This window comes from Citrobacter sp. Cu096 (genome assembly GCF_030332285.1).
Taxonomy (GTDB): Bacteria; Pseudomonadota; Gammaproteobacteria; order Enterobacterales; family Enterobacteriaceae; genus Citrobacter; species Citrobacter meridianamericanus.
The window spans coordinates 1,094,659-1,152,329 of record NZ_JAOWID010000030.1; the positions used below are offsets into that span (position 1 = coordinate 1,094,659).

The 57,671-nt window shown below is 51.6% G+C and carries 54 protein-coding genes (2 of these 54 only partly in view); 38 read left to right on the forward strand and 16 right to left on the reverse strand.

From position 1 onward, the window contains the following. The 5 genes from ttcA to nifJ all read right to left on the reverse strand — a co-directional run. Window positions 1-437: the start of a tRNA 2-thiocytidine(32) synthetase TtcA gene (ttcA, locus tag OGX99_RS19610; protein ID WP_016156617.1), read on the reverse strand. The gene continues 499 nt to the left of window position 1, outside the view; 437 of the gene's 936 nt are visible here — the first part of the coding sequence; it begins with the start codon at window positions 435-437; its stop codon lies beyond the left edge, outside the window. Window positions 438-635: 198 nt separating this feature from the next. After that, window positions 636-1,070 (reverse strand): universal stress protein UspF, encoded by a 435-nt coding sequence (uspF, locus tag OGX99_RS19615; protein WP_003020369.1) that lies wholly within the window; start codon window positions 1,068-1,070, stop codon window positions 636-638. An 81-nt stretch (window positions 1,071-1,151) separates the two neighbouring features. After that, window positions 1,152-1,364 carry a KTSC domain-containing protein gene (locus OGX99_RS19620; RefSeq protein ID WP_005126657.1) on the reverse strand — a complete coding sequence of 71 codons (213 nt, stop codon included), beginning with the start codon at window positions 1,362-1,364 and terminating at the stop codon, window positions 1,152-1,154. Window positions 1,365-1,509: 145 nt separating this feature from the next. After that, window positions 1,510-2,634 (reverse strand): porin OmpC, encoded by a 1,125-nt coding sequence (gene ompC / locus OGX99_RS19625; protein ID WP_151219315.1) that lies wholly within the window; start codon window positions 2,632-2,634, stop codon window positions 1,510-1,512. Window positions 2,635-2,983: 349 nt separating this feature from the next. After that, window positions 2,984-6,508 (reverse strand): pyruvate:ferredoxin (flavodoxin) oxidoreductase, encoded by a 3,525-nt coding sequence (nifJ, locus tag OGX99_RS19630; RefSeq protein WP_286544804.1) that lies wholly within the window; start codon window positions 6,506-6,508, stop codon window positions 2,984-2,986. A gap of 276 nt (window positions 6,509-6,784) precedes the next feature. Between nifJ and OGX99_RS19635 the strand changes: the two genes are divergently transcribed. Next, a complete protein-coding gene (locus tag OGX99_RS19635) occupies window positions 6,785-7,051 on the forward strand; it encodes a putative hemolysin (protein WP_151219313.1) in 267 nt (88 codons plus the stop codon). A 13-nt stretch (window positions 7,052-7,064) separates the two neighbouring features. Here the strand turns inward: OGX99_RS19635 and hslJ are convergent, their stop codons facing one another. Both hslJ and OGX99_RS19645 read right to left on the reverse strand, forming a co-directional pair. Then, entirely contained in the window at window positions 7,065-7,484 is a 420-nt protein-coding gene (gene hslJ / locus OGX99_RS19640) for a heat shock protein HslJ (RefSeq protein WP_151219312.1), read from the reverse strand. 112 nt (window positions 7,485-7,596) lie between these two features. Next, window positions 7,597-8,586 (reverse strand): 2-hydroxyacid dehydrogenase, encoded by a 990-nt coding sequence (locus tag OGX99_RS19645; protein WP_151219311.1) that lies wholly within the window; start codon window positions 8,584-8,586, stop codon window positions 7,597-7,599. 690 nt (window positions 8,587-9,276) lie between these two features. On the opposite strand from OGX99_RS19645, the gene OGX99_RS19650 reads away from it, so the two are divergent. The 10 genes from OGX99_RS19650 to OGX99_RS19695 all read left to right on the forward strand — a co-directional run bounded on the left by OGX99_RS19650 (window position 9,277) and on the right by OGX99_RS19695 (window position 18,426). Next, the gene (locus tag OGX99_RS19650; protein ID WP_286544807.1) at window positions 9,277-11,916 is read left to right on the forward strand and encodes a YdbH family protein; all 2,640 of its coding nucleotides are present in this window, start codon (window positions 9,277-9,279) and stop codon (window positions 11,914-11,916) included. After that, on the forward strand, window positions 11,913-12,104 hold the full coding sequence (locus OGX99_RS19655; protein ID WP_003020350.1) for a YnbE family lipoprotein: 192 nt from the start codon (window positions 11,913-11,915) through the stop codon (window positions 12,102-12,104). The genes OGX99_RS19650 and OGX99_RS19655 overlap by 4 nt, the downstream gene beginning before the upstream one ends. Before the next feature lie 7 nt (window positions 12,105-12,111). Further along, window positions 12,112-12,438 (forward strand): YdbL family probable chaperone protein, encoded by a 327-nt coding sequence (locus OGX99_RS19660; protein WP_151219308.1) that lies wholly within the window; start codon window positions 12,112-12,114, stop codon window positions 12,436-12,438. 109 nt (window positions 12,439-12,547) lie between these two features. Next, window positions 12,548-13,153, forward strand: coding sequence for a CDP-alcohol phosphatidyltransferase family protein (locus tag OGX99_RS19665; protein ID WP_210905131.1), 606 nt, complete (start codon window positions 12,548-12,550; stop codon window positions 13,151-13,153). Then, window positions 13,150-14,067, forward strand: a complete 918-nt coding sequence (locus tag OGX99_RS19670; RefSeq protein ID WP_286544810.1) for a phosphatidate cytidylyltransferase — start codon at window positions 13,150-13,152, stop codon at window positions 14,065-14,067. The genes OGX99_RS19665 and OGX99_RS19670 overlap by 4 nt, the downstream gene beginning before the upstream one ends. A 3-nt stretch (window positions 14,068-14,070) precedes the next feature. Continuing rightward, window positions 14,071-14,712, forward strand: coding sequence for a lysophospholipid acyltransferase family protein (locus OGX99_RS19675; protein WP_151219306.1), 642 nt, complete (start codon window positions 14,071-14,073; stop codon window positions 14,710-14,712). Continuing rightward, on the forward strand, window positions 14,705-16,465 hold the full coding sequence (locus tag OGX99_RS19680; protein ID WP_187259613.1) for a bifunctional alpha/beta hydrolase/class I SAM-dependent methyltransferase: 1,761 nt from the start codon (window positions 14,705-14,707) through the stop codon (window positions 16,463-16,465). Before OGX99_RS19675 ends, OGX99_RS19680 begins: the two co-directional genes overlap by 8 nt. Then, the gene (locus OGX99_RS19685; RefSeq protein WP_286544813.1) at window positions 16,455-17,759 is read left to right on the forward strand and encodes a phosphatase PAP2/dual specificity phosphatase family protein; all 1,305 of its coding nucleotides are present in this window, start codon (window positions 16,455-16,457) and stop codon (window positions 17,757-17,759) included. Before OGX99_RS19680 ends, OGX99_RS19685 begins: the two co-directional genes overlap by 11 nt. Continuing rightward, on the forward strand, window positions 17,735-18,136 hold the full coding sequence (locus tag OGX99_RS19690; protein WP_286544816.1) for a hypothetical protein: 402 nt from the start codon (window positions 17,735-17,737) through the stop codon (window positions 18,134-18,136). Before OGX99_RS19685 ends, OGX99_RS19690 begins: the two co-directional genes overlap by 25 nt. A gap of 98 nt (window positions 18,137-18,234) precedes the next feature. Continuing rightward, window positions 18,235-18,426: a hypothetical protein gene (locus tag OGX99_RS19695; protein WP_151219303.1), complete on the forward strand. Its 192-nt coding sequence runs from the start codon at window positions 18,235-18,237 to the stop codon at window positions 18,424-18,426. 44 nt (window positions 18,427-18,470) lie between these two features. Here OGX99_RS19695 and azoR read toward each other — a convergent pair whose 3' ends face one another. Beyond that, window positions 18,471-19,076 (reverse strand): FMN-dependent NADH-azoreductase, encoded by a 606-nt coding sequence (gene azoR / locus OGX99_RS19700; protein WP_151225490.1) that lies wholly within the window; start codon window positions 19,074-19,076, stop codon window positions 18,471-18,473. A gap of 200 nt (window positions 19,077-19,276) precedes the next feature. Between azoR and hrpA the strand changes: the two genes are divergently transcribed. The 9 genes from hrpA to OGX99_RS19745 all read left to right on the forward strand — a co-directional run bounded on the left by hrpA (window position 19,277) and on the right by OGX99_RS19745 (window position 31,966). Further along, on the forward strand, window positions 19,277-23,179 hold the full coding sequence (gene hrpA / locus OGX99_RS19705) for an ATP-dependent RNA helicase HrpA (RefSeq protein ID WP_286544817.1): 3,903 nt from the start codon (window positions 19,277-19,279) through the stop codon (window positions 23,177-23,179). Between the two features lie 79 nt (window positions 23,180-23,258). Continuing rightward, on the forward strand, window positions 23,259-24,056 hold the full coding sequence (locus tag OGX99_RS19710) for a YdcF family protein (RefSeq protein ID WP_187252375.1): 798 nt from the start codon (window positions 23,259-23,261) through the stop codon (window positions 24,054-24,056). A 200-nt stretch (window positions 24,057-24,256) separates the two neighbouring features. Beyond that, window positions 24,257-25,696 (forward strand): aldehyde dehydrogenase, encoded by a 1,440-nt coding sequence (gene aldA, locus OGX99_RS19715; protein WP_151225488.1) that lies wholly within the window; start codon window positions 24,257-24,259, stop codon window positions 25,694-25,696. Window positions 25,697-25,843: 147 nt separating this feature from the next. Further along, window positions 25,844-26,374, forward strand: coding sequence for a cytochrome b561 (cybB, locus tag OGX99_RS19720; protein ID WP_151219299.1), 531 nt, complete (start codon window positions 25,844-25,846; stop codon window positions 26,372-26,374). 171 nt (window positions 26,375-26,545) lie between these two features. Then, entirely contained in the window at window positions 26,546-26,965 is a 420-nt protein-coding gene (locus OGX99_RS19725; protein WP_005126708.1) for a translesion error-prone DNA polymerase V autoproteolytic subunit, read from the forward strand. Window positions 26,966-26,967: 2 nt separating this feature from the next. Beyond that, window positions 26,968-28,236: a Y-family DNA polymerase gene (locus OGX99_RS19730; protein ID WP_151219298.1), complete on the forward strand. Its 1,269-nt coding sequence runs from the start codon at window positions 26,968-26,970 to the stop codon at window positions 28,234-28,236. Between the two features lie 445 nt (window positions 28,237-28,681). Then, on the forward strand, window positions 28,682-28,957 hold the full coding sequence (locus OGX99_RS19735; protein WP_003833178.1) for a metal/formaldehyde-sensitive transcriptional repressor: 276 nt from the start codon (window positions 28,682-28,684) through the stop codon (window positions 28,955-28,957). Between the two features lie 32 nt (window positions 28,958-28,989). Continuing rightward, on the forward strand, window positions 28,990-30,108 hold the full coding sequence (locus tag OGX99_RS19740; protein ID WP_151219296.1) for an S-(hydroxymethyl)glutathione dehydrogenase/class III alcohol dehydrogenase: 1,119 nt from the start codon (window positions 28,990-28,992) through the stop codon (window positions 30,106-30,108). Between the two features lie 169 nt (window positions 30,109-30,277). After that, window positions 30,278-31,966: a methyl-accepting chemotaxis protein gene (locus tag OGX99_RS19745; RefSeq protein WP_151219295.1), complete on the forward strand. Its 1,689-nt coding sequence runs from the start codon at window positions 30,278-30,280 to the stop codon at window positions 31,964-31,966. A 40-nt stretch (window positions 31,967-32,006) separates the two neighbouring features. On the opposite strand, the gene pcaQ is transcribed toward OGX99_RS19745, so the two are convergent. Next, window positions 32,007-32,930, reverse strand: coding sequence for a pca operon transcription factor PcaQ (gene pcaQ, locus OGX99_RS19750; RefSeq protein WP_151219294.1), 924 nt, complete (start codon window positions 32,928-32,930; stop codon window positions 32,007-32,009). A 231-nt stretch (window positions 32,931-33,161) separates the two neighbouring features. Between pcaQ and OGX99_RS19755 the strand changes: the two genes are divergently transcribed. From OGX99_RS19755 to rimL, 5 genes are all read left to right on the forward strand, one after another. Further along, window positions 33,162-34,064, forward strand: coding sequence for a DHHA2 domain-containing protein (locus tag OGX99_RS19755; RefSeq protein WP_187252377.1), 903 nt, complete (start codon window positions 33,162-33,164; stop codon window positions 34,062-34,064). Window positions 34,065-34,184: 120 nt separating this feature from the next. Next, window positions 34,185-35,528, forward strand: coding sequence for a 2-oxoadipate dioxygenase/decarboxylase HglS (gene hglS / locus OGX99_RS19760; RefSeq protein WP_187252378.1), 1,344 nt, complete (start codon window positions 34,185-34,187; stop codon window positions 35,526-35,528). A 193-nt stretch (window positions 35,529-35,721) separates the two neighbouring features. Continuing rightward, window positions 35,722-37,377, forward strand: a complete 1,656-nt coding sequence (locus OGX99_RS19765) for a glucan biosynthesis protein D (RefSeq protein WP_151225483.1) — start codon at window positions 35,722-35,724, stop codon at window positions 37,375-37,377. Between the two features lie 164 nt (window positions 37,378-37,541). Continuing rightward, the gene (locus OGX99_RS19770; protein ID WP_003833168.1) at window positions 37,542-37,766 is read left to right on the forward strand and encodes an HP1242/YdcH family protein; all 225 of its coding nucleotides are present in this window, start codon (window positions 37,542-37,544) and stop codon (window positions 37,764-37,766) included. A gap of 101 nt (window positions 37,767-37,867) precedes the next feature. Further along, window positions 37,868-38,413 (forward strand): 50S ribosomal protein L7/L12-serine acetyltransferase, encoded by a 546-nt coding sequence (rimL, locus tag OGX99_RS19775; protein ID WP_151225482.1) that lies wholly within the window; start codon window positions 37,868-37,870, stop codon window positions 38,411-38,413. Here rimL and ydcK read toward each other — a convergent pair. After that, window positions 38,405-39,385, reverse strand: a complete 981-nt coding sequence (gene ydcK, locus OGX99_RS19780) for a YdcK family protein (RefSeq protein WP_187259621.1) — start codon at window positions 39,383-39,385, stop codon at window positions 38,405-38,407. The genes rimL and ydcK overlap by 9 nt on opposite strands. Window positions 39,386-39,497: 112 nt before the next feature. Here ydcK and tehA point away from each other — a divergent pair, with 112 nt between their 5' ends. The 3 genes from tehA to OGX99_RS19795 all read left to right on the forward strand — a co-directional run bounded on the left by tehA (window position 39,498) and on the right by OGX99_RS19795 (window position 41,909). Next, window positions 39,498-40,499 (forward strand): dicarboxylate transporter/tellurite-resistance protein TehA, encoded by a 1,002-nt coding sequence (tehA, locus tag OGX99_RS19785; protein WP_286544821.1) that lies wholly within the window; start codon window positions 39,498-39,500, stop codon window positions 40,497-40,499. Continuing rightward, window positions 40,499-41,095 carry a tellurite resistance methyltransferase TehB gene (gene tehB / locus OGX99_RS19790; RefSeq protein WP_286544824.1) on the forward strand — a complete coding sequence of 199 codons (597 nt, stop codon included), beginning with the start codon at window positions 40,499-40,501 and terminating at the stop codon, window positions 41,093-41,095. The genes tehA and tehB overlap by 1 nt, the downstream gene beginning before the upstream one ends. Window positions 41,096-41,237: 142 nt before the next feature. Continuing rightward, complete coding sequence (locus OGX99_RS19795; RefSeq protein ID WP_151219288.1) at window positions 41,238-41,909, forward strand: DUF3313 domain-containing protein; 672 nt, start codon at window positions 41,238-41,240, stop codon at window positions 41,907-41,909. Between the two features lie 36 nt (window positions 41,910-41,945). Here the strand turns inward: OGX99_RS19795 and OGX99_RS19800 are convergent, their stop codons facing one another. Beyond that, window positions 41,946-42,854 (reverse strand): DMT family transporter, encoded by a 909-nt coding sequence (locus OGX99_RS19800; RefSeq protein WP_187259624.1) that lies wholly within the window; start codon window positions 42,852-42,854, stop codon window positions 41,946-41,948. 186 nt (window positions 42,855-43,040) lie between these two features. Here OGX99_RS19800 and OGX99_RS19805 point away from each other — a divergent pair, with 186 nt between their 5' ends. Beyond that, a complete protein-coding gene (locus tag OGX99_RS19805; RefSeq protein WP_151225481.1) occupies window positions 43,041-43,910 on the forward strand; it encodes an AraC family transcriptional regulator in 870 nt (289 codons plus the stop codon). Here OGX99_RS19805 and OGX99_RS19810 read toward each other — a convergent pair. Next, window positions 43,893-45,059 carry a benzoate/H(+) symporter BenE family transporter gene (locus OGX99_RS19810; protein WP_286544829.1) on the reverse strand — a complete coding sequence of 389 codons (1,167 nt, stop codon included), beginning with the start codon at window positions 45,057-45,059 and terminating at the stop codon, window positions 43,893-43,895. The genes OGX99_RS19805 and OGX99_RS19810 overlap by 18 nt on opposite strands. Window positions 45,060-45,164: 105 nt before the next feature. Between OGX99_RS19810 and OGX99_RS19815 the strand changes: the two genes are divergently transcribed. Together OGX99_RS19815 and OGX99_RS19820 are read left to right on the forward strand one after the other, a co-directional pair. Then, complete coding sequence (locus OGX99_RS19815; RefSeq protein ID WP_151219286.1) at window positions 45,165-45,701, forward strand: helix-turn-helix domain-containing protein; 537 nt, start codon at window positions 45,165-45,167, stop codon at window positions 45,699-45,701. A gap of 79 nt (window positions 45,702-45,780) precedes the next feature. Beyond that, a complete protein-coding gene (locus tag OGX99_RS19820; RefSeq protein ID WP_151219285.1) occupies window positions 45,781-47,742 on the forward strand; it encodes a peptidase U32 family protein in 1,962 nt (653 codons plus the stop codon). Between the two features lie 3 nt (window positions 47,743-47,745). Here OGX99_RS19820 and OGX99_RS19825 read toward each other — a convergent pair whose 3' ends face one another. The 4 genes from OGX99_RS19825 to OGX99_RS19840 form a co-directional block, all read right to left on the reverse strand. Beyond that, on the reverse strand, window positions 47,746-47,976 hold the full coding sequence (locus OGX99_RS19825; RefSeq protein ID WP_151219503.1) for a DUF2554 family protein: 231 nt from the start codon (window positions 47,974-47,976) through the stop codon (window positions 47,746-47,748). A gap of 189 nt (window positions 47,977-48,165) precedes the next feature. Next, window positions 48,166-48,291, reverse strand: a complete 126-nt coding sequence (locus tag OGX99_RS19830) for a DUF2474 domain-containing protein (protein ID WP_005126742.1) — start codon at window positions 48,289-48,291, stop codon at window positions 48,166-48,168. Further along, window positions 48,291-49,301 carry a cytochrome d ubiquinol oxidase subunit II gene (cydB, locus tag OGX99_RS19835; RefSeq protein ID WP_210905119.1) on the reverse strand — a complete coding sequence of 337 codons (1,011 nt, stop codon included), beginning with the start codon at window positions 49,299-49,301 and terminating at the stop codon, window positions 48,291-48,293. The genes OGX99_RS19830 and cydB overlap by 1 nt, the downstream gene beginning before the upstream one ends. Next, a complete protein-coding gene (locus OGX99_RS19840; protein ID WP_210905118.1) occupies window positions 49,301-50,704 on the reverse strand; it encodes a cytochrome ubiquinol oxidase subunit I in 1,404 nt (467 codons plus the stop codon). The genes cydB and OGX99_RS19840 overlap by 1 nt, the downstream gene beginning before the upstream one ends. Window positions 50,705-50,836: 132 nt before the next feature. Here OGX99_RS19840 and OGX99_RS19845 point away from each other — a divergent pair, with 132 nt between their 5' ends. From OGX99_RS19845 to patD, 7 genes are all read left to right on the forward strand, one after another. Next, a complete protein-coding gene (locus OGX99_RS19845) occupies window positions 50,837-51,247 on the forward strand; it encodes a type II toxin-antitoxin system HicB family antitoxin (protein ID WP_210905255.1) in 411 nt (136 codons plus the stop codon). Window positions 51,248-51,339: 92 nt separating this feature from the next. Beyond that, window positions 51,340-52,749 (forward strand): aminotransferase-like domain-containing protein, encoded by a 1,410-nt coding sequence (locus OGX99_RS19850; protein ID WP_286544832.1) that lies wholly within the window; start codon window positions 51,340-51,342, stop codon window positions 52,747-52,749. A gap of 329 nt (window positions 52,750-53,078) precedes the next feature. After that, window positions 53,079-54,224 carry a putative ABC transporter substrate-binding protein YdcS gene (gene ydcS, locus OGX99_RS19855; protein WP_151219280.1) on the forward strand — a complete coding sequence of 382 codons (1,146 nt, stop codon included), beginning with the start codon at window positions 53,079-53,081 and terminating at the stop codon, window positions 54,222-54,224. 16 nt (window positions 54,225-54,240) lie between these two features. Then, the gene (locus OGX99_RS19860; protein WP_151219279.1) at window positions 54,241-55,257 is read left to right on the forward strand and encodes an ABC transporter ATP-binding protein; all 1,017 of its coding nucleotides are present in this window, start codon (window positions 54,241-54,243) and stop codon (window positions 55,255-55,257) included. Next, window positions 55,258-56,202, forward strand: a complete 945-nt coding sequence (locus tag OGX99_RS19865) for an ABC transporter permease (protein WP_151225475.1) — start codon at window positions 55,258-55,260, stop codon at window positions 56,200-56,202. Beyond that, window positions 56,192-56,998, forward strand: a complete 807-nt coding sequence (locus OGX99_RS19870) for an ABC transporter permease (protein WP_286544835.1) — start codon at window positions 56,192-56,194, stop codon at window positions 56,996-56,998. The genes OGX99_RS19865 and OGX99_RS19870 overlap by 11 nt, the downstream gene beginning before the upstream one ends. 21 nt (window positions 56,999-57,019) lie before the next feature. Then, on the forward strand, window positions 57,020-57,671 hold the 5' portion of the coding sequence (gene patD, locus OGX99_RS19875; RefSeq protein ID WP_151219277.1) for an aminobutyraldehyde dehydrogenase. 776 nt of this gene lie beyond the right edge of the window; only the first 652 of its 1,428 coding nucleotides appear in the window; the start codon lies at window positions 57,020-57,022; the stop codon falls past the right edge of the window.

The window sequence follows — 57,671 nt, forward strand, 5'->3', positions numbered from 1 at the left end:
GCGATCTTGGTGGCGCCTAACTCAGTTGCCGTGCGATACAGAATACCGCGACGCAGGCGAGAGCAGAGTGAGCAGGTCGTTTTGCCTTCAGGGATTTTATCTTTGACTATCCCGTAAGTGTTTTCTTCGACAATCTTATACTCAACGCCCAGCTGTTCCAGGTACTCTGGCAGGATGTGCTCCGGGAAACCGGGTTGTTTCTGATCGAGGTTAACCGCCACTAAGGAAAAACTGATTGGGGCACTTTGCTGCAAATTGCGCAGGATCTCCAGCATGGTATAGCTGTCTTTCCCTCCGGAAAGGCACACCATAATGCGATCGCCGTCTTCGATCATATTGAAGTCGGCAATGGCTTCGCCCACGTTACGACGCAGACGTTTTTGCAACTTGTTCAGGTTGTATTGTTCTTTCTTGCTAATATCTTGATTTTGCGACATTTAATAGAGGCTCAATTCATAGTGTGGCATCAGAAGAGTATGCATCACGCCGGATAGTCCGGCAAAAAAAGTCTGATATGAAAACAGTGGCGTGTATGGTACGGATAAGCGGGAAAAATGTCAGCACATTTAGGGCAGGAATCGTGAGGTATAAGTGGTAGAAATAAAAAGCCCGCAGCGATGTGCGGGCCAGACAGCTTAGCGGACTACCAGTACCGAACACTCCGCGTGACGTACCACCGCTGCGGCGTTAGAGCCCAGCAGGTAGGTGGTGATGTCAGGTCGGTGTGAGGCAATAATGACCATATCAGCCGGTAATTTTTTAGCAATCTCCAGAATCTTATCTTTCGGTGCACCTTCTGCGACATGAATGTGCACTCTGTCCGTTGGGATATTGAATTTCTTGATAATCTCTTCCAGTTGAGATTTTGCCTCGGCTTTCAGATCGTCCATGGCCGGTAACTCTGCTGAGTAGGCCAAACCCAGGGAAGCGTAATAGGGCAGTGACGGAATAACGGTCAGAAAATGGACCTGCGCATCGTCAATTTTGGCCTCCGCTTCAACATGGGCAATAACGCGTTGAGTTAATTCTGAGTCTGAAATATCGATGGGTACAAGAATCGTTCTGTTCATAAAACCTCCTGTTTAAGCATCCACCTAAAGCTTACCGCGTAATGGCACTTTATGTACAATGACAAAGATCACATTTTGGCATCACTTTATTTTGATTTCAGGAAACTTGCCTCTTATTACGCCGTCGTAAAATCGACCTTTAGAGACCACGCTCAGGAAATCACGAAAAATACGCGCAGGGACATGCTGATATTGCAGGGTAGCCAATTGGTGAAAGCGAATTTCCAGCGTGTGAGAGGATTCGTCATAGCCGACGGATGCAATACGGGATGATTTTACAGGATGATGATTCATTGCAGGTATCCTCTACTACAGGTCTTAATGAAGATATCATCTATCAAAGAGGTGTTTTAATACAATAGATATAATATTTCGATCTGAATAAAACAGATTGGTTACCAAAGAAAGAATAGCCCGCTGTTGCCAGCGGGCTGACGGATTAGAACTGGTAAACCAGACCTAATGCGACAACATCATCAGTAGAGATGTTGTTACGAGTGTAGAAGCTGTCATCTTCGTCCAGCAGGTTGATTTTATAATCAACATAGGTGGACATGTTTTTGTTGAAGTAGTAGGTAGCGCCGATATCAGCATATTTAACCAGGTCTTTGTCACCGTCGGTAGCGTTCAGGTCTTTCCCTTTAGACATCAGGAAAGATACAGCCGGACGCAGACCGAAGTCGAACTGGTATTGTGCAGTGACTTCGAAGTTCTGGGTTTTATTGGCTACGCCGCTGTCGCCGTACGGTGTCATGTTACGGGTTTCGGAGTACATGGTTGCCAGGTAGATGTTGTTGGCATCGTATTTCAGGCCGGTCGTCCACGCGTCAGCTGTATCCCCGCCGGCAACGTTGCCACCAGCTTTACCTGCGTTAACCTGATCGTTAGTACGGTCAGAAGTAGAGTATGCCGCACCGAAGCTTACACCCATACCCAGATCGTAAGTAGAGGAGATACCGAAGCCATCACCGTTAGAGTTCTGAACGTTACGATCGCTGCCGTTACCGGTGCCTTCCTGTTCATCACCCGCTTGTTCGTTCGCACCCTGATACTGCAATGCAAAGTTCAGGCCGTTCACCAGACCGAAGAAGTCAGTGTTACGATAAGTTGCTACGCCGTTAGCACGGCCAGTCATAAAGTTATCAGCATAGGTGTAGGAGTCGCCGCCAAACTCTGGCAGCATATCGGTCCAGCCTTCTACGTCGTACAGTACGCCATAATTACGACCGTAATCGAATGAACCGTAGTCGCCGAATTTCAGACCTGCAAAGGCCAGACGTGTGAAGTTGTTGTTGCGGTTGCTTTCAGTGGTGTTGGCATTGACCTGATATTCCCATTGACCGTAGCCGGTGAGCATATCGTTGATCTGAGTTTCGCCTTTGAAACCGCCACGAACATAGGTCTGATCGCCATCTTTGTTGGCGTCATCAGAGAAATAACGCAGACCATCTACTTTACCGTAGAGATCTAATTTGTTGCCGTCTTTATTATAAACTTCAGCAGCGTGAGTTGCGCCTGCAGCCAGCAGGGCTGGAATGACGAGAGCCAGTACTTTTCTGTTCATTGAAATAATCCTTTAGTTTTTTTATTTACCTGTGACTACCCATACGGGGAGTAAAAGCATGCTAAAGGATAAGTTCCGTAAAGGGATAAATATGAATTGTTACGCCTTAAGTATAACCTTAAATAAATAATTCTACAGAAATGGTGATAATTACGATGAATATATAAAATAAAAATTATACAAGTGAATTGTGTTGAGTTATTCTGCGCGGGTTATATGCCTTTATTGTCACTTCTTGTTTTTCGTTGGGGGATTTGTCTCAGGACTGATTAGCCAGCGAATAAATTGACAAGCCCGAACAAACTGTTCGGGCTTTTTTTTATCCTCGACTAATACTTAACGACACGTATTAATCGGTGCTGCTTTTTTCCGCTTTCCCTGCCAGTTGGGCCAGGAAGTCATAGCGTTTTTGCAAATCAGCGGTCGCATCCTTCCACAATTGCTCGGCCACTTCCGGTTGCTGTGCGTTCAGACGGCGGAAGCGCTGCTCGTTCATCAATGTCTCAGCCAGCGCGTCTGACGGCGGGCGAGAGTCCAGCGCCAGCGGCAGTTTACCTTCGTCTGCACGGCGCGGATCAAAGCGATACAGTGGCCAGAATCCGGTTGCCGTGAGCTGGCGCATCTGATCGTGGCTTAACGCGAGGTCGTAGCCATGTTCCTCACATGGGCTATAGGCGATAATCAGCGACGGACCTGGATAGGCTTCCGCTTCCTGAATCGCTTTCACCGTCTGATTCAACTGCGCCCCCAGAGAAATCTGTGCAACATACACGTGCCCGTACATCATCATACTGACGCCAAGATCTTTACGTGCCTTGCGCTTGCCGTGTTCACCAAATTTGGTGACGGCTCCGAGCGGTGTGGCTTTCGACGCTTGTCCACCCGTATTGGAGTAGCACTGGGTGTCCAGTACCAGAATATTGACGTTCTCGGTCAGGCTCAGGACGTGATCCAGGCCGCCAAAACCAATATCGTAAGCCCAGCCATCGCCGCCAATCAGCCAGATGGATTTCTCGACCAGTGCGTCGGCATCGGTTAACAGTTGCTGCGCGCCTTCGACATCTTTCAGATGCTGGCGCAGCGCGGCAACTTGTTCACGACGTACTTCTGGCGTTGCTTCGGCGTGCAGGGCGTCATTCAGTTCAGCCGGAATGTTATCGGCAAACTGTTCCAGTAAGCGCATAACGCGCACACGGTGTTGATCCACCGTCAGACGGAAGCCCAGACCGAATTCGGCGTTATCCTCAAACAGTGAGTTTGCCCACGCAGGTCCACGGCCGTTGGCGTCGGTGGTATACGGTGTTGAGGGCAGGTTGCCACCATAAATCGATGAACAGCCGGTCGCATTGGCGATCAGCATGCGGTCGCCGTAAAGCTGCGTAAGCAGTTTGATATACGGCGTTTCACCACAACCGGAGCAGGCACCAGAATATTCAAACAGCGGCGTTATCAACTGCGAGGTACGAATATCAATGCGTTCCAGTTTAGTGCGATCAATCTCAGGCAGATCAAGGAAGAAGTCATAGTTAACTTTTTCTTCTTCAACATGCTCAAGCCGCGACATCATATTGATGGCCTTGATCTCCGGGTTTTGCCTGTCTTTCGCCGGGCACACTTCGACGCACAAATTACAGCCGGTGCAATCCTCTGGCGCAACCTGCAGAACATATTTCTGACCGCGCATATCGCGTGATTTCACATCCAGAGAGTGCAGGCTGGCAGGGGCGTTTTCCATCGCTTCTGGTGAGACGACTTTGGCGCGGATAGCCGAGTGCGGACAGGCGGCAACGCAGTGGTTACACTGAGTACACAGATCTTCTTTCCAGATGGGGATCTCTTCGGCGATATTGCGTTTTTCCCAACGCGTGGTGCCCATCGGCCAGGTGCCGTCTGGCGGCAGCGCTGAAACGGGGAGGGCATCGCCCAGGCCGGCGAGCATTGCAGCGGTGACGGTTTTCACGAAATCAGGCGCGGCATCAGAAACCACCGGTGGGCGGTTAGCGCTATGTGGATCAACCGGCTGCAGCGCCACTTCGGCGACCGACTCACGCGCCAGGGCCAGCGCCTGCCAGTTACGTTCAACCAGGTCCTGACCTTTACTGCTATAGCTTTTGGCAATCGCCCCCTGCAATTCAATCAGCGCGCTGTCACCTGGTAAGATTTGCGTCAGATGGAAGAATGCCATCTGCATCACGGTGTTAATACGCGCAGCCAGACCGCACTCGCGGGCGATTTTCGCCGCATTAATAACGTAGAAACGTGCTTTCTTTTGATTCAGAACCGCCTGAACTTCCTGTGGCAGACGCGCCCAGACTTCATCCACGTTGTACGGCGTATTTAGCAGGAAAATACCGCCCGGTTTCAGGCGCTCGACCATCTGATATTTATCGATAAATTGCAACTGATGACAGCCAACAAAATCGGCCTGTGACACAAGATAAGCAGAGCGAATAGGTTGCTCGCTGACGCGCAGGTGAGAAACTGTCAGACCGCCTGCTTTTTTCGAGTCATAGACGAAATAACCCTGCGCATACCACGGTGTCGAGTTACCGATAATCTTGATATTGTTTTTGGTGGCCGACACGCTACCGTCACTGCCCAGCCCATAAAACAGTGCTTCAAGCTTCGCGGTACCGGGTAGGGTGTTTTCCGGTAGTGGTAGTGACAGGTTGGTGACATCATCATAGATACCGACCGTAAAGCGAGGTTTCGGCTTCGCGCTAGTCAGCTCATTAAAGACCGCCATGACGCAGTCCGGTCCAAACTCTTTGGAAGAAAGTCCATAACGTCCGCCAATCACGCGTGGTAGGGTTTCCCGCTCGCCGCAATTAAAGGCTTCCGCCAGCGCGGTCATCACATCCAGATACAGTGGTTCTGCCTGGGCACCCGGCTCTTTGGTGCGATCCAGAACGGCGATGCTCCGTACGGTTTCCGGCAGGGCGCGCAGTAGATGTCTGGCAGAAAATGGGCGGAACAGACGCACTTTCAGTACGCCGACTTTCTCGCCGCGAGCCTGCAACTCTTCGACGACTTCTTCGCAGGTGCCAATTGCCGAGCCCATCAAAATAATGACGCGTTCTGCCTGAGGATGACCGTAATATTCAAAGGGTTGATACTGGCGGCCCGTCGCCGCGGCGAAGTCGTTCATCGCCTGTTCGACGTTTTCGTAAACCGCGTTGTACCAGGGGTTTGTCGCTTCGCGCGACTGGAAGTAGGTATCCGGGTTTGCAGATGTACCGCGAATAACCGGATGCTCCGGATTAAGCGCGCGGGCGCGGTGAGCATCGATTTCCGCCTGCGGCATCAGTCCGAGGATCGTGTCATCGGCCAGCGGCACAATTTTATTGATTTCATGCGAAGTACGGAAACCATCAAAGAAATGAATGAACGGAACCCGACTTTTCAGGGTGGCCATTTGCGAAATGAGCGCAAAGTCCTGTGCTTCCTGCACGCTACTGGCACACAGCATCGCACAACCCGTCTGGCGCACCGCCATTACATCGGAATGATCGCCAAAGATCGACAACGCGTGAGTGGCAATCGTACGTGCCGCCACGTGCAGTACAAACGGGGTCAACTGACCGGCCAGTTTGTACAGCGTCGGGATCATCAGCAACAGGCCCTGCGATGAAGTAAACGATGTAGAGAGCGCGCCGGTCTGCAATGCGCCGTGAACGGTCGCGATCGCACCGCCTTCCGACTGCATTTCTACGACGCGAGGAGTATCCCCCCAGACGTTTTTAAGCCCGTTCCCGGCCCAGGCATCCGCTTGTTCAGCCATCGTCGAACTGGGCGTAATCGGGTAGATGGCGATAACTTCGCTGGTACGAAATGCGACCGAAGCAACCGCACCATTACCGTCAATTGTGATCATACTGACACCCTTACATTGCGCAAAAAGAGGGACCCGCATAACCGCGGCGAATCCTGTAGTTATATCTTTCTATTTTAGCAAAAGCGCTAAAGACAGATTTTCGCTTTTGTGTCCTGGGAATAATCAGAATGAATGGTTTGATCAAAGGAGCAGCCAAAAAATTGCCAGAAAATGTAAACAACGCGCATAAATGCGCATTTTGCCTCTCGACGACGGTGTTTCCGCTGCCTATTATTTATGGCTGTGTCGTTTGGTTAATATTCAGAGGGGAGTAAAATGCGCGCAGCGTTTTGGGTAGGGTGTGCCGCGTTATTATTATCGGCTTGTAGCAATGAACCTGTTCAACAGGCGACCGCCGCTCATGTCGCACCGGGAATGAAGGCCGCAATGTCCAGTTCTGGAGAGGCAAATTGCGCCATGATTGGAGGTTCGCTCTCCGTTGCACGCCAACTGGATGGTTCAGCCATCGGCATGTGTGCGTTACCCAACGGCAAACGCTGTAGTGAGCAGTCGCTTGCCGCCGGAAGCTGTGGTAACTATTAAGCCACCGCGTTTCCTACATTAAATCCGCAAGTTTATACGTCAGCGTTTGTTCCGCTGTCGCCAGCGTTAATTGGTCAGCTGTCAGATCGACCTGTGCGCCTTGCTTAAACATGCCGCTGACGATCCCGTCGAGCGCATTAAGCTGTGGATCGGCGCACATCATGCGGGTCATTGCCATATCTTTGACCTTCAACTCGCCGTCGGACAGCTTGCCCTGACCGTGGAATTGATTACACATCTTTCCCGATACCGTCATGTTTTCGCCAAAACTTAATTCGGGTGGATTATTAGCGATGGTGACGGCTTTACCATTCACGCTCTGCAAAACGAAGCGGTGGTGCTGCAACTGTTCGCGATTGACGGAAACTTTTCCATTGCTCACACAGCCAGCCATCAGCATGCTGAGCGCAATCAACGTGACAACTTTCTTCATTGTATTTCTCTGGGTTTGTGACGGGGAAACATTCAATATAATAATGATACTGTGTGTTTTATCATCGGTGATTGTCTGAAAATGCTCCCCTGAAGCCAGGGGAGCACGGAAATCAGAAGAGGGCGTTTGGACAGGTTTCGCCTTTGGAGATTTGTGCCAGATTCTGTAGCGTAGTCTCAGAAATACTGGTTAGAGCTTCGGCTGTCAGGAACGCCTGATGCCCGGTGAACAGCACGTTATGACAGGCCGACAGGCGACGGAACACATCATCCTGAATCACGTCATTGGATTTATCTTCAAAGAACAGATCGCGTTCGTTTTCATACACGTCCATACCCAGAGACCCAATTTTCTGGTTTTTCAGCGCATCGATAGCGGCTTGCGAATCGATCAACGCCCCGCGACTGGTGTTGATAACCATCACGCCATTTTTCATTTGCTCAAAGGCTTCGTGATTGAGCAAATGATAATTCTCTGGCGTTAATGGACAGTGCAGGGAGATAACATCGGACGCCGCAAACAGCGTTTTCAGATCGACATATTCAACGCCTAACTCCAGCGCAGCAGCGCTTGGATAGGGATCAAACGCCAGCAGGCGCATACCAAAACCTTTCAGGATCCGCAGGGCCGCAATACCGATTTTACCGGTACCGATCACCCCAGCCGTTTTGCCATACATGGTAAAACCGGTCAGCCCCTCAAGAGAGAAGTTGGCATCACGGGTGCGTTGATAGGCACGGTGAATACGGCGATTCAGCGTCATCATCATGCCAATCGCATGCTCAGCGACGGCTTCCGGTGAATAGGCTGGTACACGTACTACCTGCAGACCCAGCTCTTTTGCCGCGTCGAGATCGACGTTGTTGAACCCGGCACAACGCAGCGCGATATATTTCACGCCATGCTTTTTCAGCTCTTCCAAAACAGGGCGGCTGCCATCATCGTTGACGAAAATGCACACGGCTTCACAGCCATGGGCGGTTTTAGCTGTTTTTTCCGTCAGCAGAAAGTCAAAGAATTCAAGTTCAAAACCAAAAGTCTCGTTAACCTGCTGCAGATACTTCTTGTCGTACTGTTTTGTACTATAGATGGCGAGTTTCATAAGACTTTCTCCAGTGATTTTGACGTCACATTAATTCAATTAAAATTATTTTACAAAATATAAAAAATTATTGATAGTCATGGACGTAATGAATAATTTCAACGCATATCTGGTTAGTGTGGGCAGATTACGCGTTTTCAACAACTGGAGAATTTTCATCCAGCTCATGACGGTCAATACAACGTGGTTAAAAAGCCAGCCGAATCACATCCAGGCAGCTACGCTTATACAGGTAGCAAATATCGGGAGGAGTCATGTTAACTCACTCTGAAGCAAAACGATGGGCCACCTTAATGCTGAAGGCGGCATTATGTGATGGTATGAAACCTGACGAGATTTCCCGACAGGTACATCTGGTCTGCGATCATCACGGTAGGGAGTGCCTGGAAGAACTTATTGAGGAAATTCTGATCGAAGCGGGCCGTATAGGACCTAAACATAGCGATGGACAAATGAGGTCTCATTAAGTCCGAATCTTTATCTGTCAGACGGCACGTGTGACAGCGTGCCATATGAAATAATAGTCTATCTTATTGAATAATTATTAATTTCCTTAGCGATCCAAAAAGTCATAGATAATACATATGTCTCTTAGGCATCTATTCTTAATGTGGGCATATCCAGGTAAACATGCCACAATACTGGCCTAAACCGGCTTAAATTTTTGCTAAATCAGGATATTAACTACCCATGAAGGGTAAATATAAAGCCGTTCTGGCACTTCTCTTATTATTGATTCTCGTGCCGTTGACGCTGGTCATGACGCTTGGCCTGTGGGTTCCCACGCTGGTGGGCGTCTGGTTGCCTGTCGGCACGCGCATCGCGCTGGATGAGAGCCCACGGCTGACACGGCATGGGCTGCATATCCCGGAACTTCGCTATTTGGTCGATGATTGCCCACTAGCGCGTGTTACTCAGGCGGATCTTTCTCATCCCAGCCGCTGGTTGCTTAATGTCGGGACAATTGAGCTCGACTCGGCTTGCCTGGCCAAATTGCCGCAGGCTGAGCCTTCTCCGGTTGCGCCAAAAACGCTGGCAGAATGGCAATCGATGCTACCTAATACCTGGATTAACATCGACAACGTTATTCTTTCTCCCTGGCAGGAGTGGCAGGGGAAACTGTCTCTCTCGCTTACGCCTTCGACCCAGCAACTACGCTATCAGGGTGAAAAAGTTAAATTTCAGGGGCGTCTGCACGGGCAAAATCTCACGGTAAATGCGCTGGATATCGCAGCATTTGAAGGCCAGCCGCCGGTAAAACTGGTCGGTGAATTTACTATGCCGCTGGTTCCTGATGGACTACCGGTGAGCGGTCATGCGGTTGCTTCTCTGAGTTTGCCTCAGGAACCTTCGTTGGTTGACGTCGAACTGGAGTGGCAAGAAAACAGCGGGCAATTGATCGTCATGGCCCGCGATAATGCCGATCCGCTGCTCGATCTTCCGTGGGAAATAACCCGTCAGCAACTCACCATTAGCGACGGTCGCTGGAACTGGCCTTATCAAGGATTCCCGCTCAGTGGACGGTTGGGAATGAAAGTTGAAAACTGGCAGGCCGGGCTGGAAAATGCGATGGTGAGCGGGCGACTGAACATTCTGACGCAAGGCGATGCTGGTAAAGGAAACGCCGTATTAACTCTGGGACCGGGTAAGCTCGGTGTGGATAGTAGCGACATGCCGTTGCAGCTGATCGGCGAGGCGAAACAGGATGACCTGATCTTCTACGCCAAGTTACCTGCCAGACTCACCGGAAGCCTGAGCGATCCGCAGTTGGCTTTCGAGCCAGGAGCATTGCTGCGTTCGAGTGGACGTGTGATTGACTCGCTGGATATTGACGAAATTCGCTGGCCGCTGGCGGGCGTAAAAGTAACGCAACGCGGTGTGGATGGCCGTCTGCAGGCTATTTTGCGAGCGCATGAAAATCAGATGGGCGGTTTTGAGCTGCATCTGGATGGTCTGGCCAATGATTTTCTTCCTGACGCGGGGCGCTGGCAGTGGCGATACTGGGGCGAAGGCAGTTTTACGCCGATGCATGCCCGCTGGGATGTGGCGGGTAAAGGGGAATGGCATGACAACACCCTGAAGCTGTTTGATCTCTCCACCGGCTTTGACCATCTGCAATACGGCACCATGCAGGTGGAAAATCCGCGTCTGGTGATGGATGAGCCGATCGTGTGGGTACGAGATGCCAGCAAACCGACATTCAGTGGCGCGCTGTCGCTGGATGCAGGGAACACCACCTTCACTGGAGGAAGCGTATTACCGCCATCAACTCTGAAATTTAGCGTGGAAGGTACCGACCCGACAGTTTTCCAGTTCAAAGGCCAGCTTCACGCGGGGGCGATTGGACCCGTACAACTTAATGGCCGCTGGGACGGGATCCGCCTGCGCGGTCAGGTCTGGTGGCCAAAACAATCGCTCACCGTTTTCCAACCGCTCATCCCACCTGACTGGAAAATGAAGCTGCGCGAAGGTGAGCTGTATGCTCAGGTCGCATTTTCAGCGGCTCCGGAGCAGGGTTTTGAAGCGGGTGGTCATGGGGTCTTAAAAGGCGGTAGCGCCTGGATGCCCGATAACCAAATCAATGGCGTCGATTTTGTGTTGCCGTTTCGATTTAGTGAAAGCGCGTGGCAACTTGGCACCCGTGGACCTATTTCACTGCGTATCGCGGAAGTGGTGAATCAGGTGACGGTGAAAAATATTGCCGCCGATCTGCAGGGGGCGTATCCCTGGAGTGAAGACAATCCGTTGCTGTTAAGCGATGTCAGCGCTGAACTGCTGGGGGGCAAAGTCATCATGCAACAACTGCGAATGCCGCAGCACGATCCGGCATTATTGCGGGTGCAGAATATCTCCTCCAGCGAGCTTATCAGCGCGGTTAATCCCAAACAATTCGCCATGTCTGGCCCAGTCAGCGGCGCGTTGCCGTTATGGCTGGATAACGAAAAGTGGATCATCAAAGACGGCTGGCTGACCAACCCCGGTCCCATGACGCTGCGTATTGACAAGGACACGGCGGATGCCGTCGTCAAAGATAATATGACGGCGGGTGCGGCCATTAACTGGCTGCGTTATATGGAAATAAGCCATTCCTGGACGAAAATAAATCTGGATAACCTCGGTGTTTTAACTATGCAGGCAACGGTGACCGGCAACAGTCGGGTGGATGGCAAAGTGGGAACGGTTAATTTGAATTACACCCACGAGGAAAATGTCTTTACGCTATGGCGCAGTTTGCGTTTTGGCGACAATTTACAGGCATGGCTTGAACAAAATGCAGCGCTGCCGAAAAACCATTGCACGGAAGGCAAGGAATGTGAGGAGCAACAATGAAAACGATAGCTGCGATGCTGGGTTTGCTGGCGTCATCTCTGCTGGTCGGGTGCACACCCAGAATCGAAGTGGCTGCGCCAAAAGAACCGATCACGATTAATATGAACGTCAAAATCGAACACGAGATCCATATCAAAGTCGATAAAGACGTTGAGAGCTTGTTGAAATCGCGCAGCGATCTGTTCTGAGGTTACGATGAAAAAACAGCTTGCAGTGATCCTGGTGGCTCTGAGTTTACTCAGCGGCAATGTGTGGGCCTTAACTCTGAATGAAGCCAGAACTCAGGGGCGGGTTGGCGAAACGCTTAATGGTTATCTGGTGGCATTGAAAACCGATGCCGAAACGCAGGCGCTGGTGAGTGAAATTAATAAAGCGCGAAGCGCCAGCTATCAGCAACTGGCTGAGAGCAACAACATTCCGGCTGATGAAGTGGCGAAAATGGCCGGACAAAAGCTGGTTGCCCGCGCTAAACCGGGAGAGTACGTCCAGGGCATCAATGGTAAGTGGTTACGGAAAGAATAACCTGACTTGTTAGTAAAGTCTGATTTTGAGTTCAGTCGAAAAAACTATCAGGCAGGCGGGGAGTGATTAATCTACTATAGTCAAACAGACATATTATCAAGGAATGATGATGACGCTTTATCAGATCAAACCCGCCTTTCAAGCGCTGTTACGTCCATTGATGTTTTGGCTCCATAAGAAAGGCGTCACAGCAAATCACGTTACTCTCGCCGCGATGGCGCTTTCTATTGTGACCGGTGTCGTACTGGCGATTTTCTCCCAACCTGAATTTTTTGTTCTCCTGCCAATCGTATTGTTTATTCGAATGGCGCTTAATGCACTCGATGGCATGCTGGCACGTGAATGTCACCAACAATCACGCCTTGGGGCTATTCTGAACGAGAGTGGGGATATTCTGTCCGATCTGGCGCTTTATCTGCCGTTTATGCTGCTCCCAGACAGTAACGTAATACTGGTTATGGTGATGTTGTTCTCTGCAGTAATGACTGAGTTTTGCGGCGTCCTGGCACAAACGATTAATGGCGTTCGCAGCTATGCCGGGCCGTTGGGTAAAAGTGATCGAGCGCTGGTATTTGGCGCTTGGGGTCTGGCGTTGGTTCTGTGGCCGCAGCTTGTGCAATGGAACAATCTGGTGTGGGGCGTTGCTACGCTCCTGCTGCTATGGACGGTAATTAATCGCTGTAAAAGTGCATTACGCGAAGCGGAGGGGAAATGATGCTGCTGGAGAAGTCGCTCGCAGTCATTTTTGCATTGCTGCTGGTTGCAACGGCAGTGAATGGATTACTGGTGTGGCGACGACCGGACAAAGACTGGCGGGAACTGACGTTACGTATTCGTACCTGGTGGATCATCATCATCCTGTTTTCTCTGGCTATTTTAAGTCCACACTGGCTGGCACTGACCTTTTTTGCGTTGGTGAGCTTTATGGCGTTAAAGGAGTTTTTGACGCTGGCGCCGTCGCGTCAGACCGATCGCATGCCTCTGCTGTGGATGTTCATTGCTATTCCGATTAACTACTGGCTGATTGGCATCAATTGGTATGGCATGTTTGTGGTGTTTATCCCGGTCTACGCATTTTTATTCTTACCCGTGCGGATGGTCATTGCGGGCGATACCCAGGGTTTCTTGCGCTATGCTTCGCAGCATCACTGGAGCCTGATGACCACCGTTTTTGCCTTCAGTCATGTCGCTTTTTTACTGGTTCTGCCTGATGATGGCATGCAAACTGGCGCATTGCTGGTGCTGTTTCTGGTTGGCTTAACGGAATTCAACGATATTGCGCAGTATCTGTGGGGTAAATCGATTGGGCGCATCAAAATAACGCCCAGAGTCAGTCCTAACAAGACGCTGGCGGGATTGGTTGGCGGCGTAGCGACTACCACGCTGGTGGCGTCGCTGCTTGGGCCGTTGATGACACCGCTAAACATTCCGCTGTCGCTGTTAGCGGGTTTGATTATCGGCATCAGTGGTTTTTGTGGCGATGTGGTGATGTCGGCAATCAAGCGCGATATCGGCGTGAAGGATAGCGGAACATTGCTGCCAGGTCATGGCGGGATCCTTGATCGGCTGGATTCTCTGATCTTCACCGCGCCGGTATTTTTCCATTTCATTCGCTACTTTTGCTATTAACTTATGCTGAACTCAATTCTGAGAATGCTGTTTACGTTATGCATCGTCTGGCCGGTGATTTGGCTGTGGCTTGGGCTGCGTATCAGGCATAAAGAGCGTTTGCCCACACGAGGCCCGGCAATTATTGTCGCCAATCACAACAGCCATATGGATGTTTTTGCGTTGCTTTCGCTCTTTCCGCTGCGCCGTCAGTCGTCAGTTCATCCAGTGGCTGCCGCAGACTATTTTCTGCGTAATAAAGCAATGGCCTGGTTTGCGCTAAATATTCTCAACATTATTCCCATTTCGCGAAAGGGCGGAGAAATCAATCCGCTGGCGCAGTGTGAACAGGCATTACGCAACGGTAAGATCCTGATCCTCTTTCCTGAAGGTACGCGGGGCGAGCCAGGAATATTGTCGCCGTTGAAATCTGGATTGTGGCATCTCAGTCAGCGTGTGCCGGAGGTACCGATCATTCCCGTCTGGCTACGTGGCACTGAATCTGTCATGGCGAAAGGGAATCGCATACCGCTGCCGCTGTTTATAGACGTCAATATTGGCTGCACGTTGAATTTTCATGGTGATAAACACCTCTTCATGGATGAACTAAAGCAACAACTGTTGCTGTTGGAGCAACAAACTAAAGGAATGCATTCTCATGAGTAATATTCGAGTACCTGAGGAACAACAATTTGTAACCAGCGACAGCACCGAGCTGTTTTACCGTCACTGGCCGGCAACTGCGCCGGGTGCGACACCGAAAGTGATTGTCATGTTCCATCGCGGTCACGAACACTCCGGGCGACTGCAACATATCGTCGATGAGCTGGCGATGCCTGACACCGCATTCTATGCCTGGGATGCGCGCGGTCACGGCCACTCTCCGGGCCAGCGTGGCTACAGTCCTTCGCTGGCGCGTTCGGTGCAGGATGTTGAAGAGTTTGTGCGTTTTGCCGCCGCTGACAGTCATGCAGCAATGGAAGATGTGGTGGTGGTAGCTCAGAGCGTAGGCGCGGTATTGGCTGCGACCTGGGCTCACGACTATGCGCCCACCATTCGCGGGTTAGTGCTGGCGTCACCGGCGTTTAAAGTAAAATTGTATGTGCCGTTTGCGCGCCAGGGGTTGGCGTTAATGCACCGATTGCGCGGCCTGTTTTTTGTTAACTCTTATGTTAAGGGAAAATACCTGACGCACGATGCCGAGCGTGTGGCGAGCTTTAATCTTGATACTCAGATTACCCGGGCCATTGCGGTGAACATTCTGCTGGATCTCTACAAAACGGCAGAACGCATTGTCAGTGATGCCGCCGCCATTACGATGCCTGTGCAGTTGTTGGTATCCGGAGATGATTTTGTTGTGCATCGCCAGCCGCAAATTGATTTTTATCAGCGCTTGAGGAATCCGCTCAAAGAGCTGCACGTGTTGCCAGGGTTTTACCACGATACGTTGGGAGAAAAAGACCGGCATCTGGCGTTCGATAAAATGCGTGATTTTATCACCACGCTTTACGCTATGGCGCCACAGCGTTTTGATTATAGCAATGAAGATCGCTGGAGCCCTGGTGCTGATACCTGGCGGATGCTCAGCGGGGGACCCGCGCCGTATTCTCTCGACGACATTGCATACCGTGGCTTGCGCTATGGAATGAAGCTCCTGGGCACACAATCGACGGGCGTTCGTTTGGGATTCGAAACCGGTTTTGATTCCGGTAGCACGCTGGATTACGTCTACCGTAATCAGCCGCAGGGCAGCAGCGCGCTGGGACGTTTGATTGACAAAAACTACCTCAATAGCGTGGGCTGGAAAGGGATCCGTCAGCGTAAGATCCATCTGCAGATGCTGATCGGTCAGGCGGTCGCGCAACTGGCGGAGCAGGGCACGCCGGTACATGTAGTGGATATTGCTGCCGGACATGGACGATATGTGCTTGATGCGTTGGAAGGTGAAAAGGCTGTACGTTCAATTTTACTGCGTGATTACAGCGAGCTGAACGTGATTAAGGGGCGCGAAATGATCGCCAGCAGAGGTATGACTGACATCGCGCGTTTTGAACAGGGCGATGCCTTCAACCGTGAACAACTGGCTGCGCTGGAACCTCGTCCCGGTTTGGGGATTGTATCCGGTTTGTACGAGCTCTTTCCTGAGAATTCGCTGGTTAAAAACTCTCTGGCCGGGCTGGCTGATGCGATAGCGCCTGGGGGCATATTGATTTACACCGGTCAGCCGTGGCATCCGCAGCTTAAAACGATTGCCTGGTCGCTGACCAGTCATAAAGATGGCAAAGCGTGGGTGATGCGCGTGCGTACGCAGGGCGAAATGGATGCGTTGGTCCGAGAAGCGGGCTTTGATAAGTGCACACAATTGATTGATGAGTGGGGTATTTTCACCGTTTCCATGGCGGTGCGTCGTGCTTCCTGAACAGCGTAAAGTCATGGTGCAGGCCGTGGGTTGGTTATTGCTGCTGGCACCTTTTTTTTTCCTTACGTACGGCCAGGTGAATGAGTTTACCGCCTGGCAGGACGCTCAGTATCAGAACGTTGGCAGTATCGTTTTCGGCTGGGAGTCTGCCATTCCGTTTATTCCGTGGACTATTCTCCCTTACTGGAGTCTGGATCTGTTTTACGGGTTATCCCTGTTTATTTGCACCACGCGTTTCGAACAGCGTCGGCTGGTGCTCAGGCTGGTACTGGCATCGGTGATTGCCTGCGCGGGGTTTTTACTGTTCCCGCTACAGTTTAGCTTTACCCGCCCCGAAGTGACGGGGGCTGCGGGGTGGTTATTTGCACAGCTTGAACAGTTCGATTTGCCCTATAACCAGTCGCCGTCGCTACATATCATTCTCTGTTGGCTACTGTGGCGGCATTTCAATCGCCACCTGACCGGCGGCTGGCGCAGACTGTGCGATGGCTGGTCTTTACTGATCGCGATATCGGTGCTGACCACCTGGCAGCACCATTTTATTGACGTTATCACCGGGCTGGCGGCAGGAATGCTGATTGACTGGCTGGTACCGGAACAGCGTCGCTGGCGCTGGTGTAAGCCGGATGCCGCGCGTCTGAGGCTGATGCGCCAGTACCTGTTGGGCTCGGCATTATGTTCTATTGCCGCAGTGTCGCTGACGGCATGGTTGTTATGGCCTGCACTGGCCCTCTTGATGGTCGGCTGTGGTTACGCTGGATTCGGCGCGGCCGTGATGGCTAAAAATTCGCAGGGCCGACTGCCTTGTACCGTTTACTGGCTGTCATTACCGTGGCGTGCAGGAATGTGGCTGTCAATGCGCTGGTTTACCCGCCATTTGCCCGCGGCATGTTCGGTAGCACATGGCGTCTATCTTGGTAGTTTTCCGCACTTTGTGCCCGCGCAAAAAGCGGTGCTCGACGTGACTTTTGAGTTTTCGCGTGGGCGGGCGACGGCCTCGCGTATGTATCACTGTGTACCGATGCTGGATTTAGTGATCCCGGATGAAGCTGAACTTCAGCAGGCGGTAGGCACTCTGGAGACTCTGCGTGAGGCACAGGGCACGGTATTGGTTCACTGTGCGTTAGGACTGTCGCGCAGCGCAATGGTGATAGCGGCGTGGCTGTTACACTATGGTCATTCGACAACGGTAGAGCAGGCAGTAGCGCAGATTCGGACGAGTCGACCGCAGGTGGTACTGACTGATAAACATCTGGAGATGCTGCAACAGTGGCAACGGAAAGTGACAACGTAACAAATAGTGAAGCACTTCAGCATGGTTTGCTCCGACATACGCTGGCAAGCTGGCGATTTATTCTGCTGTTTTCCCTCCCGCCGATAGTGTGGGTGCTGTTTGTTGCTCCATCAGGTGTACTGCGTGCCATCATAGCGTTGCTATGTGCTGTAGTCTGGTTTGGTTGTTGGCGACTGTGGCTCGATGAGCGTTATTTTTCGCTGATTAATACGCAAAACAATGAGCTGGCCGGAAGCGCGCTGTGTTTTATCTGGCGACGCGAACGGTTGAAAACGTTAACGCTGGCTGAACGCCAGTCTGGCGCATTGCAGCAATGTCGAAAAACACTGTTTCTGGTTGTGGTTCTGTGGGCTGTCTGGTTGGCGCTATTGATGTAGCGTTCGTCAGGATTATTCATCGACATCGCAATAGTTGCCACACGGCATCAAACTGAGGCTGATATAGTTCAACACCGATCGCGTCGCGGAGTGACATCATGTGGCTTTTCAAGTGGTATGTCTGGAATCGTTGGGTATTCAAGCTGTTAAGCCGGGATGTCGCTGAACCGGAACAGTTTTTGCGCCATTGCTGGGAAGAGAATCTGGCAAAGTGCAGGGATTATGCAACCATCTGGCGTGATATTAACCGCATTCACGGCAAGCAGGTTCGAGTGCAGGTAAAGAAGTAACTACAGATGAAAACCCTCCCACCGCATGGTGAGAGGGTGAGTTATCAGGCAGTGACGACGCTGTCGATAGCGGCTTTCGCATCGGATTGTGCTTTGGATGCTACTTCCGGGCCATAAGCAATCCCTTCGGCGAACACGAAGTTCACATCGGTAATCCCGATGAAGCCGAGGAAAACTTTCAGATACGGAGCGATCAGATCGGTTGGGGTATCTTTATGAATACCGCCGCGACTGGAGAGGATCACCGCACGTTTGCCGGTCACCAGACCTTCCGGACCTTTCTCCGTATAACGGAAAGTCACGCCAGCACGGGCAATCAGGTCGAAATAGTTTTTCAGCTGCGTTGGGATGTTGAAGTTATACATCGGCGCGGCGATAACAATCACATCATGCGCTTTCAGTTCTGCAATCAGCTCATCGGACAGCGCGAGCGCTTCTTGCTGGCGTGGCGTCAGCGGCGTATCGCTCGGGCGCATCGCACCCACCAGTTCGCCATCCAGCACCGGAACAGGATTTGCAGCCAGGTCACGGACGGTGATTTCATCAGCGGAATGCTTTTCACGCCACTGCTCAACAAAATAATCAGACAACTGACCAGACTGAGAGTACCCTGCCAGAATACTGGATTTAAGAACTAATACCTTGCTCATGGGTGTTTCCTTTTATGTGTTTGAAGGGGGAGGCCCCGTTGCTTGTTGACACTTTATTCACAATCCTGTCGCAGTGATAGCGCAATATATCGAATTCTATGTTCGAAATTATTGAACAACACATGAAAAGCGCCGATGTGGTACTCTATACCTATCATCTACAAGAGATTTAACCCGGCAGAACACTGCCTTTTAACGCTATGACAGAACAACAAAAATTAACCTTCAACATGCTGCAGCAACAGCTGGACTCACTGATGCTGCGCGACAGACAGCGTTTTGCTCGCCGCCTCCACGGCGTGAAGAAGGTTAAAAATCCTGATGCACAACAGGCCATTTACCAGGGGATGGCAAAAGAGATCGCGCAGGCAGCAGGTAAAGTCGTGCTGCGCGAAGCGGCTCGTCCGAAGATTACCTATCCGGAAAACCTGCCTGTTAGTCAGAAAAAGCAGGATATTCTGGAAGCCATTCGCGACCATCAGGTGGTGATTGTTGCCGGGGAAACCGGCTCTGGTAAAACCACTCAGTTGCCGAAAATCTGTATGGAGCTGGGGCGCGGGGTGAAAGGGCTGATTGGCCACACCCAACCGCGTCGTCTGGCGGCGCGCACCGTGGCGAACCGCATTGCGGAAGAGTTGCAAACTGAGCCGGGCGGCTGTATCGGGTATAAAGTCCGTTTCAGCGATCATGTCAGTGACAACACCATGGTTAAGCTGATGACCGACGGTATCCTGCTGGCGGAAATCCAGCAGGATCGGCTGCTGATGCAGTACGACACCATCATCATCGATGAAGCACATGAACGCAGTCTGAATATCGATTTTCTGCTCGGCTATTTGAAAGAACTCCTGCCGCGCCGTCCGGATCTAAAAATTATTATCACTTCGGCGACCATCGACCCGGAGCGTTTTTCAACGCATTTCAATAACGCGCCGATTATCGAAGTCTCCGGTCGAACGTACCCGGTAGAAGTGCGTTATCGCCCGATTGTTGAAGATGCAGATGACACGGAACGTGACCAACTGCAGGCAATTTTTGATGCTGTAGATGAGTTAGGCCGTGAAAGCCAGGGCGATATTCTGATCTTCATGAGCGGCGAGCGCGAAATTCGCGATACTGCCGATGCGCTGAATAAGCTGGATTTGCGCCATACCGAAGTGCTACCGTTATATGCGCGTCTTTCCAACAGTGAGCAGAACCGCGTATTCCAGTCGCACAGCGGCCGCCGTATCGTGCTGGCGACCAACGTGGCGGAAACCTCGCTAACCGTGCCGGGGATCAAATATGTGATCGACCCGGGTACTGCGCGTATCAGCCGTTACAGCTACCGTACTAAAGTTCAGCGTTTGCCGATTGAGCCGGTATCGCAGGCTTCTGCCAACCAGCGTAAAGGCCGCTGCGGTCGTGTTTCGGAAGGGATCTGTATTCGTCTGTATTCCGAAGACGATTTCCTGTCACGCCCGGAGTTTACCGACCCGGAGATCCTGCGTACCAACCTGGCATCCGTTATTTTGCAGATGACTGCGCTGGGGCTGGGTGATATCGCGGCATTCCCGTTCGTTGAAGCACCGGATAAACGCAATATTCAGGACGGGGTACGCCTGCTCGAAGAGTTGGGGGCGATAACCACCGATGAACAGGCAACCGCGTATAAGTTAACGCCGTTGGGGCGTCAGCTGTCGCAACTGCCGGTGGACCCGCGTCTGGCGCGCATGGTGCTGGAAGCGCAAAAGCATGGCTGCGTACGTGAGGCGATGATCATTACCTCGGCGCTGTCGATTCAGGATCCGCGCGAGCGTCCAATGGATAAGCAGCAGGCTTCCGACGAGAAGCACCGCCGTTTCCACGACAAAGAGTCTGATTTCCTTGCGTTTGTAAACCTGTGGAACTATCTCGGCGAGCAGCAAAAAGCGCTGTCGTCAAACCAGTTCCGTCGCCAGTGCAAACTTGATTTTCTGAACTACCTGCGCGTGCGAGAGTGGCAGGATATCTACACGCAACTGCGCCAGGTAGTGAAAGAGTTGGGTATTCCGGTTAACAGCGAACCTGCTGAGTATCGGGAAGTTCACGTTGCGCTGTTGACCGGATTACTCTCACATATCGGGATGAAAGATGCCGATAAACAAGAATTTACCGGGGCGCGTAACGCACGCTTCTCGATCTTCCCTGGTTCTGGTTTGTTTAAAAAACCACCGAAATGGACGATGGTTGCCGAGCTGGTGGAAACCAGCCGCCTGTGGGGACGTATTGCCGCACGTATCGATCCCGAGTGGGTGGAGCCGGTTGCCCAGCATCTGATCAAACGTTCATACAGTGAACCTCATTGGGAACGCGCGCAGGGCGCAGTGATGGCGACAGAAAAAGTCACCGTTTACGGCTTACCGATTGTGGCCGCCCGTAAGGTGAACTACAGCCAGATTGATCCAGTGCTGTCGCGTGAACTGTTCATCCGCCATGCGTTGGTGGAAGGCGACTGGCAAACGCGCCATGCGTTTTTCCGTGACAATCTGAAGCTACGGGCTGAGGTGGAAGAGTTAGAACACAAATCACGCCGTCGCGACATTCTGGTCGATGATGAGACGCTGTTTGAGTTTTACGACCAACGCATCAGCCATGATGTGGTCTCCGCTCGTCACTTTGACAGCTGGTGGAAAAAGGTCAGCCGTGAAACGCCCGATCTGCTCAACTTTGAAAAAAGTATGCTCATCAAAGAGGGCGCGGAAAAGATCAGTAAGCTGGATTACCCGAACTTCTGGCATCAGGGCAATCTCAAACTGCGCCTGAGTTATCAGTTCGAACCCGGAGCCGATGCGGACGGCGTGACCGTACATATTCCGTTGCCGCTGCTTAACCAGATCGAAGAGAGCGGTTTTGAATGGCAAATTCCGGGGCTGCGCCGCGAGCTGGTGATCGCCCTGATTAAATCGCTGCCGAAACCCGTTCGACGCAACTTCGTGCCTGCACCGAACTATGCGGAAGCGTTTTTAGGCCGAGTGACGCCGCTGGAATTGCCGTTACTGGACTCGTTGGAGCGTGAATTGCGCCGAATGACGGGCGTTACCGTTGACCGTGAAGACTGGCATTGGGATCAGGTGCCCGATCACCTAAAAATCACCTTCCGGGTAGTGGATGATAAGAACAAGAAGCTGCAGGAAGGGCGTTCGCTGCAGGATTTGAAAGATGCGCTAAAGGGTAAAGTTCAGGAAACATTGTCTGCGGTGGCAGATGACGGTATCGAGCAGAGCGGATTGCACATCTGGAGCTTCGGCCACCTTCCGGAAAGTTACGAGCAAAAACGCGGTAACTATAAGGTAAAAGCGTGGCCAGCGCTGGTAGATGAGCGTGACAGCATTGCTATCAAACTGTTTGATAATCCGCTGGAGCAACAGCAGGCGATGTGGTGCGGTTTACGCCGCCTGTTGTTGTTGAATATTCCATCTCCAATCAAATATTTGCATGAGAAGCTGCCTAATAAAGCTAAGCTGGGGCTGTATTTTAACCCGTACGGTAAAGTGCTGGATTTGATTGACGACTGTATCTCCTGCGGTGTGGATCAACTGATTGACGCTAACGGCGGTCCGGTGTGGACCGAAGAGGGGTTTGCGGCACTGCATGAAAAAGTTCGGGCTGAACTGAACGATACGGTGGTGGATATTGCGAAGCAGGTCGAACAGATCCTGACTGCAGTGTTTAATATCAATAAACGTCTGAAAGGGCGCGTGGATATGACCATGGCGCTGGGACTTGCGGATATCAAATCACAGATGGGTGGGCTGGTGTACCGTGGGTTTGTTACCGGCAACGGTTTCAAACGTCTGGGCGATACGTTGCGTTATTTGCAGGCTATTGAAAAACGTCTGGAAAAGCTGGCTATCGATCCGCATCGCGATCGCGCACAGATGCTGAAAGTAGATAGCGTGCAGCAGGCCTGGCAGCAGTGGTTCAATAAACTACCTCCCGCGCGGCGTGAAGATGATGATGTCAAAGAGATCCGCTGGATGATAGAAGAGCTGCGCGTCAGCTATTTTGCCCAGCAGCTTGGTACGCCGTATCCGATCTCCGATAAACGTATTCTGCAAGCGATGGAGCAGATTACGGGGTGACACGGTGCTGGACCTTAGGCCGGATAAGGCATAGTCGCCATCCGGCATCTGTACCCGGTAAAGAATAAACACCAGGAGTATGAGTATGAGTCAGTTTCCGATACTTTCCGCAGCCACCCTTGCGGCTATAAATACCGTAGGGCAATGGTTGGCGCAGAATGATTTTATGGAAAATGTCACCGTTCAGTCAGACTGCGTGATTCTGGCGGGCAACGCGGTTATTCCGACCATCGACGCTGCTTGTCGGATCGCGAAAGAACAACAGGTTCCCTTATTGATTAGCGGTGGCATCGGTCATTCTACGCGCTTTCTGTATGACGCGATTGCTCAGCATCCTCGCTATAACATCATTCGCACTACCGGACGCGCTGAAGCCGCGATCCTTGCCGATATCGCTCACCAGTTCTGGCTGATTCCGGGTGAGAAGATTTGGGTGGAAGACCAGTCAACAAATTGCGGTGAGAATGCCCGGTTTAGCTGTGCATTGTTGAATCAGGCGGCAGAAAACATTCATACCGTTATTGTGGTGCAGGATCCTACTATGCAACGTCGCACGATGGCGACGTTTGAGCGCGTAACCCGTGATGATCTGCATGCGCCGCGCTGGCTGAGTTTCCCTGGTTTCAGCCCCGAACTGGTCCAACAGCAAAACGGCGTGGATTTTGTACCCGCCGCAGAAGGCCTTTGGTCGGTGGATCGCTACCTGTCTCTCATTACCGGTGAGCTTCCACGCCTGCGTGACGATGCCGATGGTTATGGGCCTTGCGGCCGCGATTTTATCGCCCATGTTGATATTCCTCAGAATATTGAGCAAGCCTGGCAGCAGTTGCGAAATGACACTGCGTTGACTGACTTACTGGAGAGCCGCTCTCTGTAACGCCTGCTGCCCGTTTGTCGGCGTTTTGCGGCAAACGGGCAGAAATCCCGACTGTTTTTTTCCCTTTATCATCACTTTACCAAACGCTTTTATGAAGCCGCTCACAGAACAGCGATGACAGCCATAATCTGACATGCATGATTGATATTAATTAACAATAGTTTCACTTGTTAAAAACAAATCAATCACAGGAGAACCGCATGTCAGTACCCGTACAACATCCTATGTATATCGATGGGCAGTTTGTGACCTGGCACGATGACGCCTGGATTGATGTCGTCAATCCGGCCACGGAAGAGGTAATCTCACGTATTCCCGATGGACGTGCCGAAGATGCGCGTAAAGCGATCGATGCCGCGCAGCGTGCTCAGCCGCAATGGGAAGCCCTGCCTGCCATTGAACGGGCGAACTGGTTACGCAAAATTTCTGCGGGCATCCGCCAGCGAGCCGATGAAATCAGTGCGTTGATTGTGGCGGAAGGTGGAAAGATCCAGCAACTGGCTGAGGTTGAAGTCTCATTTACCGCCGACTATATCGATTACATGGCGGAATGGGCGCGCCGCTATGAAGGCGAGATCCTGCAAAGCGATCGTCCGGGCGAGAATATTCTGTTGTTTAAGCGCGCTCTGGGCGTGACCACGGGCATTCTGCCGTGGAACTTTCCGTTTTTCCTGATTGCCCGCAAGCTGGCTCCCGCATTGCTGACGGGGAATACCATTGTTATTAAACCGAGTGAATTCACACCGAATAACGCCATCGCCTTTGCCAAAATTGTTGATGATATCGGCTTGCCGCGCGGCGTATTTAATCTGGTGCTCGGACGCGGTGAAACGGTCGGTCAGGAGTTGGCTGGAAATCCGAAGGTAGCGATGGTGAGTATGACCGGCAGCGTCGGCGCGGGCGAGAAAATTATGGCCGCGGCGGCTAAAAACATCACTAAAGTTTGTCTGGAGCTGGGCGGCAAAGCGCCTGCCATAGTAATGGATGATGCTGACCTTGAACTGGCCGTGAAGGCGATTGTTGATTCGCGAGTGATCAATACCGGACAGGTATGCAACTGTGCAGAGCGTGTGTACGTGCAGAAAGGCATCTATGACCAGTTCGTCAATCGTCTGGGTGAGGCGATGAAAGCTGTGCAGTTTGGCAATCCGGCCGAGCGCAATGACATTGCAATGGGACCGCTGATTAACGCTGCTGCGTTGGCGCGTGTTGAGCAGAAAGTTGCACGCGCGGTGCAGGAAGGAGCCAGACTGGTGTTGGGCGGTAAAGCCGTTGCCGGCAAAGGTTATTACTATCCGCCGACGTTACTGTTAGACGTGCGCCAGGAGATGGCGATTATGCACGAGGAGACGTTTGGCCCGGTGCTGCCGGTGGTGGCGTTTAATACGCTGGAAGAAGCGCTGACAATGGCCAATGACAGTGACTATGGTCTGACTTCATCGATTTACACGCAAAACCTGAACACGGCGATGAAGGCGATTAAAGGGCTGAAGTTTGGCGAAACCTACATTAATCGTGAAAACTTCGAGGCGATGCAGGGGTTCCATGCGGGCTGGCGCAAGTCCGGGATTGGTGGGGCAGACGGTAAACATGGTCTGAGTGAATATCTGCAAACGCAGGTGGTCTATCTGCAGTCCTGAGTTTTACTCTACACCTGGCGGTGCATCCGCGCCAATAGCTGTTTTGAGGTTAAACGCAACTGACTGAAAATAGGTGAACAAAACTTAATGAATTTTTAACAAAAGCCCGTTATGTTGACGCATTATTGTTTTTATTCAGGAAATGTTATGGGGAATAAGTATTCTGGCCTGCAAATTGGTATTCACTGGCTGGTCTTTTTGTTGGTCATTGTGGCCTACAGCGCCATGGAGTTTCGCGGATTTTTCCCGCGCAGCTATCGCCCCGTGTTCAATATGGTGCACGTCTCCTGCGGTATCACCATTTTAACGCTGATGGTGGCGCGCTTGCTGGTCAGGCTCAAATATCCAGCACCGCCGATTGTGCCAAAACCGAAGCCGATGATGACCGGGATGGCGCATCTCGGGCATCTGGTTATCTATCTGTTGTTTATTGTGCTGCCGATTATTGGCCTGGTAATGATGTACAACCGGGGTAACCCGTGGATTGCATTTGGCATCGTTATGCCACATGCAGCAGAGGCCAACTTTGATGTAGTGGATATGCTGAAGTCCTGGCACGTGACGCTGGCCAACCTGGGCTATTTTGTCATTGCTCTGCATGCCGCAGCGGCCCTGATGCACCACTATTTCTGGAAGGACAATACGTTGTTGCGCATGATGCCGCGAAAACGCTCCTGAGGTAATGCCCCACAAATGTGGGGCATTTTTTTAGCCAATTATTTTTCCAGACATCATAAAAGCTTATCGACAAGATGGTTAAACAACGCTCAATTCGCCACTCTTGTCACTTGATCGCTGTCCTTATTAAAACTACTGTATATAAACACAGTTAATGAGAGGCAGATTATTATGTTGTTTTTCCAGCCTGCGGAACGCCGCGAAATTAAACACTTTCCGCTATTTAGCGATCTTGTACCCTGTGGTTTTCCATCTCCGGCACAGGACTACGTTGAGAAGCGTATCGACCTTAATGACCTGCTGGTACGGCATCCCAGCGCAACCTATTTTGTTAAATCATCTGGCGACTCCATGAGGGGAGCGGGGATCGGCGAGGGCGATTTGCTGATTGTCGACAGCGCCAGAAAGCCTGCCCATGGAGATATCGTTATTGCCGCTATTGAGGGTGAATTCACCGTTAAACGTCTGCAATTACACCCAGTTATCATGCTGAAGCCAGAGAACAGCGCCTACGCGCCGATCATGATTAGCAGCGAGGACACGCTGGATATATTTGGCGTGGTAACATTTATCGTTAAAGCCGCGGGCTGATTATGTTTGCTCTGGTGGATGTTAATTCATTTTATGCCAGCTGTGAGTCGGCATTCCGGCCCGATCTGAAAGGCAAACCCGTTGTCGTTCTTTCAAATAATGATGGCTGTGTCATTGCCAGTAGTGCGGAAGCAAAAGCGCTTGGCGTTAATATGGGCGCACCGTATTTCAAACAGAAAGATCTGTTCAGGCGTTATGGCGTGTTCTGTTTTAGTTCGAACTACGAATTGTATGCGGATATGAGCAGCAGGGTGATGTCGATTCTGGAGGAGTTGTCGCCGCGTGTGGAGATGTACAGTATTGATGAAGCCTTTTGCGATTTAACGGGGGTGCGAAACTGCCGGGATCTTACGAATTTTGGTCGGGAAATCAGAGCTACCATTTTACAGAAAACACGTCTCACGGTTGGGGTTGGCATCGCCCAGACCAAAACGCTGGCCAAACTGGCGAATCATGCAGCCAAAAAGTGGCAGGAGCAAACCGGCGGAGTCGTGGATCTCTCAAATATTGAACGTCAGCGTAAACTAATGGCCGCACTTCCGGTTGATGAAGTCTGGGGTGTCGGGCGCCGTATCAGCAAGAGACTGGATGCCATGGGCATTAAAACGGTTCTCGATCTGGCGAATACCGACATTCGCTTCATTCGTAAACATTTCAATGTCGTACTTGAGCGAACCGTTCGGGAATTGCGCGGTGAACCTTGTCTGGCGCTGGAAGAGTTTGCGCCGGATAAGCAGGAAATTATCTGCTCAAGATCGTTTGGTGAAAAACTCACGGATTACAACGCGATGAGAGAGGCAATTTGCACCTATGCTTCACGCGCTGCGGAAAAGCTGCGCAGAGAGCACCAGTATTGCCGGTTTATCTCTACGTTTATCAAAACCAGTCCGTTTGTTCTGAATGAACCTTATTACGGAAACAGCGCGTCGATAAAACTGCTGACGCCAACTCAGGATAGTCGGGATATTATTGCAGCGGCAACGCGCAGCCTGGATGCCATCTGGCGAGCGGGGCTGCGTTACCAAAAAGCGGGCGTTATGTTGGGGGATTTTTTTAGCTCTGGCGTTGCGCAGCTGAATCTTTTTGACGACAACTGCCCACGGCGTAACAGCGATAAACTGATGGATGTACTGGATACGCTTAATGCTAAAAAAGGGAAAGGAACGCTCTACTTTGCCGGACAAGGGATACAGCAACCGTGGGCGATGAAGCGAGACATGCTTTCACCGCGTTATACCACGAGATACAGCGATTTGTTGCGGGTTAGGTAGTAGCATTGCACATTTCTCTATATTACTCATATAGTATTTTTCGTATAAAAAATGAGTAAATAATAATGCAGATCATTGCTACTACATAAAATGGCCACAATAAAGATGTTCTGAGCGTATCGATTAAATCAAATTCGAGGTCATGTATTTTGTCCCCGCGGATTAACAGCGTGAACATGACGACAAATCCCACGGCGTATATTATAAAATAATGATAAAAATTCATAATTATTCTAGTTATTGGATAATGAATCCATTTTACGTGTTATATCCATATAATTATAGTTAGTATTACAGAACAATTATCTTCGTGCTGACCATTCAAAATGCTCATCAATCCTGCAAAACGGGATTATCTTCATTGGTGAATAGTAAATAAACCTAATTTATTACAAATAGATTAAAAACAATGATACTATAGGGGGGTATAGGATTTGGAGGGCGTATGCCGCATTCACCTGAAGATAAAAAACGCATTCTCACCCGTGTACGCCGTATTCGCGGTCAGGTTGATGCACTTGAGCGCGCGCTGGAATCTGGCGAACCGTGTCTGGCGATCCTGCAACAAATTGCCGCCGTACGCGGTGCATCCAATGGCCTGATGGGCGAAATGGTTGAGATTCACCTAAAAGATGAACTGGTCAGTGGGGAGACAACGCCAGACCAACGAGCTGTGCGCATGGCTGAGATCGGCCATCTTCTGCGTGCTTATCTAAAATAACACCATCACCTTGCAATAATGGGAAGAGACAAATGAAATCACGTGCAGCAGTTGCATTTGGCCCCGGCCAACCGTTAAAAATTGTCGAAATCGACGTTGCACCGCCAAAGAAAGGTGAAGTGCTGGTTAAAATTACCCACACCGGCGTGTGCCATACTGACGCTTTTACGCTCTCAGGTGACGATCCGGAAGGTGTGTTCCCGGCGGTACTGGGTCATGAAGGCGGCGGCATTGTGGTTGAAGTGGGGGAAGGCGTCACCAGCCTGAAACCGGGCGATCATGTGATCCCGCTGTACACCGCAGAATGTGGCGAGTGCAAGTTCTGTAAATCGGGTAAAACTAACTTGTGTCAGGCCGTGCGGGCGACACAGGGCAAAGGTCTGATGCCGGATGGCACAACGCGCTTCTCGTATAATGGCGAGCCGATTTATCACTATATGGGCACCAGTACCTTCAGCGAATACACCGTTTGCGCAGAGATCTCGCTGGCGAAGGTTAACCCGCAGGCTCCGCTGGATAAAGTGTGTCTGCTGGGGTGTGGCGTGACCACCGGTATCGGAGCGGTCCATAACACCGCGAAAGTGAAGGAAGGCGATACCGTAGCCGTATTTGGTCTGGGCGGTATTGGCCTGGCAGTGATTCAGGGCGCGGTGCAGGCAAAAGCCGGGCGTATTCTGGCCGTTGATACCAATCCGGAGAAATTCAAACTGGCGGGTGAAATGGGGGCGACCGATTTCATCAACCCGAACGATTACGATAAACCGATTCAGGACGTGATTGTCGAACTTACCGACGGTGGCGTGGACTTTAGCTTTGAGTGCATCGGCAACGTTAACGTGATGCGTGCAGCACTGGAGTGCTGTCATAAAGGGTGGGGCGAAAGCATCATTATTGGCGTGGCGGGTGCTGGTCAGGAGATCAAAACACGTCCATTCCAGTTAGTGACCGGGCGCGTGTGGCGCGGTTCCGCGTTTGGCGGCGTGAAGGGGCGCACTCAGCTTCCTGGCATGGTCGAAGAAGCGATGAGTGGGAAAATTCAGTTGGATCCCTTTATTACCCATCGTTTACCGCTGGAGCAGATTAACGAAGCGTTCGATTTAATGCATCAGGGTAAATCCATCCGTACCGTTATCCATTTTGGTGATAACTGATTCATGGGCCAGCGGATTTGACCGCTGGCACTTTCCTGAATTTTTTAGAATTATGTTGTGAAAGTGTGACGAATCCGGCGCTTTTCACGGTAAGTAAACCTCCCGGATTGCCGATGACTATCTAACGGGCGTGTTTTCACGCATAAACCCTACAAGAGAGTCGACGGTCATGGACAACACTACATCGATGCAAGCCCAGTATAAACTGGGCTTTCTGCATCAAATCCGGCTGGTTCCGCTGTTTTCCTCCATTCTCGGTGGCATCCTTCTGTTGTTCGCCTTAAGTTCCGGGCTGGCAAGTTATTTTCTTATGCAGGCCGATCGCGATCAGCGCGATGTAACCGATGAGATTCAGGTTCGGATGGGGTTATCTAACAGCTCTAACCACTTACGCACCGCGCGTATCAACATGATCCATGCTGGTGCGGCGAGCCGTATTGCTGAAATGGATGACATGAAGGCCAATATTGCCGAGGCAGAAAAACGTATTAAGCAATCGCAGGACGGTTTCAATACTTATATGGCGCGTGCAGTGAAAACCACTGCCGGTGAAGCGTTAGACGCTGAACTGAGTGCCAGTTTCAAAGCCTATATCGACGGCTTACAACCTATGCTGAAGTACGCTAAAAACGGCATGTTCGAAGCGATCATCAACCATGAAAATGAACAGGCCAGACCGCTGGACTCTGCTTACAATAAGGTGTTGTTAAAAGCGATCGACATTCGTACCGCCAGGGCGAATCAGTTAAGCGAACAGGCACACCAACGTACACAGCTTGGCATGGCCTTTATGCTGGGCGCATTCGTTCTTGCACTAGCGCTGACCGTGATGACGTTCATCGTTCTGCGCCGTACCGTCATTCATCCTCTGTTGCGCGCGGCACAGCGCATTGAGCAAATTTCAGTAGGGGATCTGACGATGCAGGAGGAACCGACCGGGCGCAGCGAAATTGGCCGCCTGAGCCGCCATCTGCAAACTATGCAACGGTCGCTGGCGAAGACAGTGGGCACGGTTCGTCAGGGCGCGGAAGAAATTTATCGCGGTACCAGTGAGATTTCGGCAGGGAACACCGATTTGTCTTCCCGTACCGAGCAACAGGCCGCGGCGATTGAGCAAACCGCAGCCAGCATGGAAGAGTTGACGGCCACGGTGAAGCAAAATGCCGACAACGCGCATCATGCGAGCAAGTTGGCGGAAGATGCTTCCGGCAAGGCCAGCCGGGGCGGGCAGATGGTTTCTGGCGTGGTTAAAACCATGGGTAATATCTCAACGAGTTCGAAGAAAATTTCTGAAATTACCGCCGTTATTAACAGCATTGCCTTCCAGACTAATATCCTGGCGCTGAACGCAGCGGTAGAAGCGGCGCGGGCAGGAGAGCAGGGGCGAGGGTTTGCCGTCGTAGCCAGTGAGGTGCGTACGTTGGCAAGCCGCAGCGCCCAGGCGGCAAAAGAGATTGAAGGGTTGATTAGCGAGTCAGTCCGGCTGATTGACCAGGGGTCCGGAGAAGTGGTCGCAGCAGGCAATACGATGACGGATATTGTCGATGCGGTAAAACGCGTGACCGACATTATGCTGGAAATTGCAGCGGCCTCCGATGAACAAAGCCGGGGCATCGTCCAGGTGAGTCAGGCTATTTCAGAGATGGACAAGGTCACGCAGCAAAACGCCTCGCTGGTTGAAGAAGCATCCGCCGCTGCAGCATCTCTTGAAGAACAGGCAGCACGCTTAACGGAAGCCGTCGGCACATTCCGTTTAACCGGGACAAGCGCAATTAAACGCGCTCAGGTGGCGCCTACACCGGGTCATTCACGTCCGCAGGCGGCAACGGCCAACGGCGATAACTGGGAAACGTTTTAAGCATCAATAAAGGGACCAGATGGTCCCTTTATTTTTGGCATTAAAACGGCACGGTTTTGCGTATTGCGGCGATAAGGATCTGCGCGGCCTGAGAGAGTTGCACATCGACACGAGTAAGAATACCGATGGGTTCAGCCGCACCGTGAGTGGGAATTGGTAATGACACCAGTGTCGCCTGGCGCAGATCTTCTCTAACCGCGCCTGATGGGACAAACCACACATAGTCGTAATCAACCGTCAGTTGGCGGGAGAGCGATGCTGACAGCGTTTCAATACAACCCGACGGCATTTTACAGCCCTGACTTTGCAACAATGTCTCTGCGTGCTGGCGAGGTGCGGTTCCTTTCGGCGAAACCACCACTGGCCACTCCATTACCCGGCTCAGCGTGATGGTTTCTTGCAACAATGGATGGTTAGGACGCACGACCAGTTTGAGTGATTCCAGAAATAATAATTCGTAGTTCAGACCGACCATCAATTCCGGATCGGCCATACGACCAATGCCGAGATCAATTTCTCCGGACTTTAAACCTGCCAGGATCATCGGATTACTCATGGTGGCAACCTGCAGCGTGGTTTCCATTTGCTGTTTATGGAATGGGCCAATTACCGCCGGCAGAATGCCCAGCGCCGCGGTGGGTAAGGCGCCAATTCGTACGACATCAGTCTGCGACTCTTCGCGCTGGTTTAATGCTTGTCCGGCGGTGTTAAGCGCATCCAGCACTCTTACCGCGTGGGTAAGAAACTGTTCTCCGGGCAGCGTTAACTGCGCGCCAAGACGGCCACGCTCAAAGAGCCGGGTACCGGTCAGTTGCTCCAGTTCATTCAGCGTTTTGGAGAGGGCCGGTTGGCTCAGGTTAAGGGTCTCAGCCGCGCGCCCCAACGTTCCCTGTTGTGCAACGGCGACAAAAGTATGAAGGTGGCGCAAGCGAATGCGCTGATTGAACAGAACATTTTTTTCCATAAGCGATGTTAAAAACAGAGCCGTATCGATGACAAGTGAAGTTGTTTGTTTTTGATAACTTGATAGCAAAATATTATTAACATTTATCGTATTTTACTTACAACTAATTTATTTTGCTTATGTTTTGTACAGCATGTACAGGGGGATAGGATCATGGAAGGGAATGTATCCGGTCGATATACTTTCGTTATTGTTGGCTTTTGAACCCTTCTCTTCACAAGGCACTGATTGATGATACACGTAATAGGGCACCTTAATCCCGATAGCGATGCCATTTGTACTGCCGCAATGACGGCGCGTTGGCTTACTTTACGCGGTCAGCAGGCGACGGCATGGCGTCTGGGCGAACCGAATCGCGAAACGCAATTTATCTTTGAGCATGCAGGGCTGGAAATGCCTGGGCGGCTGACGTTTCCGCTGACCGATCTTGATGTCTGGCTGGTCGATTTCACTGAGCCTGCTCAGGGGCCGGAATCGCTGGCAGAAAGTAACGTCGTGGGCATTATCGATCATCACCGACTCGGGGGATTAATGACCCGTCTGCCGCCTGAAGTGTGGGTGAAACCCGTCGGTAGTAGCGCGACGCTGTTATGGCAACTGATGACGGAAGCTGAGCGCAGCCAGTTGTCTGCCGCCGAGGCCGTTTTATTGCTGGGTGCCGCGTTGAGTGACACTGTCACGCTTCGTTCCCCGACCACGACCCCAGATGACCGCCTGGCAGTTGAGGCATTAACCCTAAAAACTGGAGTGGACCTTGACGTTTTCAGTCGCGGTCTGCTATCTGCCAAAACCAGCGTGGAAGGCATGACCGCCCACGAACTTCTGCAGAAAGACATCAAATCCTTCACCATCCATGGGCATTCGGTTTGTGTGGCACAGCTTGAGCTGTATTCGCTGCAACAGGTGGATGCGGTGCTGGACGATTTACGTCATGAAATGGTGCGTTATGCAGAGGAAAAGAATGCCGCACTGGTTGTTCTGATGCTCACCGACATTAATCTGGGCGACACCAGCCTGTGGTTTGCTGGTTGTGAACTCTCAGACATCCCGCAGCCCTGTAAAGTTGAAGGTATGCTCAGCCGTAAAAAACAGATGCTGCCGTGGCTGGAAACGCATTTAAAACCACGTCAGTAGGTTCTGTTCATCGTCAGTAAGGGTGGGAAATTTACGCGAGGTCACACTTTGTAAATTCTTCCCACCGGAGTCTGCGGTGTTCTCTACACTCCAGGTAATATTCACTGGAGGCATGACATTATGGCGAACACCATCACGGCAGATGAGATTCGGGAACAATTTTCGCAGGCAATGTCAGCAATGTACCAGCAGGAAGTCCCGCAATATGGCACGTTGCTGGAACTTGTCGCTGATGTGAATCTGGCGGTACTGGAAAATAATCCGACGTTGCATGAAAAACTGGCTAATGCGGATGAGCTGGCGCGGCTAAACGTTGAGCGCCACGGCGCTATTCGGGTGGGCACTGCGCAGGAACTTTCTACGCTGCGCCGGATGTTTGCGATTATGGGTATGTATCCGGTGAGTTATTACGATCTCTCCCAGGCCGGCGTTCCCGTACATTCCACGGCTTTTCGGCCCATCGACGATGCGTCGCTTTCGCGCAATCCGTTTCGGGTATTTACCTCGTTATTACGCCTCGAATTAATCGAAAACGTCGCGTTGAGGCAAAAGGCCGCGGAGATCCTCGCGAAACGCGACATATTCACCCGTCGTTGTCACGAACTTCTGAATGAATATGATGCGCAGGGCAGTTTTACGCAGGCGCAGGCGCATGAGTTTGTGCATGAGGCGTTGGAAACCTTCCGCTGGCATCAGCATGCCACGGTTGATGAAGGAACCTACCACGCATTACATGACGAGCACCGACTGATTGCCGATGTGGTGTGCTTCCCTGGTTGTCATATCAACCATCTGACGCCGCGTACATTGGATATCGACCGGGTGCAGTCGATGATGCCCGAATGCGGTATTGAACCCAAAATACTGATTGAAGGGCCACCGCGTCGCGAGGTGCCCATTTTATTGCGTCAGACCAGTTTTAAAGCGCTTGAAGAACCGGTGTGGTTTGCCGGGGAGATGCGCGGCACCCACACGGCGCGTTTCGGTGAGATCGAACAGCGCGGCGTGGCCCTGACGCCGAAAGGCAGAGCGCTGTATGACGAACTGCTGAATAAGGCGGGAACGGGAAAAGACAACCTGACGCATCAGTTGCATCTTCAGGAAGTGTTCAAAGCATTCCCGGACAGCGAGTTTTTGCTGCGCCAGCAAGGGCTCGCCTGGTTCCGTTATCGCCTGACACCGTCGGGCGAGGCGCATCGACAGGCAATCCGTCCGGATGACGACCCGCAGCCGCTCATTGAGCGAGGCTGGTTGGTTGCGCAACCCATCACCTACGAAGATTTTTTACCGGTAAGTGCCGCAGGAATTTTCCAGTCAAATCTGGGGAATGAAACGCAGGCTCGCAGCCATGGAAATTCCAGCCGCGACGCGTTTGAACAGGCGCTGGGTTGCGCGGTGTATGATGAGTTTGCGCTGTATCAGGAGGCGCAAGATCGGAGTAAACGTCGCTGTGGTTTACTTTAACGGAATTTACATGGGATTCGGCCTGTTCCCATCGACATAAAATATTTTCGATTTTGTACAGATAATCGGCGACCAACAATTGGATTATTAATGAATTTTGTCTAGAGTGAGCGGTCAGAAATGTGCACTCTCTTGCCGCTGATTATGACCGGCGCGGGACCATTTACACGACCAGAAGGATTCACTTTCAGGCATGAATCGCAGACGATTTATTAAAGGTTCAATGGCAGTGGCCGCCGTGTGCGGAACCAGTGGTATTGCATCACTCTTTTCCCGCGCCGCCTTTGCGGCAGAGTCTGACATTGCAGACGGAAAAACCGTTCGTTTTGATTTTTCCGTTCTGCAATCGATGGCTCATGACTTAGCACAGAAGCCATGGGGTGGCGCACCGCGCGCGTTACCTGACACGCTGGCGAAACTGACGCCGCAGGCCTACAACAGCATTCAATATGACGCAGAGCAGTCTCTGTGGAACAATGTTGAAAATCGTCAGCTTGATGCGCAATTCTTCCACGTGGGAATGGGCTTCCGTCGCCGTGTACGCATGTTCTCGGTTGATGCCAGTACGCATATGGCACGTGAAATTCACTTCCGTCCGGAACTGTTTAAATACAATGATGCGGGCGTGGATACCAAACAACTGGAAGGGCAAACTGACCTCGGCTTCGCCGGGTTCCGCGTATTTAAGGCGCCAGAGCTGGCCCGTCGCGACATCGTTTCTTTCCTGGGCGCCAGTTATTTCCGCGCCGTGGATGACACCTACCAGTATGGATTATCGGCTCGCGGTCTGGCGGTAGATACCTACACCGACAGCAAAGAAGAGTTCCCTGATTTTACCGCTTTCTGGTTCGAAACGGTCAAACCGGGCGCAACCTCCTTTACCGTGTATGCGCTTCTTGATAGCCCAAGCGTTACTGGCGCATTCAAGTTCGTGATCCACTGTGAGAAAACGCAGGTGATCATGGATGTACAAAACCACATCTATGCGCGCAAAGACATCAAGCAGCTCGGCATTGCGCCGATGACCAGCATGTTTAGCTGCGGCAACAATGAACGTCGGATGTGCGACACCATTCACCCGCAAATTCATGACTCCGATCGTCTGGCGATGTGGCGAGGTAACGGCGAGTGGATCTGCCGCCCGCTGAATAACCCGCAAAAACTGCAGTTCAACGCCTATACCGATAACAACCCGAAAGGGTTTGGTTTGCTGCAGCTCGATCGCGACTTCTCACATTACCAGGACATCATGGGCTGGTACAACAAGCGTCCAAGTCTGTGGGTCGAACCGCGTAACCAGTGGGGCAAGGGGACTATCGGCCTGATGGAGATCCCGACGACCGGTGAAACGCTGGATAACGTCGTTTGCTTCTGGCAGCCGGAGAGGAAGATCAAAGCTGGCGATGAGCTGGAATTCAAATATCGCCTGTACTGGAGCGCTCAGCCGCCAGTGCGTTCGCCGCTGGCTCGCGTGATGGCGACCCGTACAGGCATGGGCGGTTTCCCGGAAGGATGGGCACCGGGCGAGCACTACCCGGAAAAATGGGCACGACGTTTTGCCGTTGATTTCGTCGGTGGCGATTTAAAAGCCGCCGCGCCGAAAGGTATTGAACCGGTAATTACGCTTTCGAGTGGTGAAGCGAAACAGATTGAGATCCTTTACGTTGAACCTATCGACGGCTACCGCATCCAGTTTGACTGGTATCCGACCTCTGACTCAACCGATCCGGTAGATATGCGTATGTTCCTGCGTTGCCAGGGCGACGCTATCAGCGAAACCTGGCTGTATCAGTACTTCCCGCCAGCGCCGGATAAACGCCAGTACGTTGACGACCGCGAGATGCGTTGATCCTCATCTTTATGGCTCTCCGTCGGGGAGCCATATTCGTCATTTTCTTAAAAAACGCTGTACACTATTTACTCGATCCTGCTCGCATTTTTCCCTGACTTAAACCGATAAGCTGAAGGTGTGTATTTCTTATACACGTTCTTGTCCACTAACAGGGAGAAAGTATGTTTCCAGAATACAGAGACCTTATTTCCCGACTGAAATCCGAGAACCCTCGCTTTCTGTCCTTATTCGAAAAACACAACAGCCTTGATCATGAGATCTCCAGACTGGAAGGTTCGGATGGTCGTGGGTATAGTTTGGACATTGTTCGCCTTAAGAAACAGAAACTCCACCTGAAGGAAGATCTGCTCAAAATATTGCAAAAAGAGAGTGTCAGTGAGAGCTAAATAAAACGGCACTTGCTGTGTAAAAGGGCTTCCAAAAGGGAGCCCTTCCTGTTTTATTTGATGAGCAGGGTTGCCTGCTGAACCAGCATAACGGAATAAAAATGTCAGAAGTGATTACCATCAATGAAACGCTGGAACTGCGTGCCGTAGAAGAACAACACGTCACGCCTCTGTATCAGCTTGTACTTAAAAATAAAAGCTGGCTCCAGCAGTCGCTGAACTGGCCGCAGTTTGTTACGTCAGAGGAAGACACCCGCAAGAACGTGCAAGGCAATATGATGTTGCATCAGCGCGGTTACGCCAAAATGTTCCTGATTTTTGCGCAAGGAAATATGGTCGGGGTTATCTCGTTTAACCAGATAGAACCGCTGAACAAAGCCGCGTATATCGGCTACTGGCTGGATGAGGAACATCAGGGCAAAGGGATCATGTCTCTGGCGCTACAGGCATTGATTCACCATTATGCGCAGCGTCAGGAGATCCGCCGCTTCGTGATTAAATGCCGCGTCGATAACCTTGAGAGTAATCAAGTGGCGCAGCGCAATGGCTTTTTGCTGGAAGGATGTATGAAACAGGCGGAGTTCCTCAATGGTGATTACCATGATGTGAATCTCTATGCCCGAATCATTGATAGCACCTCAGAATAAGCCTGCGATCGGTGTACGCGTAATGCGCTGCTCGCCGTTGATCACCTTCGGGCCGTGCAGATGAATGGCATCGCCATCAAATGCTTCAATATGCGCCTGGTCGCTTATTTCAATGTGATGCTCGATCAGCACTTCGCCCAGCACGCAGGCGTGGCCTTCAATCAGGATGTGGTCGTCAAGCAGGAGCGGCCCGCCGCGTAACTGCGCATGACCGCCGACGAGCACATGGTGCTTCAGTACGCAGTTGCCCTCGACCACCGCGTTTTCCGCCACCTGCGAGCTATAACGTAGGGTAGGAATGGCATCTTCATCGGTTCCGGCAATGACGTGTGCGTGTCCGTAGACTTTGGCGCAATCGCAGATCCAGACATTGTTCTCTGCATTACCTTCAATCCTTGCGCAATCAAACACTTCTGCCCGATGTTCAATAAAGGCATAGTTGATTTTTGCATCACCATAGAGTTGTGCCTGATGCACTACACGCGAGCTGCTGACAAAAGCGCGATCGTAAATTTGCAGGATCTGGTCATGTTCAGGGGTAAGTCCCCTGGCGGCAATGATTTCAGAGCCACACACCACGCGCGCATCACCGAAGAGAAGACACTCACCGCGAACGACTGAATCCTGAATAATGACATTGTCACGGATGTGAGCGTGATGACTGATCTCAGCCCGGTCAATCCACGCGGTATCGCCAATCTGAGCGCCATCTCTAACCACGCTTGCCTGCGTGATACGAGCATTTCCTGTAATTATTGCGCCGGAAAAAGCGAGCGCGTTTTCATCGTAAATCCAGCAATCGCCGTTTTGCGACAGCACGCTTTCATTATCAATCCAGCCGCCGGGAGTACCGGCCTGGACATCATTAAAATCAGTGAGCGCAATGATTTGGCGGAGTAATACGCTTTTTTTATTGCCATTATCCTGATAACTAAAGGAGCGAGGTTCATCGCTTAGACGATATTTGGTCATAGCTCGTTTCCATGTTGCGCGCCTTAGTAAACGTAGCAAAGTTTTCCGGACTGGCTAAATCAGCGGAAATTCCATAAAATGCATTTCAAATATACTTTAAAAAATAAACAAAATGAGTAAGAACAAGCACAGTGAACAGGTCCTCAATCTTCCTGCTGGTTATTTTGGCATGGTACTGGGCATCATAGGGATGGGATTTGCGTGGCGTTATGCCAGCCAGGTGTGGCCTGTAAGCCACTGGATCGGCGACGGTTTAGTGATCCTTGCGATGGTCATCTGGGGATTGTTGACGCTGGCCTTTATTAGTCGTTTACTGCGTTTTCCGCATAGCGTTTTGGCAGAGGTTCGTCACCCGGTGATGAGTAGCTTTGTCAGTCTGTTTCCGGCCACAACCATGCTGGTCGCGATTGGTTTTGTCCCGTGGTATCGACCACTGGCGCTTGGATTGTTCAGCATTGGGGTTGTGATCCAACTGGCGTACGCGGCGTGGCAAACCGCGGGACTATGGCGCGGGGAGCACCCAGAAGAAGCCACCACGCCGGGGCTGTATCTGCCGACTGTCGCCAATAACTTTATTAGTGCAATGGCCTGTGGTGCGCTGGGTTTCAACGACGCAGGGCTGGTTTTTTTGGGCGCTGGGGTATTTTCCTGGCTCAGCCTGGAGCCAGTGATCCTGCAACGTTTACGCAGTTGCGGCGAACTGCCAACGGTATTACGTACTTCGCTTGGCATTCAGTTGGCGCCTGCGCTGGTCGCCTGCAGCGCCTGGCTTAGCGTCAACGGCGGCGAGGGGGATACGTTGGCCAAAATGTTGTTCGGCTATGGTCTGCTGCAACTTCTTTTTATGCTACGCCTCATGCCGTGGTATCTGTCTCAGCCCTTTAATGCGTCTTTCTGGAGCTTCTCGTTTGGCGTGTCGGCTCTGGCGAAAACGGGGCTGCATCTGGGACAAGGCAGCGAATCAGGATTTTTTCATACGCTGTCGATCCCACTGTTTATTTTTACCAATTTTATCATTGCATTATTACTGGTACGTACGTTTGCATTGCTGATGCAGGGAAAACTGCTCATCCGCACAGAGCGTACTGCATTACTGAAATCTGAGGATAAATAATGACCCTTTGCGACGAAAACTACTTTACTGAGAAATACGATTTAACCCGTACGCATTCCGATGTTGTAGAAGCGGCAAAAATTGTTAAGCCAGGTGAAACATTAGATCTGGGCTGCGGTAACGGTCGTAACAGCCTGTACCTGGCAGCAAACGGTTATGACGTAACAGCATGGGATAAAAATCCCATGAGCATCGCTAACCTTGAGCGTATCAAAGCAGCCGAAGGGCTGATTAATCTGCAGGCGAGCGTCGCGGACCTTAATGCGTTGAGTTTTGACGGTGAATACGACTTTATTCTGTCTACCGTAGTGCTGATGTTTCTCGAAGCGAAAACCATTCCGGGACTTATCGAAAATATGCAGCGTTGCACGAAATCGGGGGGATATAACTTAATCGTTGCGGCGATGGATACCGATGATTTCCCGTGCACCGTTGGCTTTCCGTTCGCGTTTAAAGCGGGGGAGTTACGCAACTATTATCGCGGATGGGAACTGCTGAAATATAACGAAGACGTGGGCGAACTGCACCGTACAGATGAAAACGGCAATCGCATTAAACTGCGTTTTGCGACTATGCTGGCCCGCAAAATCGGCTAATGGCTTATGCTCTGCGTTCAACGCTTTTACGTCGAACGCAGAAAGAAAATTTGTGTGATGCGTACCATTTTTCGCACAACTAGCATGATTTCCTTTTGCTACTATTTCAGATGCATATCTGCAAATACTAAGGGATCATTCCATGCGTGCTCAAACTTTATTTAAAGTTGCAGTACTTACGGGTTTACTGGCGTTATCAGGCTGTGCGTCAAAAATCACGCAGCCGGATAAATATTCAGGTTTTTTAAAAAATTACTCTGGCCTGAAGGAAACGAAATCGGCAACAGGACAACCTGTGCTGCGTTGGGTTGATCCCAACTTCAATGAGTCCAACTATGACAGTATTGTGTATAACCCGATAACCTATTATCCGATTCCTAAACCAACGACTCAGGTTGGACAACAGGTGCTGGATAAACTGTTGAGCTATACCAATACGCAGATGAAAACCGCGATTAGTAAACGTAAACCTCTGGTGACGACCCCCGGTCCGCGTAGCCTGATTTTCCGTGGCGCGATTACCGGTGTTGCAACCAGCAAAGAAGGGCTGCAGTTCTATGAAGTCGTTCCGGTTGCGTTGCTTGTAGCGGGTACACAAATGGCGACAGGCCACCGTACCATGGATACTCACCTCTATTTTGAAGGTGAGTTGATCGATGCGGCAACCAACAAGCCAGTGATTAAAGTGGTACGGCAGGGTGAAGGTAAAGACCTGAACAACGAAAGTACGCCAATGGCGTTCGAAACGTTGAAGAAAGTTGTTGATGACATGGCGACAGATGCCTCCATGTTTGATGTCAACACAAAACCGTAATGCTGAGCGCACCATCTTTGGATGGTGCGTTTTTTATTATGCCGTCCGACGGCGGTAAAGCAGTTTTCCCATTAACGCCTCCGGGCGAGCAAACATCACCAGATTACCCAGCAAAATCAGCAGTAATCCAGCAATTGCGTTAACCTGCCAGATATATCCTTCATACAATGTTGACAGCGTCAGCGCGACCAGCGGGAAAAGCAGCGTACTGTATGCCGCCTTACTGGGACCAATACGCCCTACGAGTGTGAAATAGGCACCGAAAGCAATCACCGAGCCAAAAATAGCCAGATATAACAGCGCGCTAATATAGCTGAAAGTCCACTGCGGCATGAAGTTATCCCCGCGCACCAGCGCAATAACGGCGATCAATAGCGTGCCATACAGCATGGCCCAGCTGTTGGTGGTTAATACTTCCAGCCCTTTTTTCTGGTGACGTAGGCTTATCATATTGCCCAATGAGAAACCAAAAGTACCAAGGGCGCTTAAGCCAATGCCCAGCAGCAGCGAATGGTTGAATCCGCTGTTGAGCAAATCCTGCCAGAACAAAGTGACAATGCCCGTCAATCCCAGGCCGGCTGCAATATAGAAACGCAGCGGTGGTTTTTGCCCAAAAAAGATAAAACTATTGACCGCATTGAACAGAACGGCCATTGAGAAAATTACCGACTCCAGGCCGGTATTAATCCATGCCGCAGCTGTGTAAAAACACCAGAAGTTGAAGCAAAAAACGCATCCACCTTGCAACAGGCAAAACAGATGATCGCGACCGGACAGTTTGCGTAATTTCCCGCTAACCAGAAGGGCAACAATCATTACCGAGCTGGCCACGGCAAAGCGCCAAAAGATAGAAACCGGGGCAGAAACAGGGCCTTGCTGCAAATAAATCGCAATCCATGTTGTTCCCCAAATGACGACGACCAGACAGTACAACAGTGCGTTCATACAACTCTCTCATTTTTGTAATCAGGCTCACACTGTGTCACGGCTGGCGGCAGGGGGCTTTCATCGGCTTGCGGCGAACTTGCAAAATCTTGCGCTTTTTTAGCGTAAGAAACGAAAAGTTGGCTGTTTACAACATGTAGCTGATATAGACTGAAAGCCTGCTAATCTATTTTTGAACGTGATGGTATGTCTCAGCCCTACGATGCCTTTGAAAAATTACGCAAACATAATGCCGTGCTGCATGAATCAGTTGCGTTACATTCGGGGATCCAACTGGCCGCCTGGTCAAACAAGCGCGATACCATTACCCAGTATTGCGATCACCACACGCTCAGTTTATACATCGCGGATGGCTACGAGAGTTATCACAAGACGGCGGAAGGCTGGAAGAATGGCGGCGGGCCGGATCGTTTTTGCCTGATGCCAAAAGAGAGCGAATCCAGTTGGGATATTCGCGACGACCTTTCCTTCGTTCACCTCTATTGTACGGATACCCATCTGCGCGAAGTGGGTGAAAAAGTCTGGGACAAAAGCCCCTATAGCTTCACGCTGGACGAGCATACATTTGGCAGCGATCCGGGGATCACAGCGGTTTATCGTCAGTTTTTGCTCGGTAACGACTGGCAGCAACCGGCCAATCATCTTACGCTCAGCGCCGCATCTTCACTGCTGCTAACGCATCTGATCCAGCATTACAGCAATGTACAATGGCGGTTGCCCACAGTCACGGGAGGTCTTGCACCTGCCACTTTGCGTAATGTGCTGGCCTATATTGAAGCGCATCTGGCGCACCCGATAACCCTGAGCGATCTGGCAAGCGAGGCGGCGCTTAGTGATTTCCACTTTGCCAGAATGTTTCGCCAGTCGATGAATATGGCGCCGCACCAGTATGTGATGCAACGTCGGATGGCGCTGGCGCAGAATCTGGTTTGTTATTCTTCACGCAGTTTGTCGGATATTGCGATGGCCTGCGGGTTTAGTTCGGCGAGTCATTTTAGTAACCGGTTTAAACAGGTAACGGGTAAAACGCCAACGCAGTTACGTGCGGCGAAATAACGTCAAGGCTGCGTAGCAGAAACCGCCGACGACCAGCCCCCAGAATGCAGACCCAACACCCCACAACGTCAGACCGCTGGCCGTGACCAGAAAAGTAACGATAGCCGCATCGCGCTCGGCCTCATTATGCAGTGCCTGATACAAACTTCCGCTAATCGTACCGAGCAAGGCGAGGCCAGCCAGCATCTGGATCCAACTTACGGGCAGGGCCGCCATCAGTCCTGTGACCGAACCACCAAAAACCCCGGCCAGTAGATAGAAAACGCCTGCCGCAGCGGCGGCGAGCCAGCGTCGTTTGGCATCAGGATGTGCTTCGGGACTTTGGCAAATTGCTGCGGTTATGGCGGCAATACAAATAGAGTAAACGCCAAAAGGCGAAAACAGCAGCGCCATCAGGCCAGTGAAAACAATCAGTGGTGATACGGGTAACGCATAGCCTGATGCTTTCATGGTGGCAATGCCTGGAGCATTTTGCGAGGCCATGGTGACCAGAAACAGCGGCAGCGCAATGCTGATACTGTGGGCAAATGAAAAGTGTGGGGCAATAAATTCAGGAAATACCGGCGACAGATTAACACCGCTAGTGACAACGTCACCTTTAATCAGCGCAATGGCGATACCTACCAGCATCGCGGCGAGCGTCGCATACCGTGGGGCGATGACTTTACACACCAGCCATGCCAGCAGCATGCTCCCGCATAAGATAAGTTCGTTATTCAGGCTATTAAATGCCTGCAAACCAAAACGCAGCAGGATCCCGGCCAGCATGGCAGATGCCAGTGAATGCGGAATGATTTTCATCAAACGGGCAAACAGCCCGGTTACGCCGCACAGCACAATCAGCGCATTAGCCACAATAAAAACGCCGATAGCATCCTGAATCGTGATGCCTTGCAGGCCCGTAACCAGCAGCGCGGCACCGGGCGTTGACCATGCGGTGAGAACAGGGGCGCGATACCATAATGTCAGCGCCAGCGTACTGACACCCATTGCTATCCCCAGCGAGGTCATCCAGCCCGCGATTTGTTCAGTCGTCGCCCCTGCGGCCAGAGCGGCTTGCCAGATGATGGCTGCGGAGCTGGCATAGCCGACCAGGACAGCCACAAAACCGGACAGAACGGTATGCAGAGGGATAGAAAATGCGCGCATATTCACTCCTTGTGCGTTATAACGGTCAGACACTGTAACACTGTGCGTTATAGCGTACAAGTGCTAAACTGTAGGTCCGTGAAAGGAGACCGATGAAGGAGAAAAATGGACAACTTAACCCAGTATCTGGCTACTACGCTCCGGACGTTACGTCACCAGCGAGAATGGAGCCTTTCACGCCTGGCGGAGGAAACCGGTGTATCAAAAGCCATGTTGGGGCAAATTGAGCGCAACGAGTCCAGCCCAACGGTGGCGACATTGTGGAAAATTGCCACTGGACTGAACGTGCCGTTTTCGACGTTTATTTCACCGCCAGAGTCAGACAATACGCCGGCATTTGATCCTCAGCAGCAGGCGATGGTCGTCACATCACTGTTCCCGTGGGATCCGCAACTGTGCTTCGATCATTTTTCAATCCTGCTGGCACCCGGTGCACTCAGCGAATCAACTCCGCATGAATCCGGGGTTATCGAGCATGTTGTGGTGATTAACGGACTGCTGGATATGTGTATTGAGGGGCAGTGGCGTACCATTACATCCGGCGAGGGAGTTCGTTTTGCCGGAGACAGGGCACATAGCTACCGTAACAGCAGCGAACAAACGGTGCACTTTCATTCGCTGATCCATTACCGACGTGGTTAATCGGGAAAACTATTCCGAAACGCCCCGCTTGTGACTACAATAACCGCCATTTTTACCGCTTGTGGATGATAACAACTGTATGCGCCAGCAGCCTCATCACCTTGAATTGTTAAGCCCGGCCCGGGATACCGCCATTGCCCGTGAAGCCATTTTGCACGGCGCAGACGCCGTTTACATTGGCGGCCCGGGTTTTGGCGCGCGTCATAACGCCAGTAACAGTCTGAAAGATATTGCCGAACTAGTGCCTTTCGCCCATCGCTACGGGGCGAAAATCTTTGTGACGCTAAATACCATTTTGCACGATGATGAACTGGAACCCGCACAACGGTTAATTACCGATCTGTATCAGACCGGTGTTGATGCCCTGATTGTGCAGGATATGGGAATTCTGGAACTGGATATTCCCCCCATTGAGCTGCATGCCAGCACCCAATGTGACATTCGCAGTGTTGAGAAGGCGAAGTTTCTTGCTGATGTCGGATTCACCCAGATTGTCCTGGCGCGCGAACTGAGCCTTGAGCAAATTAACGCCATCCATCAGGCTACTGACGCAACCATTGAATTTTTCATCCACGGTGCGCTGTGCGTTGCCTATTCAGGCCAGTGTTATATTTCTCATGCCCAAACCGGACGCAGTGCTAACCGTGGCGACTGTTCTCAGGCCTGCCGCCTGCCGTATACCCTGAAAGACGATCAGGGGCGCGTGGTGTCCTATGAAAAACACCTGCTGTCGATGAAAGACAACGATCAGACCGCCAACCTCGGCGCATTGATTGACGCAGGTGTGCGTTCCTTCAAAATTGAAGGGCGCTACAAAGACATGAGCTATGTGAAGAATATTACCGCGCATTATCGTCAGATGCTGGACGCTATCATCGAAGAGCGGGGAGATTTGGCCCGTTCTTCAGCTGGACGCACAGAACATTTCTTCACCCCGTCTACGGAGAAAACCTTCCATCGCGGCAGTACTGATTACTTTGTAAATGCCCGTAAGGCCGATATCGGCGCATTCGACTCTCCAAAGTTTATTGGCCTGCCGATTGGTGAAGTCCTGAAAGTGGCAAAAGATCATCTCGACGTTGAGGTGACAGAACCGCTGGCGAACGGGGATGGTCTGAACGTGTTAATCAAGCGTGAGGTCGTTGGATTTCGCGCTAACACCGTTGAAAAAACCGGGCACAATCGTTATCGGGTGTGGCCGAATGAAATGCCCGTCGATCTGCACAAAGTTCGTGCTAACCATCCGCTGAATCGCAATCTCGATCATAACTGGCAACAGGCGCTGACCAAAACCTCCAGCGAACGCCGAGTTGCGGTCGATATTGAACTGGGCGGCTGGCAGGAACAGTTAATCCTGACGCTCACCAGCGAGGAGGGCGTGAGTATCACCCATACGCTGGATGGTCAGTTTGAGGAAGCGAACAATGCAGAAAAAGCGTTGAACAATCTGCAGGATGGCCTGGCAAAGCTCGGACAAACGATGTATTACGCCCGCGATATTCAGATCAACTTGCCGGGGGCATTGTTCGTACCAAACGGTCAACTGAATCAGTTGCGACGTGAAGCTGTCGACATGCTGGATGCCGCGCGTTTGCAAAATTATCAGCGGGGCAGTCGTAAACCGGTCGTACAACCGGCGCCGGTTTATCCGCAAACGCATCTGAGTTTCCTGTCTAACGTCTACAACCATAAAGCGCGTGAGTTTTATCACCGCTATGGTGTGCAGTTGATTGATGCCGCCTATGAAGCGCATGAAGAAAAGGGCGATGTACCGGTGATGATCACCAAACATTGTCTGCGTTTCGCCTTTAACCTGTGTCCGAAACAGGCGAAAGGGAACATCAAGAGCTGGAAAGCCACGCCGATGCAACTGGTTAACGGCGATGAAGTCCTGACGCTGAAATTTGATTGCCGACCGTGCGAAATGCACGTGATCGGCAAGATGAAACATCACATTCTGAAGATGCCATTGCCTGGCAGTATAGTGGCTTCCGTCAGCCCCGAAGACCTGATGAAGACACTGCCGAAGCGTAAAGGCTGACGGTTAACTCATATGGATATCGGGTTTTCGTGATTTTTGCCAGTGATGGTGCTCGCGAAGAGTGGCGGCGGATTCTTCCGCCGTCACTCGCAGCTCATCGCTGTCGGCCGTGTGTCGTAATACGTGATCGGCATCCTGTACCTGAAGATATTCATGTCCCTGATTAGTCGCGAAAAGCTGACCAGAAAAAAGCGCGCTGGCCAGCAATAACACCGTTAACCCTTTCTTAAACATCATGCACCCTCTGGTACGTTAGCTGCGGAATTGGCGATAATTTCACCTTGTGACTATTCAATATTTTAATCGGGATAATGGCAATCTCTATTTTGCCAATTCGATGTTTTTTACATTTTTGTTTAGCCAGCATTAGGATTTGTAACAACCGGGAAGCACAGGGCGACTCGGTTGTTACCGGGGGGAAAATCAGGACTTAAACCCAGCAGCGGTCATCAGTAAGCGAAAGAATGAACCGACGGCCGCCAGGGCCAGCACACTGCCGCCCCAGAGAATGACCAGCCACATCAGACGTTTCCAGATAGATTGTTGCATTAATGATACCCCTCACCATGTTGAACTTTGCCGCGGAAAACGTAGTAGCTCCAGAAGGTATACACCAGGATTATTGGGATAATCAGCAGTGCGCCAACCAGCATAAAGCCCTGACTTTGCGCCGGAGCCGCCGCCTGCCAGAGCGTAATGGACGGTGGAATGATGTGTGGCCAAATGCTGATCCCCAGTCCGCTAAACCCGAGGAAAATCAGCCCCAGCGTTAAGACAAAAGGCAGAGTATGGCTGTTTCGCTGGCCCAGCGCGCGCCACAACCAGAGGCTAATTAACGCAACCAGCAGCGGAACCGGCAGCAGGAACCACAGGTTGGGCAGGCTAAACCAACGCACGGCAATAGCATTGTGCGCCAACGGCGTCCACAGGCTGATAATGGCAATGACAACCAACATCGCCAGCAGTAGTTTTTTTGCCACGCCGCGCATTTTATCCTGTAACGGGTTTTCGCTTTTCATCACCAGCCATGTTGCTCCCAGCAGGGCGTAGGCCACCACGAGACCAATGCCGCAGAACAGCGTAAACGGGGTCATCCAGTCGAAAGGACCGCCGCTGTAGCTGCGACCGGTAACGGAAAATCCGTTGAGTACAGCACCCACCACCACGCCCTGGGTGAATGTCGCCAGAATTGAACCGCCGAGAAAGGCTTTATCCCAGAATGGTCGATGCGCCGGTGTAGCCTTGAAGCGAAACTCGAACGCGACGCCGCGAAATATCAGGCCGATTAGCATCAGGGTCAACGGGATCGTCAGCGCATCGACAATCACTGCATAGGCCAGCGGGAACGCACCAAATAACCCGGCCCCCCCCAGAACAAGCCAGGTTTCATTCCCGTCCCATACCGGAGCGACGCTGTTAACCATCACGTCGCGATCATCAGCGTCCTGAATAGCGGGAAATAAAATACCGATCCCGAGGTCAAAACCGTCCATCACGATATACATCAGCGTGGCGAACACGATAATCACAAACCAGATAACTGATAAATCGATACCCATTAGCGATGTGCCTCCGGTTGAGAATCGAGGACTGCGGCAGAAAGCGGCCGGGCAGGTGTGCCGGTTGGCGGAATGGTCGGGTCATCTTCCTGCGGCCCTTTACGGATCAAGCGGATCATGTAGCTGTAACCCACGCCAAATACCGAGCTATACACCACAAAGAAGGACAGCAGGCTGATACTCATATGTAAATCGCCATGAGCGGAAACCGCATCCGCTGTACGTTGCAGACCGTAAACCACCCACGGTTGACGGCCCACTTCAGTGGTCACCCAGCCAGCCAGAATGGCAATCAGACCGGAAGGGCCCATCAACAATGCAAAGCGCAAGAAAGCGCGCGAGGTGTATAAACGCTGCTTATAACGCAGCCACAAGGCAAACGCACCCAACAGGATCATCAGCATGCCTAGCCCCGCCATAATGCGAAACGACCAGAACACCATGGTGGAGTTGGGCCGGTCTTCTTTAGGAAACTCTTTCAGGGCCGGGACTTGTTTATCCAGACTATGGGTCAGGATCAGACTGCCCAGCGCAGGAATTTCCAGCCCATAGCGAGTGCGCTCTTGCTCCATATCCGGCCAGCCGAAGAGCAGCAGCGGGGTTGGTTCGCCTGGCGGATTTTCCCAGTGTCCCTCAATAGCGGCAATTTTTGCCGGTTGGTGTTTCAGCGTATTCAATCCGTGCATATCGCCAATCAAGGCCTGCAGTGGGGCGACGATTAGCGTCATCCACAGCGCCATCGAAAACATGGCGCGAATAGCGGGAGTGCTATTCCCACGCAGTAAATGCCATGCGGCTGAAGCCGCGACAAACAACGCGCTGCTGAGGAAAGCGGCAACGGACATATGCAACAAACGATAAGGGAATGAAGGATTGAAAATAACGGCGAACCAGTCGACGGGAACCACTTGCCCGTTAACGATTTCATAGCCTTGCGGTGTTTGCATCCAACTGTTGGAGGCGAGGATCCAGAAAGTAGAAATAATCGTACCCAGCGCAACCATACAAGTGGCGAAGAAGTGAAGTCCAGGACCAACCCGGTTCCAGCCAAACAGCATTACCCCAAGGAAGCCCGCTTCGAGGAAAAAGGCGGTTAACACCTCATAGGTCAGCAGCGGTCCGGTGATGCTTCCGGCAAACTCGGAAAAACCGCTCCAGTTCGTGCCGAACTGATAAGCCATCACCAGCCCGGAAACGACGCCCATACCAAAGTTTACGGCGAATATTTTCGACCAGAAATGGTATAGCGAACGCCAGGTGGGATTTTTTGTTTTTAGCCATAACCCCTCAAGCACCGCCAGATAACTGGCGAGGCCGATGGTAATGGCCGGAAAGATGATGTGAAAGGATACCGTAAACGCGAACTGGATCCTCGCCAGGTGAAACGCGTCAAGACCGAACATGCTTAACTCCGCAGGAAAAATTGATTTGGCGCAATTCTAAGCTTCGGAAGGAATGCGGGGCAGAAACAGAACAGTTCTTTTTAACCATAACAGTTGCAGTGCTGTTATAGGTTGTACACGCTGATATGAAATCTGGAAGCGAGTCTAACACCGGCAGTGGAAGGTGGGTTTGTGGTTTCTTTTCCGGATATTCCGGAAGCATTAACTCAGGAAAATACTCGCCATGACGCTTTCCAGGCCGCGCAGACTGCATTGATTACCGCTTTTGAATTCTATTTCGACGACAACGAGGCGATTCCACTCCCTTCGGCGGTTGGCGCTGAAGATACCTACGTAGAAATACCGCTGAGCGTTGCGTCTAAGGTTCTTCTGCTGAATGCCTTCCTTGAATCAAAAATCACCCAGCAGGAGCTGGCGAACAGGATCGGCAGACCTAAGCAGGAGATCACCCGTTTATTTGATTTAAAGCACACGACCAAAATTGATGCCGTACAGATTGCTGCTCGCGTCTTAGGCAAAGAACTGGCGTTAACGATGTTGTAAAACTGTTAACTATAACAGTTATAAAAAACACCCTGATTATGTAAACTGATATACACAGTGATTGTCACCGACACCGGTAATCAGGATCAAAAATGAAAAAGTATCAGCGACTGGCTGAGCAAATTCGCGATCAAATCGCGTCTGGCGTATGGCAGCCAGGCGATCGCCTGCCGTCACTGCGTGAACAGGTGGTCAGCAGCGGCATGAGTTTTATGACCGTCGGACACGCCTACCAACTGTTGGAAAGTCAGGGGCGGATTATTGCCCGACCGCAGTCGGGTTACTATGTCGCCGCGCGCCCACAACGTGAGCTGGCAGCACCGCAGGCACAGGTCATGCGCGATGAAGCAGTGGATATCAACACTTATATTTTTGATATGTTGCAAGCCAGTCGTGATGCGTCAGTAATGCCATTTGCCTCTGCATTCCCCGACCCGCGACTGTTTCCACTTCAGCAGTTGAACCGCTCGCTGGCGCAGGTGAGTAAAACCGCCACTGCTATGAGCGTGATCGAAAACCTGCCGCCGGGAAATGCAGAATTGCGCCATGCCATTGCCCGTCGCTATGCTCAACAGGGAATGACTATTTCACCTGATGAGATTGTGATCACCACCGGCGCGCTGGAAGCCCTCAACCTGAGCCTGCAGGCGGTGACCGAACCGGGGGATTGGGTGATTGTCGAAAACCCTTGTTTTTACGGCGCGTTGCAGGCTCTGGAGCGATTACGCCTGAAGGCGCTTGCGATTGCCACCGATGTCAAAGAGGGGATCGATCTGGCTGCGCTGGAGCAGGCGTTGCAGGAGTATCCGGTCAAAGCCTGCTGGCTGATGACTAACAGTCAAAATCCGCTGGGTTTTACGCTCAAACCAGAGAAAAAAGCGCACCTGGTGGCATTGCTGGAAAAATACCACGTGATGCTGATAGAGGATGATGTCTACAGCGAACTGTACTTTGGTCGTGAAAAACCGCAGCCCGCCAAGGCCTGGGATCGTGCTGACCGCGTTTTACATTGTTCGTCTTTCTCGAAGTGCCTCGTGCCCGGGTTCCGTGTGGGCTGGGTGGCGGCCGGGAAGCATGCCCGGCGTATTCAGCGACTTCAGCTAATGAGCACCTTATCCACCAGTTCCCCGATGCAGCTTGCACTGGTGGATTACTTGTCAACCCGGCGCTATGACGCACATCTGCGTCGCTTACGCCGCCAACTGGCAGAGCGCAAACAGCAGGCCTGGCAAACGTTGCTGCGTCATCTTCCGGCGGAAGTCAAAATTCACCACAACGACAGCGGCTATTTTTTATGGCTGGAATTACCAGAACCGCTTGATGCAGGCGAACTCACTACCCGGGCACTGGCGCACCATATCAGCATTGCGCCGGGAAAAATGTTCTCAACCTCGGGGAGTTGGACGCGTTTCTTTCGTTTTAATACCACATGGCACTGGGGAGAACGTGAGGAACAGGCGGTGAAACAGTTGGGAAAATTAATTCGCGAGATGATGAAATAAAACGTAACGCGCTATTCAAGATAAAAGAATAGCGCGTTCTTATTTTCGAAATAGAGAATACATAGCACTGATGTTATTTATATCGAGTGCTACCATACAAAAAATCAATAGTTCTTACTATTGCCACCTTTGCACCTAACTCCTTGTCTATACTCCAGAAGATTAAGCCTCATGGTCGGAGTCAGTCGCGTAATGAGCGTTAGCTCACAACCTGATTAAATTTCCTTGCGCCAGCAGGAACGCTTACCACACCCCGACTATTTTTAGGAAAGGACATATATTTACGGCAAGGCTGCCGCTCAATATTTTTTCGACAGGAGTAAGACGTTATGAGCAAGCAACTTGCCCTCAGTAGCCTCTGTGCCTTCAGCATGACGCTGATGACGGCGCAGGCAGCCGAACCCCCGACATCATTAAGTAAACCGGAAGGTCGTCTGGATATTATTGCCTGGCCGGGTTACATCGAGCGTGGACAAACTGATAAACAATATGATTGGGTCTCGCAGTTTGAGAAAGATACCGGCTGCGCGGTCAATGTTAAAACGGCGGCCACCTCTGATGAGATGGTCAGCCTGATGGCTAAAGGCGGCTACGACCTGGTTACCGCTTCCGGTGATGCTTCATTGCGACTGATTATGGGTAAACGCGTTCAGCCAATTAATACCGCGCTGATCCCTAACTGGAAAACCCTTGATCCGCGAGTGGTAAAAGGAGAGTGGTTTAACGTTGGGGGTAAAGTTTACGGTACGCCATACCAGTGGGGACCAAACCTGCTGATGTATAACACCAAAACCTTCCCAACGCCGCCGGACAGCTGGAACGTGGTATTCGTTGAACAAAATCTTCCTGACGGTAAAAGCAATAAAGGTCGCGTTCAGGCTTACGATGGCCCGATCTATATTGCCGACGCCGCGTTATTCGTTAAGGCCACTCAGCCGCAACTGGGTATTACCGATCCCTATCAGCTCACCGAACAGCAGTATCAGGCGGTTATCAAAGTCCTGAGCGATCAGCACGCGTTAATTCATCGCTATTGGCACGATACCACCGTGCAAATGAGCGACTTCAAAAACGAAGGTGTGGTGGCCTCAAGCGCCTGGCCTTATCAGGCTAACGCCCTGAAAGGGGAAGGTCAGCCGATTGCCACAGTTTTCCCAAAAGAAGGGGTTACTGGCTGGGCTGATACCACCATGCTGCACAGTCAGGCAAAACACCCGGTATGCGCTTATAAATGGATGAACTGGTCATTAACCCCGAAAGTACAGGGCGACGTAGCGGCATGGTTTGGTTCTCTGCCAGTGGTGCCGGAAGGCTGTAAAGCCAGCCCGTTACTGGGTGAAAAAGGCTGTGAAACCAACGGTTATAGCTATTTCGACAAAATTGCCTTCTGGAAAACGCCGATCGCAGAAGGCGGCAAATTCGTTCCTTACAGTCGCTGGACGCAGGATTACATCGCCATTATGGGTGGTCGTTAATTCCGCTGGGGGTTTTATGACGTACGCAGTGGAGTTTCATGACGTCTCGCGTTTGTACGGGGATGTTCGTGCTGTTGATGGGGTGAGTATTGCGATTAACGACGGTGAATTTTTCTCTATGCTGGGGCCATCCGGCTCCGGCAAGACCACCTGTCTGCGCCTGATTGCCGGTTTTGAGCAACTTTCAGGCGGCGCAATTACTATTTTTGGTAAGCAGGCCAGCGAATTGCCGCCCTGGGAACGGGACGTCAATACGGTTTTTCAGGATTACGCGCTATTCCCGCATATGTCGATTCTCGATAACGTCGCTTACGGGTTGATGGTCAAAGGCATTGATAAAAAGACACGTCACGCAAAAGCACGCGAGGCACTGGATAAGGTCGCGCTCGGTTTTGTTCATGAACGCAAACCGTCACAGCTTTCCGGTGGGCAGCGGCAGCGCGTGGCTATTGCCCGGGCGTTGGTCAATGAACCACGCGTCCTGCTGTTGGATGAGCCGCTTGGGGCATTGGATCTTAAATTGCGTGAACAGATGCAACTGGAGCTGAAGAAGTTACAGCAATCCCTGGGTATTACGTTCATTTTTGTCACCCACGATCAGGGGGAAGCCCTGTCGATGTCCGATCGTGTGGCGGTGTTTAATAACGGTCGTATTGAACAGGTGGATTCTCCGCGTGAACTGTACATGCGCCCGCGGACACCGTTTGTGGCAAGTTTCGTTGGGACGTCAAATGTCTTCGATGAGGCGATGTCGGCCAACGTTTGCGGGCTGCAGGGTATGTTTTCCTTGCGTCCGGAACACATTCGCTTGAATGACGTCAGTGGCGAAGTCCAGGCTCCGGGGATCATTCAGGCTGTGCAATACCAGGGAGCGGCGACGCGGTTTGAGCTGAAACTCGCCGGTGGTGAAAAATTGCTGGTTAGCCAGGCTAACCTGACGGGAGAAGTGCTGCCGCCAACGCTGTCACCGGGTCAGCAGGTGATAGCCTCATGGTCACGTGATGTGATGGTACCGCTGGTTGAGGAGAGGTGAATGGCTATGAACGTCTTACATTCGCCTCCACAGCCGACAAATCTGAACCGGATCTCAGGTTTCTTTTGGCGTAATCCGGGGCTGGGGCTGTTTTTGCTGCTCCTCGGGCCGCTGATGTGGTTTGGAATCGTTTACTTTGGCTCATTACTGACGCTGTTGTGGCAAGGTTTTTATACCTTTGACGATTTCACGATGTCGGTCACGCCGGACCTGACGCTGGCGAATTTGCAGGCGCTGTTTAATCCGGCTAACTACGACATCATTTTGCGTACCCTGACGATGGCGGTGGCAGTCACCATTGCCAGCGCGATTCTGGCGTTTCCGATGGCGTGGTATATGGCGCGATATACCAGCGGCAAAATGAAAGCCTTTTTTTACATTGCCGTGATGTTGCCGATGTGGGCCAGCTACATTGTTAAAGCTTACGCGTGGACGTTGCTGTTGGCTAAAGACGGCGTGGCGCAGTGGTTTTTAACCCATCTTGGGCTGGAGCCGCTGCTGCTTTCGTTCCTGACGCTGCCTGCGGTAGGCGGCAATACGTTGTCGACGTCAGGATTGGGTCGTTTCCTGGTCTTCGTCTACATCTGGCTGCCGTTTATGATTCTGCCGGTACAGGCTGCACTAGAGAGACTTCCGCCGTCACTGTTACAGGCCTCCGCTGATTTGGGCGCGCGTCCGCGTCAAACCTTCCGCTATGTGGTTCTCCCACTGGCGATACCCGGCATCGCGGCGGGTTCGATTTTTACCTTCTCACTGACGTTGGGCGATTTTATCGTACCGCAGTTGGTGGGACCACCAGGCTATTTCATCGGCAACATGGTGTATTCGCAACAAGGGGCTATCGGCAATATGCCGATGGCGGCGGCATTTACTCTGGTGCCAATTGTCTTAATCGCACTGTATCTGGCGTTCGTGAAGCGTCTGGGAGCTTTCGATGCACTCTGAACGCGCACCCTGGCTACTCAAACTGGCGGCATGGGGCGGGGTTATTTTCCTGCACTTTCCCATCCTCATCATCGCCACCTATGCTTTTAATACAGAGGAGGCCGCTTTTAGTTTCCCACCGCAGTGGTTAACGCTGAAATGGTTTAGCGTTGCGGCGCAGCGTAGCGATATTCTGGAATCGGTGACGTTGTCACTTAAAATCGCGGCGCTGTCGACAGCTATTGCCCTGGTTCTGGGGACGATGGCCGCGGCTGCCCTGTGGCGCAGGGACTTTTTTGGTAAAAGCGCAATATCGCTGTTGCTACTTTTACCGATCGCGCTGCCGGGAATTATTACCGGTCTGGCGCTGCTGACTGCGTTTAAAACCATCAACCTGGAACCAGGGTTTCTGACGATCGTGGTGGGCCATGCGACGTTTTGCGTGGTGGTGGTGTTTAACAACGTCGTGGCGCGTTTTCGCCGTACCTCATGGAGTCTGGTTGAAGCGTCTATGGATCTTGGCGCCAATGGCTGGCAAACCTTTCGTTATGTCGTGCTGCCGAACCTGGCATCGGCACTGCTGGCGGGAGGGATGCTGGCGTTTGCCTTGTCGTTTGATGAAATCATCGTGACAACGTTCACCGCCGGACATGAAAGAACACTTCCTTTGTGGCTACTCAATCAACTGGGTCGACCACGAGATGTGCCTGTCACCAACGTTGTGGCATTGCTGGTAATGCTGGTGACAACACTGCCAATTTTAGGGGCCTGGTGGCTAACGCGTGAAGGCGACACTCTCGCCGGAAACGGTAAATAAACGACGATATGGGAAATTGCTATGCAACATCAATTACTGATTAATGGCGAGCTGGTCAACGGTGAAGGTGAAAAGCAGCCAGTCTATAACCCCGCCACTGGTGAAATTATTCTGGAGATTGCCGAGGCGTCTGCTGCGCAGGTTGATGCCGCAGTACGTGCAGCAGACAGCGCATTTGCCAGTTGGGGGCAAACCACGCCGAAAGTCCGCTCGGAATTGCTGCTGAAACTGGCGGATGTTATCGCCGATAACGCGCAAACCTTTGCCGAGCTGGAATCACTCAACTGTGGTAAGCCGCTGCACTGCGTCCTCAATGATGAAATTCCGGCAATCGTCGACGTTTTCCGCTTCTTTGCCGGGGCAGCGCGAACTCTGCAAGGACAGGCGGCCGGAGAGTATCTGGAAGGGCATACGTCGATGATTCGTCGGGATCCACTGGGCGTGGTGGCCTCTATTGCGCCGTGGAACTACCCGCTGATGATGGCGGCGTGGAAGCTGGCTCCGGCGCTGGCGGCGGGTAACTGCGTGGTGATTAAACCGTCAGAAATCACCCCGCTAACGGCGCTAAAACTGGCTGAATTTGCCAAAGATATTTATCCGGCTGGCGTTATCAACGTGCTGTTTGGCCGGGGTAAAACGGTGGGTGACCCGCTGACCGGCCATGAAAAAGTCC

Coding starts and splice junctions, on each gene's coding strand:
- uspF (WP_003020369.1), bottom strand. CDS start 1,070: ATGAACAGAACGATTCTTGTACCCATCGATATTTCAGACTCAGAATTA.
- OGX99_RS19620 (WP_005126657.1), bottom strand. CDS start 1,364: ATGAATCATCATCCTGTAAAATCATCCCGTATTGCATCCGTCGGCTAT.
- ompC (WP_151219315.1), bottom strand. CDS start 2,634: ATGAACAGAAAAGTACTGGCTCTCGTCATTCCAGCCCTGCTGGCTGCA.
- nifJ (WP_286544804.1), bottom strand. CDS start 6,508: ATGATCACAATTGACGGTAATGGTGCGGTTGCTTCGGTCGCATTTCGT.
- OGX99_RS19635 (WP_151219313.1), top strand. CDS start 6,785: ATGCGCGCAGCGTTTTGGGTAGGGTGTGCCGCGTTATTATTATCGGCT.
- hslJ (WP_151219312.1), bottom strand. CDS start 7,484: ATGAAGAAAGTTGTCACGTTGATTGCGCTCAGCATGCTGATGGCTGGC.
- OGX99_RS19645 (WP_151219311.1), bottom strand. CDS start 8,586: ATGAAACTCGCCATCTATAGTACAAAACAGTACGACAAGAAGTATCTG.
- OGX99_RS19650 (WP_286544807.1), top strand. CDS start 9,277: ATGAAGGGTAAATATAAAGCCGTTCTGGCACTTCTCTTATTATTGATT.
- OGX99_RS19655 (WP_003020350.1), top strand. CDS start 11,913: ATGAAAACGATAGCTGCGATGCTGGGTTTGCTGGCGTCATCTCTGCTG.
- OGX99_RS19660 (WP_151219308.1), top strand. CDS start 12,112: ATGAAAAAACAGCTTGCAGTGATCCTGGTGGCTCTGAGTTTACTCAGC.
- OGX99_RS19665 (WP_210905131.1), top strand. CDS start 12,548: ATGACGCTTTATCAGATCAAACCCGCCTTTCAAGCGCTGTTACGTCCA.
- OGX99_RS19670 (WP_286544810.1), top strand. CDS start 13,150: ATGATGCTGCTGGAGAAGTCGCTCGCAGTCATTTTTGCATTGCTGCTG.
- OGX99_RS19675 (WP_151219306.1), top strand. CDS start 14,071: ATGCTGAACTCAATTCTGAGAATGCTGTTTACGTTATGCATCGTCTGG.
- OGX99_RS19680 (WP_187259613.1), top strand. CDS start 14,705: ATGAGTAATATTCGAGTACCTGAGGAACAACAATTTGTAACCAGCGAC.
- OGX99_RS19695 (WP_151219303.1), top strand. CDS start 18,235: ATGTGGCTTTTCAAGTGGTATGTCTGGAATCGTTGGGTATTCAAGCTG.
- azoR (WP_151225490.1), bottom strand. CDS start 19,076: ATGAGCAAGGTATTAGTTCTTAAATCCAGTATTCTGGCAGGGTACTCT.
- hrpA (WP_286544817.1), top strand. CDS start 19,277: ATGACAGAACAACAAAAATTAACCTTCAACATGCTGCAGCAACAGCTG.
- OGX99_RS19710 (WP_187252375.1), top strand. CDS start 23,259: ATGAGTATGAGTCAGTTTCCGATACTTTCCGCAGCCACCCTTGCGGCT.
- aldA (WP_151225488.1), top strand. CDS start 24,257: ATGTCAGTACCCGTACAACATCCTATGTATATCGATGGGCAGTTTGTG.
- cybB (WP_151219299.1), top strand. CDS start 25,844: ATGGGGAATAAGTATTCTGGCCTGCAAATTGGTATTCACTGGCTGGTC.
- OGX99_RS19725 (WP_005126708.1), top strand. CDS start 26,546: ATGTTGTTTTTCCAGCCTGCGGAACGCCGCGAAATTAAACACTTTCCG.
- OGX99_RS19730 (WP_151219298.1), top strand. CDS start 26,968: ATGTTTGCTCTGGTGGATGTTAATTCATTTTATGCCAGCTGTGAGTCG.
- OGX99_RS19735 (WP_003833178.1), top strand. CDS start 28,682: ATGCCGCATTCACCTGAAGATAAAAAACGCATTCTCACCCGTGTACGC.
- OGX99_RS19740 (WP_151219296.1), top strand. CDS start 28,990: ATGAAATCACGTGCAGCAGTTGCATTTGGCCCCGGCCAACCGTTAAAA.
- OGX99_RS19745 (WP_151219295.1), top strand. CDS start 30,278: ATGGACAACACTACATCGATGCAAGCCCAGTATAAACTGGGCTTTCTG.
- pcaQ (WP_151219294.1), bottom strand. CDS start 32,930: ATGGAAAAAAATGTTCTGTTCAATCAGCGCATTCGCTTGCGCCACCTT.
- OGX99_RS19755 (WP_187252377.1), top strand. CDS start 33,162: ATGATACACGTAATAGGGCACCTTAATCCCGATAGCGATGCCATTTGT.
- hglS (WP_187252378.1), top strand. CDS start 34,185: ATGGCGAACACCATCACGGCAGATGAGATTCGGGAACAATTTTCGCAG.
- OGX99_RS19765 (WP_151225483.1), top strand. CDS start 35,722: ATGAATCGCAGACGATTTATTAAAGGTTCAATGGCAGTGGCCGCCGTG.
- OGX99_RS19770 (WP_003833168.1), top strand. CDS start 37,542: ATGTTTCCAGAATACAGAGACCTTATTTCCCGACTGAAATCCGAGAAC.
- rimL (WP_151225482.1), top strand. CDS start 37,868: ATGTCAGAAGTGATTACCATCAATGAAACGCTGGAACTGCGTGCCGTA.
- ydcK (WP_187259621.1), bottom strand. CDS start 39,385: ATGACCAAATATCGTCTAAGCGATGAACCTCGCTCCTTTAGTTATCAG.
- tehA (WP_286544821.1), top strand. CDS start 39,498: ATGAGTAAGAACAAGCACAGTGAACAGGTCCTCAATCTTCCTGCTGGT.
- tehB (WP_286544824.1), top strand. CDS start 40,499: ATGACCCTTTGCGACGAAAACTACTTTACTGAGAAATACGATTTAACC.
- OGX99_RS19795 (WP_151219288.1), top strand. CDS start 41,238: ATGCGTGCTCAAACTTTATTTAAAGTTGCAGTACTTACGGGTTTACTG.
- OGX99_RS19800 (WP_187259624.1), bottom strand. CDS start 42,854: ATGAACGCACTGTTGTACTGTCTGGTCGTCGTCATTTGGGGAACAACA.
- OGX99_RS19805 (WP_151225481.1), top strand. CDS start 43,041: ATGTCTCAGCCCTACGATGCCTTTGAAAAATTACGCAAACATAATGCC.
- OGX99_RS19810 (WP_286544829.1), bottom strand. CDS start 45,059: ATGCGCGCATTTTCTATCCCTCTGCATACCGTTCTGTCCGGTTTTGTG.
- OGX99_RS19815 (WP_151219286.1), top strand. CDS start 45,165: ATGGACAACTTAACCCAGTATCTGGCTACTACGCTCCGGACGTTACGT.
- OGX99_RS19820 (WP_151219285.1), top strand. CDS start 45,781: ATGCGCCAGCAGCCTCATCACCTTGAATTGTTAAGCCCGGCCCGGGAT.
- OGX99_RS19825 (WP_151219503.1), bottom strand. CDS start 47,976: ATGTTTAAGAAAGGGTTAACGGTGTTATTGCTGGCCAGCGCGCTTTTT.
- OGX99_RS19830 (WP_005126742.1), bottom strand. CDS start 48,291: ATGCAACAATCTATCTGGAAACGTCTGATGTGGCTGGTCATTCTCTGG.
- cydB (WP_210905119.1), bottom strand. CDS start 49,301: ATGGGTATCGATTTATCAGTTATCTGGTTTGTGATTATCGTGTTCGCC.
- OGX99_RS19840 (WP_210905118.1), bottom strand. CDS start 50,704: ATGTTCGGTCTTGACGCGTTTCACCTGGCGAGGATCCAGTTCGCGTTT.
- OGX99_RS19850 (WP_286544832.1), top strand. CDS start 51,340: ATGAAAAAGTATCAGCGACTGGCTGAGCAAATTCGCGATCAAATCGCG.
- ydcS (WP_151219280.1), top strand. CDS start 53,079: ATGAGCAAGCAACTTGCCCTCAGTAGCCTCTGTGCCTTCAGCATGACG.
- OGX99_RS19860 (WP_151219279.1), top strand. CDS start 54,241: ATGACGTACGCAGTGGAGTTTCATGACGTCTCGCGTTTGTACGGGGAT.
- OGX99_RS19865 (WP_151225475.1), top strand. CDS start 55,258: ATGGCTATGAACGTCTTACATTCGCCTCCACAGCCGACAAATCTGAAC.
- OGX99_RS19870 (WP_286544835.1), top strand. CDS start 56,192: ATGCACTCTGAACGCGCACCCTGGCTACTCAAACTGGCGGCATGGGGC.